General features: G+C 69.0%; 51 protein-coding genes, 2 tRNA genes, 1 pseudogene and 1 riboswitch (2 of these 55 running past the window's edge). Of the genes and pseudogenes, 20 read left to right on the top strand and 34 right to left on the bottom strand.

Annotation, left to right across the window (positions count from 1 at the left end):
• Positions 1–197, bottom strand: partial view of an FGGY family carbohydrate kinase gene (locus tag ACFYXH_RS33710; RefSeq protein WP_389571179.1) — the 5' end (the start) only. 1,249 nt of this gene lie to the left of the window's left edge; 197 of the gene's 1,446 nt are visible here — the first part of the coding sequence; the start codon lies at positions 195–197; its stop codon lies off the left edge, out of view.
• Positions 198–496: 299 nt separating this feature from the next.
• On the opposite strand from ACFYXH_RS33710, the gene ACFYXH_RS33705 reads away from it, so the two are divergent.
• A complete protein-coding gene (locus tag ACFYXH_RS33705) occupies positions 497–1,492 on the top strand; it encodes a hypothetical protein (protein ID WP_389571177.1) in 996 nt (331 codons plus the stop codon).
• A 174-nt stretch (positions 1,493–1,666) separates the two neighbouring features.
• Positions 1,667–3,196, top strand: a complete 1,530-nt coding sequence (locus ACFYXH_RS33700) for an amino acid permease (protein WP_389571174.1) — start codon at positions 1,667–1,669, stop codon at positions 3,194–3,196.
• Positions 3,197–3,265: 69 nt separating this feature from the next.
• Here the strand turns inward: ACFYXH_RS33700 and ACFYXH_RS33695 are convergent, their stop codons facing one another.
• The gene (locus tag ACFYXH_RS33695) at positions 3,266–5,368 is read right to left on the bottom strand and encodes a PQQ-dependent sugar dehydrogenase (protein ID WP_389571171.1); all 2,103 of its coding nucleotides are present in this window, start codon (positions 5,366–5,368) and stop codon (positions 3,266–3,268) included.
• A gap of 185 nt (positions 5,369–5,553) precedes the next feature.
• On the opposite strand from ACFYXH_RS33695, the gene ACFYXH_RS33690 reads away from it, so the two are divergent.
• Entirely contained in the window at positions 5,554–6,321 is a 768-nt protein-coding gene (locus tag ACFYXH_RS33690; protein ID WP_389571168.1) for an SDR family NAD(P)-dependent oxidoreductase, read from the top strand.
• Between the two features lie 93 nt (positions 6,322–6,414).
• On the opposite strand, the gene ACFYXH_RS33685 is transcribed toward ACFYXH_RS33690, so the two are convergent.
• Positions 6,415–7,131, bottom strand: a complete 717-nt coding sequence (locus ACFYXH_RS33685; protein WP_389571471.1) for a TetR/AcrR family transcriptional regulator — start codon at positions 7,129–7,131, stop codon at positions 6,415–6,417.
• A gap of 113 nt (positions 7,132–7,244) precedes the next feature.
• On the opposite strand from ACFYXH_RS33685, the gene ACFYXH_RS33680 reads away from it, so the two are divergent.
• Positions 7,245–7,691, top strand: coding sequence for an SRPBCC family protein (locus ACFYXH_RS33680; RefSeq protein WP_389571165.1), 447 nt, complete (start codon positions 7,245–7,247; stop codon positions 7,689–7,691).
• A gap of 19 nt (positions 7,692–7,710) precedes the next feature.
• Here ACFYXH_RS33680 and ACFYXH_RS33675 read toward each other — a convergent pair whose 3' ends face one another.
• The gene (locus ACFYXH_RS33675) at positions 7,711–8,889 is read right to left on the bottom strand and encodes an ROK family protein (RefSeq protein ID WP_389571162.1); all 1,179 of its coding nucleotides are present in this window, start codon (positions 8,887–8,889) and stop codon (positions 7,711–7,713) included.
• A 148-nt stretch (positions 8,890–9,037) separates the two neighbouring features.
• Between ACFYXH_RS33675 and ACFYXH_RS33670 the strand changes: the two genes are divergently transcribed.
• Positions 9,038–10,492 (top strand): APC family permease, encoded by a 1,455-nt coding sequence (locus tag ACFYXH_RS33670; protein ID WP_389571159.1) that lies wholly within the window; start codon positions 9,038–9,040, stop codon positions 10,490–10,492.
• A gap of 105 nt (positions 10,493–10,597) precedes the next feature.
• Here ACFYXH_RS33670 and ACFYXH_RS33665 read toward each other — a convergent pair.
• Together ACFYXH_RS33665 and ACFYXH_RS33660 are read right to left on the bottom strand one after the other, a co-directional pair.
• A tRNA-Pro gene (locus tag ACFYXH_RS33665) sits at positions 10,598–10,674 on the bottom strand.
• A 155-nt stretch (positions 10,675–10,829) separates the two neighbouring features.
• The gene (locus ACFYXH_RS33660) at positions 10,830–11,345 is read right to left on the bottom strand and encodes a winged helix-turn-helix transcriptional regulator (RefSeq protein ID WP_389571156.1); all 516 of its coding nucleotides are present in this window, start codon (positions 11,343–11,345) and stop codon (positions 10,830–10,832) included.
• 107 nt (positions 11,346–11,452) lie between these two features.
• Between ACFYXH_RS33660 and ACFYXH_RS33655 the strand changes: the two genes are divergently transcribed.
• Both ACFYXH_RS33655 and ACFYXH_RS33650 read left to right on the top strand, forming a co-directional pair.
• Positions 11,453–12,877 carry an MFS transporter gene (locus ACFYXH_RS33655; protein WP_389571153.1) on the top strand — a complete coding sequence of 475 codons (1,425 nt, stop codon included), beginning with the start codon at positions 11,453–11,455 and terminating at the stop codon, positions 12,875–12,877.
• A 59-nt stretch (positions 12,878–12,936) separates the two neighbouring features.
• Positions 12,937–13,410 (top strand): DUF309 domain-containing protein, encoded by a 474-nt coding sequence (locus ACFYXH_RS33650; protein ID WP_389571151.1) that lies wholly within the window; start codon positions 12,937–12,939, stop codon positions 13,408–13,410.
• Here the strand turns inward: ACFYXH_RS33650 and ACFYXH_RS33645 are convergent.
• From ACFYXH_RS33645 to ACFYXH_RS33635, 3 genes are read right to left on the bottom strand one after another with little or no spacing between them, the layout of a single operon-like run.
• Entirely contained in the window at positions 13,399–14,052 is a 654-nt protein-coding gene (locus ACFYXH_RS33645) for a lactate utilization protein C (protein WP_389571148.1), read from the bottom strand. The genes ACFYXH_RS33650 and ACFYXH_RS33645 overlap by 12 nt on opposite strands.
• Positions 14,049–15,467: a LutB/LldF family L-lactate oxidation iron-sulfur protein gene (locus tag ACFYXH_RS33640; RefSeq protein ID WP_389571145.1), complete on the bottom strand. Its 1,419-nt coding sequence runs from the start codon at positions 15,465–15,467 to the stop codon at positions 14,049–14,051. The genes ACFYXH_RS33645 and ACFYXH_RS33640 overlap by 4 nt, the downstream gene beginning before the upstream one ends.
• A complete protein-coding gene (locus ACFYXH_RS33635; RefSeq protein ID WP_389571142.1) occupies positions 15,464–16,189 on the bottom strand; it encodes a (Fe-S)-binding protein in 726 nt (241 codons plus the stop codon). Before ACFYXH_RS33635 ends, ACFYXH_RS33640 begins: the two co-directional genes overlap by 4 nt.
• 72 nt (positions 16,190–16,261) lie before the next feature.
• Here ACFYXH_RS33635 and cobF point away from each other — a divergent pair, with 72 nt between their 5' ends.
• Positions 16,262–17,017: a precorrin-6A synthase (deacetylating) gene (cobF, locus tag ACFYXH_RS33630; RefSeq protein ID WP_385306227.1), complete on the top strand. Its 756-nt coding sequence runs from the start codon at positions 16,262–16,264 to the stop codon at positions 17,015–17,017.
• Between the two features lie 28 nt (positions 17,018–17,045).
• Here cobF and ACFYXH_RS33625 read toward each other — a convergent pair whose 3' ends face one another.
• Positions 17,046–17,810: a cobalt-precorrin-6A reductase gene (locus ACFYXH_RS33625; protein ID WP_389571139.1), complete on the bottom strand. Its 765-nt coding sequence runs from the start codon at positions 17,808–17,810 to the stop codon at positions 17,046–17,048.
• 155 nt (positions 17,811–17,965) lie between these two features.
• Positions 17,966–19,189: a cytochrome P450 gene (locus ACFYXH_RS33620; RefSeq protein WP_389571137.1), complete on the bottom strand. Its 1,224-nt coding sequence runs from the start codon at positions 19,187–19,189 to the stop codon at positions 17,966–17,968.
• A 306-nt stretch (positions 19,190–19,495) separates the two neighbouring features.
• Between ACFYXH_RS33620 and ACFYXH_RS33615 the strand changes: the two genes are divergently transcribed.
• Entirely contained in the window at positions 19,496–21,850 is a 2,355-nt protein-coding gene (locus ACFYXH_RS33615) for a hypothetical protein (protein WP_389571134.1), read from the top strand.
• Positions 21,851–21,888: 38 nt separating this feature from the next.
• Here ACFYXH_RS33615 and ACFYXH_RS33610 read toward each other — a convergent pair whose 3' ends face one another.
• Positions 21,889–22,068, bottom strand: a complete 180-nt coding sequence (locus ACFYXH_RS33610; protein ID WP_389571131.1) for a hypothetical protein — start codon at positions 22,066–22,068, stop codon at positions 21,889–21,891.
• A gap of 423 nt (positions 22,069–22,491) precedes the next feature.
• A tRNA-Pro gene (locus ACFYXH_RS33605) sits at positions 22,492–22,565 on the bottom strand.
• 131 nt (positions 22,566–22,696) lie between these two features.
• Between ACFYXH_RS33605 and ACFYXH_RS33600 the strand changes: the two are divergent.
• Positions 22,697–22,927 (top strand): annotated as a pseudogene (locus ACFYXH_RS33600) (hypothetical protein); the annotation flags it as partial.
• Between the two features lie 188 nt (positions 22,928–23,115).
• Here ACFYXH_RS33600 and ACFYXH_RS33595 read toward each other — a convergent pair.
• Complete coding sequence (locus ACFYXH_RS33595; RefSeq protein ID WP_389571128.1) at positions 23,116–23,484, bottom strand: MmcQ/YjbR family DNA-binding protein; 369 nt, start codon at positions 23,482–23,484, stop codon at positions 23,116–23,118.
• A gap of 157 nt (positions 23,485–23,641) precedes the next feature.
• Between ACFYXH_RS33595 and ACFYXH_RS33590 the strand changes: the two genes are divergently transcribed.
• On the top strand, positions 23,642–27,112 hold the full coding sequence (locus ACFYXH_RS33590) for a ThuA domain-containing protein (RefSeq protein ID WP_389571126.1): 3,471 nt from the start codon (positions 23,642–23,644) through the stop codon (positions 27,110–27,112).
• 13 nt (positions 27,113–27,125) lie between these two features.
• Complete coding sequence (locus ACFYXH_RS33585) at positions 27,126–28,001, top strand: sugar phosphate isomerase/epimerase family protein (RefSeq protein ID WP_389571123.1); 876 nt, start codon at positions 27,126–27,128, stop codon at positions 27,999–28,001.
• Between the two features lie 242 nt (positions 28,002–28,243).
• On the opposite strand, the gene ACFYXH_RS33580 is transcribed toward ACFYXH_RS33585, so the two are convergent.
• Genes ACFYXH_RS33580 through ACFYXH_RS33570 form a run of 3 tightly spaced genes read right to left on the bottom strand, consistent with a single transcriptional unit; the run spans position 28,244 to position 30,995 of the window.
• A complete protein-coding gene (locus ACFYXH_RS33580) occupies positions 28,244–29,080 on the bottom strand; it encodes an ABC transporter ATP-binding protein (RefSeq protein ID WP_389571120.1) in 837 nt (278 codons plus the stop codon).
• The gene (locus tag ACFYXH_RS33575) at positions 29,077–30,096 is read right to left on the bottom strand and encodes an ABC transporter substrate-binding protein (RefSeq protein ID WP_389571117.1); all 1,020 of its coding nucleotides are present in this window, start codon (positions 30,094–30,096) and stop codon (positions 29,077–29,079) included. The genes ACFYXH_RS33580 and ACFYXH_RS33575 overlap by 4 nt, the downstream gene beginning before the upstream one ends.
• A gap of 35 nt (positions 30,097–30,131) precedes the next feature.
• The gene (locus tag ACFYXH_RS33570; RefSeq protein WP_389571114.1) at positions 30,132–30,995 is read right to left on the bottom strand and encodes an ABC transporter permease; all 864 of its coding nucleotides are present in this window, start codon (positions 30,993–30,995) and stop codon (positions 30,132–30,134) included.
• A 188-nt stretch (positions 30,996–31,183) separates the two neighbouring features.
• Here ACFYXH_RS33570 and ACFYXH_RS33565 point away from each other — a divergent pair, with 188 nt between their 5' ends.
• From ACFYXH_RS33565 to ACFYXH_RS33555, 3 genes are all read left to right on the top strand, one after another.
• Positions 31,184–32,230: a LacI family DNA-binding transcriptional regulator gene (locus ACFYXH_RS33565; RefSeq protein WP_389571468.1), complete on the top strand. Its 1,047-nt coding sequence runs from the start codon at positions 31,184–31,186 to the stop codon at positions 32,228–32,230.
• On the top strand, positions 32,230–33,441 hold the full coding sequence (locus ACFYXH_RS33560) for a mandelate racemase/muconate lactonizing enzyme family protein (RefSeq protein WP_389571111.1): 1,212 nt from the start codon (positions 32,230–32,232) through the stop codon (positions 33,439–33,441). Before ACFYXH_RS33565 ends, ACFYXH_RS33560 begins: the two co-directional genes overlap by 1 nt.
• Before the next feature lie 485 nt (positions 33,442–33,926).
• Complete coding sequence (locus ACFYXH_RS33555) at positions 33,927–35,123, top strand: acyl-CoA dehydrogenase family protein (protein ID WP_389571108.1); 1,197 nt, start codon at positions 33,927–33,929, stop codon at positions 35,121–35,123.
• A 78-nt stretch (positions 35,124–35,201) separates the two neighbouring features.
• Here ACFYXH_RS33555 and ACFYXH_RS33550 read toward each other — a convergent pair whose 3' ends face one another.
• From ACFYXH_RS33550 to ACFYXH_RS33520, 7 genes are all read right to left on the bottom strand, one after another.
• Positions 35,202–35,777, bottom strand: a complete 576-nt coding sequence (locus ACFYXH_RS33550) for a GAF domain-containing protein (protein ID WP_362683088.1) — start codon at positions 35,775–35,777, stop codon at positions 35,202–35,204.
• Complete coding sequence (locus tag ACFYXH_RS33545; protein ID WP_389571105.1) at positions 35,774–36,388, bottom strand: ATP/GTP-binding protein; 615 nt, start codon at positions 36,386–36,388, stop codon at positions 35,774–35,776. The genes ACFYXH_RS33550 and ACFYXH_RS33545 overlap by 4 nt, the downstream gene beginning before the upstream one ends.
• Positions 36,366–36,737: a DUF742 domain-containing protein gene (locus ACFYXH_RS33540; protein WP_362683082.1), complete on the bottom strand. Its 372-nt coding sequence runs from the start codon at positions 36,735–36,737 to the stop codon at positions 36,366–36,368. Before ACFYXH_RS33540 ends, ACFYXH_RS33545 begins: the two co-directional genes overlap by 23 nt.
• A gap of 2 nt (positions 36,738–36,739) precedes the next feature.
• Entirely contained in the window at positions 36,740–37,174 is a 435-nt protein-coding gene (locus ACFYXH_RS33535; RefSeq protein ID WP_327327309.1) for a roadblock/LC7 domain-containing protein, read from the bottom strand.
• Positions 37,175–37,181: 7 nt separating this feature from the next.
• Entirely contained in the window at positions 37,182–39,047 is a 1,866-nt protein-coding gene (locus ACFYXH_RS33530; RefSeq protein ID WP_389571102.1) for an ATP-binding protein, read from the bottom strand.
• 356 nt (positions 39,048–39,403) lie between these two features.
• Positions 39,404–40,585 carry an MBL fold metallo-hydrolase gene (locus ACFYXH_RS33525; RefSeq protein WP_389571099.1) on the bottom strand — a complete coding sequence of 394 codons (1,182 nt, stop codon included), beginning with the start codon at positions 40,583–40,585 and terminating at the stop codon, positions 39,404–39,406.
• A gap of 175 nt (positions 40,586–40,760) precedes the next feature.
• Positions 40,761–41,225: a PPOX class F420-dependent oxidoreductase gene (locus tag ACFYXH_RS33520; RefSeq protein WP_389571096.1), complete on the bottom strand. Its 465-nt coding sequence runs from the start codon at positions 41,223–41,225 to the stop codon at positions 40,761–40,763.
• Positions 41,226–41,351: 126 nt separating this feature from the next.
• On the opposite strand from ACFYXH_RS33520, the gene ACFYXH_RS33515 reads away from it, so the two are divergent.
• From ACFYXH_RS33515 to ACFYXH_RS33500, 4 genes are all read left to right on the top strand, one after another.
• Entirely contained in the window at positions 41,352–41,921 is a 570-nt protein-coding gene (locus tag ACFYXH_RS33515) for a carboxymuconolactone decarboxylase family protein (RefSeq protein ID WP_389571093.1), read from the top strand.
• A 172-nt stretch (positions 41,922–42,093) separates the two neighbouring features.
• Complete coding sequence (locus ACFYXH_RS33510; RefSeq protein ID WP_389571091.1) at positions 42,094–43,272, top strand: Glu/Leu/Phe/Val dehydrogenase dimerization domain-containing protein; 1,179 nt, start codon at positions 42,094–42,096, stop codon at positions 43,270–43,272.
• A gap of 117 nt (positions 43,273–43,389) precedes the next feature.
• Positions 43,390–44,010 (top strand): TetR/AcrR family transcriptional regulator, encoded by a 621-nt coding sequence (locus ACFYXH_RS33505; RefSeq protein WP_389571089.1) that lies wholly within the window; start codon positions 43,390–43,392, stop codon positions 44,008–44,010.
• Positions 44,011–44,124: 114 nt separating this feature from the next.
• The gene (locus ACFYXH_RS33500; protein WP_389571465.1) at positions 44,125–45,006 is read left to right on the top strand and encodes a carbohydrate kinase family protein; all 882 of its coding nucleotides are present in this window, start codon (positions 44,125–44,127) and stop codon (positions 45,004–45,006) included.
• Between the two features lie 26 nt (positions 45,007–45,032).
• Here the strand turns inward: ACFYXH_RS33500 and ACFYXH_RS33495 are convergent, their stop codons facing one another.
• The 5 genes from ACFYXH_RS33495 to ACFYXH_RS33475 all read right to left on the bottom strand — a co-directional run bounded on the left by ACFYXH_RS33495 (position 45,033) and on the right by ACFYXH_RS33475 (position 50,219).
• Positions 45,033–45,371, bottom strand: coding sequence for a hypothetical protein (locus tag ACFYXH_RS33495; RefSeq protein WP_389571086.1), 339 nt, complete (start codon positions 45,369–45,371; stop codon positions 45,033–45,035).
• A gap of 47 nt (positions 45,372–45,418) precedes the next feature.
• Positions 45,419–45,574, bottom strand: a complete 156-nt coding sequence (locus tag ACFYXH_RS33490) for a hypothetical protein (protein WP_389571083.1) — start codon at positions 45,572–45,574, stop codon at positions 45,419–45,421.
• Between the two features lie 17 nt (positions 45,575–45,591).
• Positions 45,592–46,383 carry an SGNH/GDSL hydrolase family protein gene (locus ACFYXH_RS33485; RefSeq protein ID WP_389571081.1) on the bottom strand — a complete coding sequence of 264 codons (792 nt, stop codon included), beginning with the start codon at positions 46,381–46,383 and terminating at the stop codon, positions 45,592–45,594.
• 170 nt (positions 46,384–46,553) lie between these two features.
• Entirely contained in the window at positions 46,554–47,567 is a 1,014-nt protein-coding gene (locus ACFYXH_RS33480; protein WP_389571078.1) for a peptidoglycan DD-metalloendopeptidase family protein, read from the bottom strand.
• Positions 47,568–47,571: 4 nt separating this feature from the next.
• Positions 47,572–47,726: riboswitch (cyclic di-AMP (ydaO/yuaA leader) on the bottom strand.
• A gap of 399 nt (positions 47,727–48,125) precedes the next feature.
• Positions 48,126–50,219 (bottom strand): alpha-galactosidase, encoded by a 2,094-nt coding sequence (locus ACFYXH_RS33475; RefSeq protein WP_389571075.1) that lies wholly within the window; start codon positions 50,217–50,219, stop codon positions 48,126–48,128.
• Positions 50,220–50,401: 182 nt separating this feature from the next.
• On the opposite strand from ACFYXH_RS33475, the gene ACFYXH_RS33470 reads away from it, so the two are divergent.
• The gene (locus tag ACFYXH_RS33470; protein ID WP_389571072.1) at positions 50,402–51,214 is read left to right on the top strand and encodes a tyrosine-protein phosphatase; all 813 of its coding nucleotides are present in this window, start codon (positions 50,402–50,404) and stop codon (positions 51,212–51,214) included.
• A gap of 48 nt (positions 51,215–51,262) precedes the next feature.
• Here the strand turns inward: ACFYXH_RS33470 and ACFYXH_RS33465 are convergent, their stop codons facing one another.
• The 5 genes in view from ACFYXH_RS33465 to ispG are tightly spaced (at most 58 nt apart) and all read right to left on the bottom strand, a layout consistent with a single transcriptional unit that may run on beyond the window.
• On the bottom strand, positions 51,263–51,394 hold the full coding sequence (locus ACFYXH_RS33465; RefSeq protein ID WP_327327298.1) for a DUF6126 family protein: 132 nt from the start codon (positions 51,392–51,394) through the stop codon (positions 51,263–51,265).
• 20 nt (positions 51,395–51,414) lie between these two features.
• Positions 51,415–51,999: a helix-turn-helix domain-containing protein gene (locus tag ACFYXH_RS33460; protein ID WP_389571068.1), complete on the bottom strand. Its 585-nt coding sequence runs from the start codon at positions 51,997–51,999 to the stop codon at positions 51,415–51,417.
• A gap of 58 nt (positions 52,000–52,057) precedes the next feature.
• Entirely contained in the window at positions 52,058–53,452 is a 1,395-nt protein-coding gene (locus tag ACFYXH_RS33455) for an aspartate aminotransferase family protein (protein ID WP_389571064.1), read from the bottom strand.
• Positions 53,453–53,455: 3 nt separating this feature from the next.
• On the bottom strand, positions 53,456–55,330 hold the full coding sequence (gene dxs / locus ACFYXH_RS33450) for a 1-deoxy-D-xylulose-5-phosphate synthase (protein WP_389571061.1): 1,875 nt from the start codon (positions 55,328–55,330) through the stop codon (positions 53,456–53,458).
• Between the two features lie 24 nt (positions 55,331–55,354).
• Positions 55,355–56,445 carry the 3' portion of a flavodoxin-dependent (E)-4-hydroxy-3-methylbut-2-enyl-diphosphate synthase gene (ispG, locus tag ACFYXH_RS33445; RefSeq protein ID WP_327327294.1) on the bottom strand. Its footprint extends 76 nt past the window's final position, so only the last 1,091 of its 1,167 coding nucleotides appear in the window; its start codon lies beyond the right edge, outside the window; its stop codon occupies positions 55,355–55,357.

Raw genomic sequence — 56,445 nt, 5'->3', positions numbered from 1 at the left:
GCACGGGCGAGCGCCTGGCGTCCGGCGTCGACGACCGAGGAGAGGAGCGCGGCGGGGTCGACTTCCACGCGTCCGCCGCTGCGGTAGCGGGGGTTCACCGGAGCGGAGCCGGTTGCGATCACACCGCGCTCGGGGCAGATGACCAGGGCCTTCGTACCGGAGGTGCCCTGGTCGACGGCAAGCACTGGGCCTGTCATCGGGCCACCCCGCTCTTCGGTAGAAGTCTTCGGTAGAAGGAATCCGGCAGAGGAAACGCAGAAAAACCTTGATCGCTTAGGCAAAGGGTGGAGCAGGTCACGGCCGCCGTCAAGAGCCCCCCGGCGGACCTGTGTCCCCACCACCGCAATCCCCAGGAGCCCCTGATGCATCATCAACTTCTTGCTGTTACACCATGGTTGAGTAAGATCACCGCAAAGTATCGCCTCCAAGCACCGCCTCGACCCCTCACCGTCTCCAGAGGACTTATGACCACCACAACGAGACCTGCAGCGGGCTGATGTCCCACGACGAGTTACGCCCGGTGTACCACCCAGCGGGTCACGACAGTGAACTGCGCACCGCCATGCAGGACTTACGCACCGGTCGGTGGGTGTCGATGCGGAACCTGCTGACCGAGACGTCCGACTGGGCACTGTGGACCCAGCGGACCCAGGTTCTCGCTGCGGTGGCCGCCGGTTCCGACGCGGTGCAGGCCTGGCGCAGGGAGGAACCCCGCTCGCTCGCCGCAACCGTGATGCACTGCCGGGTCGTGGTGGAGCGGGCGCTGCGGGCCCATCGCGAGGGGCACCGGCGCACCCAGGAGCTGTGGCACGAGGCCTGGGAGGCCTGCCGGGTCGCCGGTCACCAGGCTCCGGAGGATCCGGTGCCGTGGGTGTGTCTGCTGGCGCTGGCCCAGCTGGACGAGAAGCAGCAGATGGACGAGCATCGCACGGCACCGCCGGGTCCGATGCTGTTCCCCGGCCCGTGGGGTCTGCTGGCGGAGGCCGACAAGCGTGATCCGTTCAACCGCGAGGCGTACCACCGGATGCTGCAGTTCGTCTACGCGCGCAGGTCCGGCGGTCATCTGTCCGAGGCGGTCAACTTCGTGCAGTGGGCGGCGTCCTCCGCGCCTTCCGGGTCGCCATTGCACGCGCTCCCGCTCTATGTGCGCGTTGAGCGCTACCGCCGGGAACACGGCCAGGAGAAGGCGCTGGATCTCCACTGGGTGACGGAGGACGCGGCCCGGGACGCGCAGCGCGCCCTGCACAGCTGGTTCAACCAGGTGGCCCCGGCCGGACGTTCGCTGCTTGATCTCAACTATCTGTCCCACGCCCTGTGGGGCGCGCTCCAATTCCCCGACGCGGCACCGGTGTTCGAGGCGCTGGGCCCGTACTACACCACGCTGCCGTGGGCCTACCGCACAGACAGCCCCGGTGACGCGGGCCTGGCGGAGGAAGTGTTCCTCCGCGCCCGCGGCCGTTGTCTCGCGACCGCGCGGGGCGCGGGGCCCTGACCGCGCACCCAGCCCCGCGCCCGACCGCACGGCTGATCCACCGCTCTCCCCCGCACGCGTACGAGAGACACGTCCGCGCGCCCGCACCACGTCCTGCACCTGTCCCCCTCCCCCCCTGCTCCTACTCCCGTCCCTGTCCGCTCAGTGCATCACCCTTTCCCCGGAGGTTCTTCGATGTCCATATCCCCGCCGAAGTGGTCGAGTTCGGACCAGACTTCCCCGAAAGACGAGGAGGAGCGGCTGCGGGAACTCGGCTATCAGCCGGTTCTTGCCCGCCGCATGGGTGGCTTCGGTAATTTCGCCATCAGCTTCTCCGTCATCTCGATCCTGTCCGGCTGCATGACCCTGTACGGCTTCGGGCTGAACACCGGTGGCCCTGCGGTGATGCTCTGGGGCTGGGCGGGCGTCGGTCTGTTCGTCCTGTGCGTCGGCATGGCCCTCGCCGAGGTGACCAGCGCGTACCCCACGTCGGGTGCGCTGTACTACATGGCCGACCGGCTCGGCGGCCGTAAGTGGGGCTGGTACACCGGCTGGCTGAATCTCCTCGGCCTGCTGGGTGCGATCGCCGGTATCGACTACGGCTGCGCCCTGTTCACCGGGGCGTTTCTGAATCTGCAGTGGGGATTCCATCCCACACCCGGCTCCACCATGATCATTTTCATGTGCATTCTGCTGCTGCACGCCGTCCTGAACCTGTTCGGGGTGCGGCTGGTCAGCCTGCTGAACTCGGTCAGCGTGTGGTGGCACCTCGGCGGCGTCGCTCTGATCGTCGGCGCACTGGCCATCGTGCCCTCGGACCACCAGTCGCCCGAGTTCGTCTTCACCGAATTCGTCAACGGCACCGGCTGGGACAGTCCCATCTATGTGGCCGCGATCGGTCTGCTGCTGGCGCAGTACACCTTCTCCGGCTACGACGCCTCCGCGCATCTGTCGGAGGAGACCTCCAACGCTTCCGTCTCCGCCGCCCGCGGCATCGTGCGTTCCATCTGGGTCTCCTGGATCGCCGGTTTCGCCCTGCTGGCCGGTCTGACCTTCGCCATCCAGGACTACGAGGGCACCAAGGCGAGTGCCACCGGCGTACCGCCGGCCCAGATCCTGCTCGACGCGCTCGGCACCGGCGGCGCCACGGCCCTGCTGCTCGTCGTGATCGTGGCACAGCTGTTCTGCGGCAACGCCGAGGTGGCGGCGGCCAGCCGTATGGTGTTCGCGTTCAGCCGCGACAACGCGCTGCCCGGCTCGGCCCTGTGGCGGAAGGTCAGCAGCCGCACCCAGACCCCGGTCCCCGCGGTATGGCTGTCGGTCGTCTTCGCCTGTCTGCTGGCCCTGCCGTCCCTGTACTCCACGACCGCGTACGGCGCGGTGACCGCGATCAACGTCATCGGCATCACGCCGGCGTACGCGATCCCGATCTATCTGAAGCTGCGCGCCAAAGACCGCTTCGAACCCGGCCCGTGGAGCCTGGGCCGCTGGAGCAAGCCGGTCGGCTGGGTGGCCGTCGTGTGGGTGGCGTGTGTGACGGTGCTGTTCTGCCTGCCGCAGTCCAACCCGGTGACCGTCGACACGATGAACTACGCCTCGATCGCGCTGGTCGCTGTGCTGGTGCTGGCCACCGTGTGGTGGTTCGTGGCACGCCGCTCGTACGGCACGCCGTCCGCGTACGGATCCGCCCGTGAGCAGGCGGAGATCGCGGAGAACATCGTCTGACGCGTCAGCACCACATTCCACTGCGACGCAGTCAGGGCCCGTCCCAGGAGGGGCCCTGACTGCGTGGTGTCACTTCCCGGCAGGCCTGCCGGTGACCTTGAGGTCGCGCAGGCTGCCCACGTTGTCGAACGAGCCGAAGCCCACCCTGCCCGAGCCGAATGTCTTGTCCACGGCGGTCATCAGCGGGTTCTTCGAGCCGTCGACGTATACCGCGATCTCTCCGCTGTCCGCGCAGTGCACGATGCGGACGTCGTGCCATCGCGCGTCGGCGACGGCCGGCGGAGCTCCGGCGGATCCGTTCCACTGGTGATCGAGCCGCAGCCGGTCCGCCTCATTGACCACGAAGATGCCGTTGTGCGGGTAGATCGTGTTGTCGGACGACAGATGCGCGTAATAGAACTTCGTGTCGGACTGGTAGCCGAACACGATGATCACGTCCCGGTTGCTGATCTCGACCGGGGTGTCCAGCCGGACCTCCGCGTCGATCCGGGTGGAGCCGAACCGCGGCCCCGCGGTGAGGACCGCGTACTCGAACGGCCTGCGCGGTCCCGGGCGGGCGACGCCCGCCTCGGCGAGAGTGACCTGGCGGCGCGGGAACTGCCATTTGGCGGGGGTGACGGGTGCCCAGTTCTTCGCGCCCGTCACATGCGTGAGCGTGGTGCCGTGAGTCCTGCAGTCGGCGAACCGGCGGGTCCCGGTGACCTTCCAGATCTTGCCGTTCGCCTTGGACAGCAGATACAGCTCGCCGCGCGCGTCCCGGCCGAAGCGGAGGTCGACCCGGCTGTCACCGGCGAGTTCCGGCAGGGTGACACGCTTGCCCGTACGGTCGAAGAGCATCAACTGGTAGGTGTCGGCGAGCTGCTTGCCGCCCCTGCGCATCTCGCTCGCCTCGGAGTACAGCAGCCGGCCGTCGACGAGGTCGCCGTAGAGGTATTTGCCCCACAGCGCCGGCGCGTCGTGGCCGCGGTAGACGAAGCCGCCGACGATCGCGCGCCCCAGGTCCGACCTGCAGTTCCAGGTGGCGGGCGGATCGTGGTCGTACGCGGCGACGGGGTAGGTGTAGCCGTTCTTCGCGTCGTCCTCCGGCAGCGGGAGCAGCCGGTCGCAGGGGTTGGTCGCCGCCTTGTCGTAGACGAAGGTGCCTTCGCGTTCGCTCCAGCCGAGGTTGTCTCCGGCCTGCACCTCGTAGACGCCTTCGACGGCGTGCTCGCCGATGTGCCCGAGGTACATCCGGTGACGGCCGACCGGGTCCCAGCTGAAGCGGTGCGGGTCGCGCATTCCGTACGCGTAGATCTCGCCCAGTGCCCCCCGCTTGCCGACGAACGGATTCGAGGCCGGAACCCCGTATTTTCCGTTCGCGCTGTTACTGCCGCGCGGGTCGATACGGAGGATCTTGCCGTGCGGCAGCGCCAGATTCTGCGGCTCGGTGTTGTTGACGCCCTGGGCTCCGTCGCCCGCGGCGACGTAGAGCAGCCCGTAGTCCCGGTCGCCGGGCCTCGTGGTCGGGTTGAAGTCGATCTGCTGGATGCCGTGGCCGCCGCCGGAGAATCCGATACGGAGCAGCTCGCGACGGCTGCCGCTGAAGGTGGCCGCGGCAGGGTCGTCGGCCGTCCACTCGGTAACGATGCCGTGGTAGTTGGTGGTCGCCTGCTGGACGAAGTCCGGCCGGGCGGAGGTGGCGGAGGCCTTCTCGGTGTGGACCGTGTAGAACCTGCCGTTCTTGCGGAAGTCGGGGTCGAAGGTGACGAACCCGAAGCCCTGACCCATGCCGCTGCTGGCGAAGAAGGCGGGGCCGATGGCGGCGGCGACATCCAGATATACGTGCGGCTGTCCGTGCTCGACGAGATAGAGCCGGCCGTTGAGGTCGGGGACCGCCATCCGCCCCGAGCGGTCGGGCAGTTCGCTCAGGAAGTTGATCCGGGCATGGCGCTTGAGACGGGGGTCGGTGACCGGTCCGGGAACGGGTTCGGTCTTGGGGAAGGAGGCGTACTCCTCGACCACCAGGCCCAGACCGGACTGGATCGGCTTCGTCGGTATCGGGTCATGGACAGGCCCACCGGCTTCGTCTGCCGCACGCGCCGCGCCGGGCGACGCCGTCAGTACGGACAGCAGCAGGGCGAGAGCGAGCACGGCGATGAGGAACGGGGATCTTTTGCTGCGAGGTGCGAGCACCGCTGGTCTCCTTCGACGGGAGGGAGCGAAAGCCCAACCATGTAATCGACGTCTCGGTGCTTGAACAACCTTCATGCACAGACCAGTTGAGAAAGCTGCCTGTCTTGCGGGATCCCGCGAGATTCCTTGACACCACGTGAGGTGATCCGTAACTTCCTGTGCACGAATAAGACCATCGATCACATATGAGAACAGGTGGAGCTGTGAGTCCAAGGCGGATCGTGGTGTCGGGCGGCGGTACGGGCATCGGGCTCGCCGTGGCTGAGTCATTCGCCGCGGCCGGCGACGATGTGACCCTTCTCGGCCGCCGCGAAGAGGTGCTGCGCGCGGCGGCCGAGAAGCTCAACGCCACTCACGGGGACTCCACGGCGACCTGGTTCCCGGCGGATCTGTCCGAGCCCGAACAGGTCCGCCGCGCTGCGCAGTTCATCACCGACGGCAGTGACGCGGTCGATGTACTGGTGACCAACGCGGGAGGCAATGTCGCGGCCTCGCACGACGGCAGCCTGGAAGGCATCGCCGACAACTACCGCCGCAACTTCGCCGCCAACGTCCTGACATCGGTCCTGCTGACAGAGGCGCTACTCCCCCACATGCGGCGGCCGGGCGGCCGGATCGTCCATTTGTCGTCGATCGCGGCCCTGCGCGGCCCGGGTTCGTACGGCGGCTCGAAGGCCGCGGTCAACACATACACCTTCGATCTGGCCCAGAAGCTCGGCACGGAGGGCATCACGGTCAACGCCGTGGCGCCCGGGTTCGTCGCCGACACGGAGTTCTTCGGCGACCGCGCCACTCCGGAGTTCATCGCCTCGCGGGTGAAGCAGTCCCTGACGGGCAAGCCGGGGCTCCCCGCCGAGATCGCGGCGATGGTCCGCTATGTCGCCTCGCCCGAGGCCGCGTATGTCACGGGCCAGATCCTGCACATCAACGGCGGCGCCGCGCTGGGCCGTTAGACGGGCGCACGTCCCGGCCGGACCGGCGCGCCGCCCGCCGCCTGGCGTCTGGCGTCTGGCGTCTGGCGTCTGGCGTCTGGCGTCTGGCGCCCGTCAGTCCAGCCGGAACGCGTCCGCGAGTGCGTCGATCTGGGCGTCGAGCAGAGTCCCCGGATCGTGCCCCATACCGGTGAACTGACCGGCCACTTCGAGGCTGACGGCGCCATGCATCTGGGACCAGGCGAGCACCGCCCCCGCCAGCGCCCGGCCCACACCGCTTCCTGACGCCGGCAGTTCTGTGTACTGCTCCGCCCAGGACGCCACGGCGGGCTCCCGCTCCGCCCAGGCGGTCATCTGCTCGACGAGCCGGACCGCCGGCCCCGACGGCTCCCCCGCGACGAAGACGCTCAGAAACGGGCCGAGCGCCGCCCGCGCCCGCGCCACCGTGTCGGCCGGTGCGCTGTAGCCGGGCAGGGGCGGGCCGGCGATCAACAGATAGCGGTGCGGCTGCTCGACGCCCCAGGCCCGGAACGCGTCGGCCAGCGCGTGCAGCCGTGCGCGCTGCGACGCCACGGCACAGGCCTCCGCGGCGACTCCGATGGCCTCGGCAAGGTCGTCGTACGCATCGCGGATCAGCGCACTGAGCAGGTCGTCACGGTTGGCGAAGTAGCGGTAGAGCGCGGGCCCCGACATGCCCATTTCCTTGGCGATACGGGTCAGCGCGATGGCCGCCAGGCCGCCTTCGGCCAGCTGTCGCAGCGCGGCTTCCTTGATCTCCGCGCGCGTCTGCTCCCTGTACCGGGCCCGTGGGCCCTGTGTCGTCGGCGTCACAGCCACGTCCCTCCATAGATGATGCAAACCATCCTAGCTTCTGTTACGGTCCATAACTAACACAATGATGCATCACCGCTCGGGTTCCCGGCCATCGCTTTCTGGAGGCTCTGATGACCTTTCCTCACACCATCGACGCGGACGCACCGGTCGTGGTCCGGCGCCGCATCACCGTCGACGCGCCCGCCGCGCTGGTCTGGCGCATCCACACGGACATCGACGCCTGGCCCGGCTGGAATCCCGGCATCGAGACGGCGCACCTCAACGGCCCGCTCGCGCCCGGTGCCACCTTCCGGTGGCTGACCGGCGACCTGGACATCGAATCGACCGTCTATGAGCTCGTTCCCGGTGAGCGGGTCATCTGGGGCGGCCCGGCCCACGGCATCACCGGAATCCACCTCTGGACCTTCACGGAGGAGGACGGCCACACCGTCGTCTCGACGGAGGAGTCCTGGAGCGGAGACCCCGTCCTCGCGCAACCCAAGGAGATGCACAGGCTCCTGGACGAGTCACTCGAAGCCTGGCTCCGGCATCTGAAGACAGCTGCGGAGCGGGCGTAAACACCCGCTTCCTTGCGCCTCACCCGGGCGCACGCCGTTCGAACACCACGTCCCGTGCCGTGTCCAACGCCGTCGCGACCGCACCCAGCAGGATCGCGTCCTCACCGAGGGCGCTCGGGGCGACCTTGGGGCGCAGCGGCGTAAGGGACTTGAGGGTGTCTCGGACAGTGCGCAGCAGCAGGTCGGCGCTATGGCCGACGCCGCCGCCGAGTACGACCAGGTCGGGGTCGAGGACGGCGGCCACGGCGGCGACGGTGTGGGCCAGGCGTTCGCCCTCCTGGCGGACCGCTGTGGTCGCGGCGGGATCGTCGCGGCGTGCGGCGTCGAAGACGTCCTTGGCGGTGAGCGGTCCGGTCATGCCGAGCGCACGGGCGGCCGCGACGACGGCCTCGCCCGAGACTGCGTCCTCCAGGACATCCGGCTTGTGCCGTCCGGGCCAGGGCAGGAAGCCGATCTCGCCGGCGGCGCCGTGCGCGCCGGTGAACAGCCGGCCCTCGTGGACCACGCCCATGCCCAGGCCGGTGCCGATCATCACGTAGACGAAGAGTCTGCTGCCGGCACCCGCGCCGAACGCGTACTCGCCCAGGGCGGCGAGGTTGGCGTCGTTGTGGACGGCCAGCGGCAGGCCGAGTTGCTCACGCATACGGTCGAAGAGCCCCGCGCGGCCCCAGCCCGGCAGGTTGACCGCATAGCGCACGCGGTGGTTCTGACTGTCGTACACACCCGGGGTCGCGACCACAGCCTGGATCACCCGGTCGCGGTCGACGCCGCTGTCGGCGACGACCCGGTGGGCGGTGCTGACGACGAGGTCGGCCATGGTGGCCGAGGTACGGGCGCGGTTGCGCACATCGGCGCGGGCAACAACCGAACCGTCCAGATCGGCGAGGGCCACCCGCAGCCAGTCGCGGCCGATATCGATGCCCAGGGCGTATCCGGCGGTCGGGTCGGGGGCGTAGAGGACGGCGACGCGGCCGCGTTCGGGGGTGTGGGTCCCCACCTCCCGTACCAGGCCTGCCTTTTCCAGCGCGGCGAGAGCGCTGGAGACGGTGGGTTTCGACAGGCCGGTGTCGCGCGCGAGCTGAGCCCGGGACGCGGACCCGACCGCTCTCAGCCGGTCGAGCAGCAGCCTCTCGTTGGCGCTGCGCAGCCGCTGCCGGTTCCAGCGCTGCTCGGCGCTCTCCTCGCTGCTGGTGGTCATGCCGTCATTCTCACGCATCCCCTGACGACCTCTTGACGATCCAAGTAAAGGTACTTAACTTAATCACACCCGGCGCCGTCGTGCATCCCTGTACTGGCGAAACGGCTACAACTCCCCGCCCTGCCACCTGAGATCAGGGAGGCTCCCCATGTCCGGAACCCCGCCGCCCACCGAAGGCTTTGTGCGCCGCATCGGCCCGTTCCAGGCCACCGCCATCAATATGAGCCAGATGTGCGGTATCGGACCATTCGTCACCATCCCGCTGATGGTCGCCGCCTTCGGCGGGCCGCAGGCCGTCATCGGCTTCGTCGCCGGCGCGCTGCTCGCCCTCGCCGACGGCCTGATCTGGGCCGAACTCGGCTCGTCCATGCCCGGCTCCGGCGGCAGTTACGTATATCTGCGCCAGGCCTTCCAGTACCGGACGGGCAAGCTCATGGCGTTCCTGTTCGTGTGGACGGCCATGCTCTTCATCCCGCTGATCATGTCCACCGGCGTGGTGGGCTTCGTCCAGTACCTCGGCTATCTCGCACCCGGCCTGGACCGGACCGCCGGCGACCTGATCGGCCTCGGTGTCATCGCCCTGGTGATCCTGCTGTTGTGGCGCGGGATCGAGCACATCGCCAAGATCACCACCGTGATGTGGACCGTCATGATCGCCTCGGTCACCCTGGTCATCGTGGCTTCGGCCACCAACTTCAGCTCCGACCTGGCCTTCACCTACCCGGCGCACGCCTTCGAACTCACCAGCAACCACTTCTGGATCGGCTTCGCCGCGGGCCTGACGATCGGTATCTACGACTACCTCGGCTACAACACCACCGCGTACATGGGCGCCGAGGTCAAGGACCCCGGCCGCACACTGCCGCGTTCCATCATCTTCTCGATCCTCGGCATCATGACGATCTATCTGCTGCTGCAGATCGGCACTCTCGGCGTCATCGACTGGCACCGGATGACCGACCCCGGCGACATCGCCTCCACCTCCGTCGCCTCCGCCGTCCTGGAGGAGACCTGGGGCAAGGGCGCCGCCGATACGGTCACCGTCCTCATCCTCATCACCGCCTTCGCCTCCGTCTTCGCCGGGCTCCTCGGCGGATCGCGAGTGCCCTACGACGCCGCACGCGACCGGGTCTTCTTCCGCCCGTACGCCAAGCTCCACCCCAAGCACCGCTTCCCGATGCTGGGTCTGGCCACCATGGGCGTCATCACGGCCATCGGCTTCCTCATCGGCCGCCACACCGACCTCGCCACACTCATCCAGCTGCTGACCACCGTCATGGTGATCGTCCAGGCCCTGGCCCAGGTCGTCGCGCTGACCGTACTGCGCAAACGACAGCCGGCCCTGCGCCGCCCGTACAGGATGTGGCTCTACCCGCTGCCGAGCATCGTCGCCCTCGCCGGCTGGCTGGTCATCTACGGATACGCCGACAAGAACTCCCCCGGCCGTCACCCCGTCGAATGGTCACTGGCCTGGCTCGCCCTGGGCTGCGCCGCCTTCCTGGTGTGGGCGCGATACGAGAAGGTGTGGCCCTTCGGGCCCAAGGAGATCTCGGAGGACTACCTCACGCCGCAGGACACCGGGGCCGAAACCATCACGGCCTGAGCCGCCCATCCACAGACCGTGGCCCGTTGCCCCCACATGGTCCGCGGGAAAACCGACGAGGCCGTATCGGATACTTCCGATACGGCCTCCGACCTGCGTGAACGCTGGTCGGGACGACAGGATTTGAACCTGCGACCCCTTGACCCCCAGTCAAGTGCGCTACCAAGCTGCGCCACGTCCCGGTGCGCGCTTCTTCCGGATTTCCGGCCGAGCGCGCAAGAGAACATTACCCCACTTCGCGGGGCCGTTGGACGTCCGGCCTGCGGTCATATGCCCCGCGGCGACCCCCGACGGCGAGAGCATCACACCATGCCTCAAGTGATCGGGGTTCGGCGGGTCACTCCGCGGCCGACGGCTCGACCGGCCCGCGCACGTTCCAGCCGGGGGCACGCACATCCAGCCGCAAATCCTCAGGGACGACCTCTTCTCCGCAGTGGCGGCAGCTGTGGACCATCTCCAGCTCCTCGCCGCAGGAGTGACGGAAGACCGCCGGCGGCTCGTCGACGAGCCACCTGTCACCCCATGCGCGCAGCGTGGTCAGCACGACCAGCAGGTCCCGGCCCGCCTCGGTGAGGTGGTATTCGAAGCGCGGAGGATGCTCGCTGTACGGCCGCCGGAAGAGGACGCCGACGGACTCCAGGTGGCGCAGCCGCACAGTGAGGACATCGCGGGGAGCGCCGGTGTTACGGGCGATCGCGGCGAACCGGTGATTGCCGAGACTGATCTCCCTGACGGCCAGCAGCGCCCACTTCTCACCGACGACCTGCAGTGACGCCGCGATCGAACACGGCCTGCCGCGCGAGTCCAGGGCCGGGGCGGGAAGCGTGCCGTCCTCCTTGGTGCGTGCCTTCATGCTCACTAGGTTGCCACATCCAACTCACTACCTCTAGCATCGCGTCCCGAGCAGTCAGTTTGATATCCAAACTATGCCGCGAGTCGGCCGGAAATGAGTGACGAATCATGGTCCAGCAGGCCTCACCCGTCGAGGACACGGCGGCGAGTTCGCGTTTCCGTCTCGTCTTCGCCGTCGTCGCCGCCGGCGTGGCGATGTCCAACCTCGACCTCTTCGTCGTGAACGTGGCGCTCCCCCACATCAGCGGCCACTTCCACGAAGCTTCGCTGTCCTCCGTGTCCTGGGTGCTCAACGCGTACGCCGTGGTCTTCGCCGCGTTGCTCGTCCCCGCCGGCAGCTTCGCGGACCGCAACGGACCGCGCCGCGCGTATCTGCTCGGTGTCTCCGTCTTCACCGTGGCCTCGGTGCTGTGCGCGCTCGCGCCGAGCGTCTGGCTGCTCGTGGCCGCTCGGGTCGCGCAGTCGGCAGGTGCGGCGCTGCTCATCCCGGCCTCGCTCGGCATCCTTCTGGCCGCCGCCCCGCCGGAGCAGCGCGGCTCCGCCGTACGCAACTGGGCGGCGCTGGGCGGGCTGGCCGCCGCGCTCGGCCCGGTGGTCGGCGGCGCGCTCGCCCAGGCCGATTGGCGCTGGATCTTCCTGATCAACGTTCCGGTCGGTATCGCCACCGTCATCGTCGGCCGGAGCGCGATCGCGCCCACCGCACGCCGTACGGAGAGCGGCCGCAGCGATCTGCTCGGCGCGGCACTTCTGACCGCCGGAATCGGCGCGGTCGCACTCGGGCTGGTCAAGGCCCCGGACTGGGGCTGGACTTCGGGTTCGCCGGCGATCGCGCTGCTGGCGGGGGTCGTGCTGCTCGCGCTGTTCGTCCGGCGCTCGGCGAAGCATCCGGTGCCGGTCCTGCCGCTGCAGCTGCTGCGGACGCCTGCCATGGGCCCTGCCCTGCTCGCGAATCTGCTGTTCGCGGCGGCCTTCGGCGCAATGCTGCTCTCGGCGGCGCTCTGGTGCCAGAACGTATGGCACTGGTCCGCGCTGCAGACCGGTCTGGCGATCAGCCCTGGCCCCGTCATGGTGCCGCTTCTGTCAAAGTACGCGGGCCTGCTGGTGCAGCGCTTCGGCGCGGCCGTCGTGGCCGCAACCGGCAGCGGGCTGTTCGCGATCGGCCTTCTCTGGTGGATCGCGGCCCTGAGCGTCAAGGAGCACGACTATGTGCTGGGACTGCTGCCCGGCATGGTGCTGACCGGCGTCGGCGTGTGCTTCACACTGCCCACGCTGGTGGGCGCGGCGGTCACCAGGGTTCCTCCGGCGAACTTCGCCACCGGCTCGGGCGTGGTGACCATGGCGCGCCAGACCGGCAGTGTGGTGGGTGTCGCGGGGCTCGTCGCCGTGCTCGGCAAGCCGCACGGTGCGGCGGCGGTGGACGCCTTCCGTCACGGCTGGATCTTCACTCTGGTGGCGACGGTGGCCGCGGCGGCCGCGTGCTGCCTGCTCCTGCCGCACACACGGCCTGCGGCGCAGGCTGACGGTGACGGCTGACGGCTGGCAGGGGGCGGCTGACGGCGAGCGCCTGTCGGACCACAGTGGACAATTGAGGTGTGGACAAGGCACGGAGGGACCGCGACATCGAGGGGCGCGCACGCAACGCACGTCCGCGCGACGGGCTGGGACGCCCGCTCCCGTACGGAACACCGGGGGTGGAACGGCAGCCCGAGGGTGTGGTGCGTACGCCCGGTGAGACGCTGACCGAGGCACAGCGGCTGCTCGACGCGGGCATGCCCTTCCATGCGCACGAGGTCTTCGAGGACGCCTGGAAGTCCGGTCCCGAGGCCGAGCGTGAGCTGTGGCGGGGGCTCGCGCAGCTGGCGGTGGGGCTCACGCACGCCGCCCGCGGCAATACGGCGGGCGGCGCGCGGCTGCTGCTCAGAGGCGCGGACCGGATCGCCGGCTTTCGCGACCCGTACGGCATCGATGTGACCGGGCTGACCGTCTGGGCGCGTGAACTCGCGGCCCGCGTCCAAGGACCGGTGAACGCGGGCGCCGAGGCGCCCCGGCTGACCTCAGCCCTGTAGCAGGACGACCTCGAGGGTGCGCGGGCCGTGGACACCCTCGACCCGGTCGAGTTCGATGTCGCTGGTCGCGGAGGGTCCTGAGATCCAGGTCAGCGGGCGGGTCGGGTCGAGGCGGGGCATCGCCTGCGGTACGGACGCCACGACCTGGTCCGGGACACGTACGACACAGATGTGGTGGTCGGGGATGAGCGTGATGCGCCGACGGCCCTGTCCGGGACCTGCGTCCAGCACGATCGTGCCGGTCTCGGCGATGGCGAGCGCGCATCCTGTGACGACACTGTCGACAGCGTCGAGTTCCTGCGCGGTGGAGACCGAACGGTCGTGGATCCGGGTCGCGTCGGCGGCGGAGAGCCACTCGGGCGGCAGTCCGGGCGGTACGAGCACAGTCGCGGAGCCGCGTTCCGCGAGCAGCCGCATGAGCAGCAACGGCAGTTCGTCCGCGGTCGTGCGGTGGACGACGGCCCGGTAGTCCGCGAGGTTCTCGTGGAGGAGGTCGAGGACCGCGGCAGGGTCGTCGGGTGTGTGGGTGGTGAGGTAGTCGCGGGTCGGCTCGGGGGCCTCGGGCGCGGCGGCGACAGCGCTGCGTACTCGGGCGAGGATGCGGTCACGGGAGCTCGTACGGGAGTGGGGTCCGGCGCTCATGTGCGGTTCTTCTTCCACCAGTCACGGAAGGATTCGGCGGGCAGCTCGGGCAGTTCACGGCTGGCGGTCCAGGCCCCTGCGCCCGGCAGTTTCTTCGGGTGCAGCTTTCGGGTCCTGGACGCGGCGCGTTCCCCGGCGGCGAGCGCGGCGGGATGGTCGAGGACCCAGCCTGCGGCCTTGATCGCGGCCTTCTCCAGGCGGTGGCCCTTGCCTCCCTGGTCCGCGACCCTCTCGCGGAGGTGGACGAGGACTTCGGGGATGTCGATGGCGACCGGGCACACCTCGTAGCAGGCCCCGCAGAGGGAGGACGCGTACGGCAGAGAAGCGTCGATCTCGCTCTGGATGCCACGCAGTTGGGGACTGAGGATGGCGCCGATCGGGCCGGGGTAGACCGAGCCGTACGCATGCCCGCCGGCCCGCTCGTACACCGGGCAGACATTGAGGCAGGCGGAGCAGCGGATGCAGCGCAGCGCCTGGCGGCCGACCTCGTCGGCGAGGGCGTTGGTGCGGCCGTTGTCGAGGAGGACCAGATGGAAGCTCTGCGGTCCGTCGGCGTCAGCGGTGCCGGTCCACATGGAGGTGTACGGGTTCATGCGCTCGGCGGTCGATGAGCGCGGCAGCGTCTGCAGGAAGACCTCCAGATCACGCCAGCTCGGCACCACCTTCTCGATACCGACCACTGAGATCAGCGTCTCGGGGAGGGTCAGGCACATCCGGCCGTTGCCCTCGGACTCGAAGACCACGAGCGTGCCGGTCTCGGCGACCATGAAGTTGGCACCGGAGATACCGACCTTCGCCCGCAGGAACTTCTCGCGGAGGTGGAGGCGTGCCGCCTCGGCGAGCTCGGTGGGGTTGTCGGAGAGGCCGTCGGGAGCGGGCCGTCCCCAACTCCCCATCCGCTCCTGGAAGATGTCGCGGATCTCGCCACGGTTGCGGTGGATGGCCGGCACCAGGATGTGCGAGGGCCGGTCGTCGCCGAGCTGCACGATGAGTTCGGCGAGGTCGGTCTCGTAGGCCGAGATACCTTCGGCCTCCAGGGCTTCGTTGAGGCCGATCTCCTGTGTGGCCATCGACTTGACCTTGACGACCTCGCGCTCGCCGGTCGCCTTCACCAGACCGGCGACGATCCGGTTGGCCTCCGCCGCGTCGGCCGCCCAGTGCACGGTGCCGCCGGCCTCGGTGACCGCCGTCTCCAACTGCTCCAGATAGCGGTCGAGATAACGGAGTGTGTGGTTCTTGACCTGCTTGCCGGCCTCGCGCAGCTCCGCCCAGTCGGCGAGCTCCGCCACCGCCAGGGCCCGCTTGTCGCGGATGGTGTGGGTGGCGTGCCGCAGATTCGCGCGCAGCGTCACATTGTGCACGGCTTCCTTGGCCGCCTCGGGGAAGGACGGCATCCCGAGATACGTGCCGCTCATACGTAGGGCTCCTCTTCGGTGCTGGCGAGGATGTCCGCGATGTGCAGGGCGCGCAGCGGCACGCCATTCCCGGGCACAGCCTCGCGGCGCAGGATGCCGCCGATGTGCATCAGACAGGAGTTGTCGGCTCCGCACAGCACATCGGCTCCGGTGGAGACGGCATTGCGGACCTTGTCCCGGCCCATGGCGGCGGAGACCTCGGCGTTCTTGACGGCGAAGGTGCCGCCGAAGCCGCAGCACTCCTCGGCGCCGGGCAGTTCGCGCAGCTCCAGGCCCTTCACCGCGTCGAGGAGCTTCCGCGGCCGTTCACCGAGATGGAGCATCCGAAGACCGTGGCAGGAGGGGTGGTAGGTGACGGTGTGCGGGAAGTAGGCGCCGACATCGGTGACGCCGAGGACATCGACGAGGAACTCGGTGAGTTCGTACGTACGAGAGGGCAGCGAGGTCTCACCGAACTTCGGGTAGTGGTCACGCACCATCGCCGCGCACGATCCTGACGGCGTCACGACGTACTCGTACCCCTCGAAGGCCCGCGTCGTCCGCCTTATCAGGGGCTCGGTCTCGCGCCGGTAGCCGCTGTTGAACTGCGGCTGTCCACAGCAGGTCTGCGCGGCCGGAAAGTCCACCTCCACCCCCAGCCGCTCCAGGAGTCTCACCGTCGCGATGCCCGTGGCCGGATAGAACGCGTCATTGACGCAGGTGACGAAGAGTGCGACACGCATGGTCGGAGGATATGCCGCTACCGGCGGCCCCGGTAGGTCCCACGAACAGCGGGATGCGGCAGACTCGACAGGGTGAGAAAGATCTATGTGATCGGCATCGGGGCGGGCGACCCCGACCATCTGACGCTGCAGGCGGTCAAGGCGCTGAACAAGGCGGATGCGTTCTTCATCCTCGACAAGGGCGAGGAGAAGTCGGATCTGACGCGACTGCGGCACGACATTCTGGACGCGCACATCGAGGACCCTTCGTACCGGCTGATCGAGGCACGCGATCCGGAGCGGGACCGGAAAACATCGGACTACTCCCCCGCGGTCGACGACTGGCGCCGCCGCCGGGCCGACCTCTATGAGCGGTTCATCGCCGAGGAGCTGGGCGAGGACGAGTGCGGGGCGTTCCTCGTCTGGGGCGATCCGGCGCTGTACGACTCCACCCTCGGCATCCTGGAGGAAATCCTCGAACGGGGCGCGGTCGCGTTCGACCATGAGGTCATTCCCGGCATCAGCAGTGTCTCGGCACTGCTGGCCAGACACCGTACCGGTCTCAACCGGGTCGCACGTCCCGTGCAGATCACCACGGGCCGGCGGCTCGCCGAAGGCTGGCCGGACGGCGTCGACGATGTGGTCGTGATGCTCGACGCACGGCAGGCCTTCACCCGCCATCTCGACCAGGACCTGTTCATCTACTGGGGCGCCTATGTGGGCACCGAGGACGAGATCCTGGTGTCGGGGCGGCTGGCGGAGGTCTCCGACCGGATCGAGGAGCTGAGGGCCGAGGCGCGCGCCCGCAAGGGCTGGATCATGGACACCTATCTGCTGCGCCGCGGCTGAGGGGTCCGAGCGGTCGGAGCGGTCGGAACTATCCGAGCTGACCGAGCTGTCTGATTTGTCCGAGCAGTTCGAGTACGCCCGCCATGTCCGGCGCGAGGAGCACCCCGGGCGGCGCGGGCGGACGGCGGACCACCACCACGGGCATGCCCAGCTCGCGCGCGGCGGTGAGCTTGGCGGCGGTGGCGGACCCGCCGCTGTCCTTCGTCACCAGGACGTCGATGTCATGCGTACGGAGCAGCTCCCGCTCGCCCACGAGGGTGAACGGTCCGCGGTCCAGCAGGACGCGGGTGTGGCGGGGCAGCGGCGGCTCGGGCGGCTCCACCGACCGTACGAGAAAGTGCAGTTGATCGAGGCCTGCGAAGGCGGCGAGGCCGAGACGTCCGGTGGTGAGGAAGACGCGCCGACCCAGCGCGGGCAGCTGCGTGGCGGCGTCGACGAGCGAGACGGCCGAATGCCAGTGGTCCCCGGGGCCGGCGCTCCAGCCGGGCCGCCGCAGCGCGCAGAGCGGCATACCGACGGCTGCCGCGGCCTGCGCGGCGTTGGCGCTGATGACGGAGGCGAACGGGTGCGTGGCGTCGATGACGGCATGGACGCGGTGCTCGCGCAGCCAGTCGGCGAGACCTTCCGGGCCGCCGAAACCCCCGATGCGCACCTCTCCGGCGGGCATCCGGGGCTGCGCCACCCGACCGGCGAGCGAGGTGGTGACACGGAGGCCGCCGCGCCCGGTCAGCTCGGCGGCGAGCTGCCGGGCTTCGGCCGTGCCGCCGAGGATCAGGATGTGCGTGCCGGGCATGGGACCGAGGCTACTTCGCCCGTGGATCGCGTACGCATTCGCCCGGCCTGTGACGAGGACGCGGTACGCGCGGTCATGACCCGAGGGGTAGTGCCATGTCACACGTCGCCGCCTTCGCCCAGCGGGCCGGCACACTCTGTCCGAAACGGATCAGGTCACCAGGCCAGATGGAGCGCTTCGGGCGAGCGATGGATCAGGGTGGGCCGCATCACGATCGGCAGCCGGTCCTCGTCGATCCGCAGACCGGGCAGCCTGCGGGCGAACAGCCTGATGGTCAGCCGGAGCTGCTCACGGGCGAGCTGGGAGCCGGGGCAGCCGTGGGTCCCGTGGCCGAAGGCCACATGCTGCCGGGAGACCGGCCGCGTGATGTCGAAGACCTCGGGCCGCTCGTAACGGTCCTCGTCGCGGTTGGCCGATCCGTAGGCCACGAACACCGTTGCCCCGGCAGGGAGTTCGGTGCCCGCAATCGTCACGGTCCGGGTGGTGGTCCGTCTGAAGCCCTGGACCGCGGTGTCGTACCGCGCGGCCTCCTCCACAGCTGCCGGTATCAACGCCGGGTCGGCGCAGATCAGTTCCCACTGCCGTCGGTCGCTCAGCAGATGGAGCAGCGTCGTACCGATGAGGGCGGTGGTCGTGAGATGCCCGGCGATCAGGAAGTTCTGGAGGTTCGACACCAGCTCGTGGCGCTGGTCGAGGGTGAGATCGCCGCTGCCGGGCGCGAGCGCGGCGACCATCGCGGAGCAGAGGTCGTCGCGCGGGCTCTTCCGCCGGTCCCGTATATACGTGTCGAGAAGCTTCTGCAGCGCGACAACGTCCTCGGCGGCCCGGACCTGCTCGTCCGGGTCCAGCGGTCGGAACAGCAGCTCTTCGGCGCGGTAGCCGCCGTGCACCGCGGCCGGCACATCCGCCGGGTCGAGCCCGAGCAGCCGCCCGATCACCTGACCGGGCAGCTGTCGCGCGTACGCCTCCATCAGCTCGACTCCGCCGTCCGGCGCGAAGCCGTCGACCAGCGCCTCGGCGCGCTCGGCGGCGTACGGCACCAGCGCGGCGATCCGGCCGGCGGACAGGCCGCTGTTGAGCGGGGCCCGGTGGCGCTGATGGGCGGGGCCGTCGGTGGAGACGACGGTGGGGCGCTTTCCGTAGCCCTTGGCCAGCACCTCCAGCGCGGCAGGCGAGGGCATGACGTCGGGCAGCAGCGCGCGCACCGACGAGAACTCCTCGGGCCGCCGCAGCACTTCCCGTACGTCCGTGTCCCGCGCGACGAGCCAGGCATCCAGTTCGGGAACGAAGGTCAGGCCCTCGGCCCGGCGCGCCTGCGCGTAGAGCGGGTAGGGATCGCGTTGCAGCTCGTCGAGCCTGGCGTGATCTTTGCTCGCCACGCGGCGCCTCCGGGGCGGAAGGAAGGTTTTTGCACTGTGGGCGCACCGGTCGTCCGGATGTTCGGCCGCGGCACGTCCGGCCATGGTGCCCGAGCCCCGCCGCATCGGGAAGGGGCACTGTCCGCAGAGCGCACTTTGGCGTAATGGGCCCTGTACCGAAGGCGGATCGCAGGTCTACGGTCTCCGGTGGCCGACGGACGCACAACGGGGGTGCACTCGATCATGCGCGGGATCACTGGGTTACGGTCCTGGACGCGGGCGTCGGGGTGGCGGCGGTGGGCGACCGCCTTCTGCCTGGCAGCCCTCGTGGCAACTCCCCTGATCGGCCCCGGAAGTGATGTCACACCCACCGCTCAGGCGGCAACGCGGTCAGCGGCCGAGGGCGGCACTGGGGGTCTTGTCCCGTACAACGAGGATCAGTTCAGCCAGGAGGGCTTCGACTTCCGCGACCGGCTGGGCACCGAGTACAGGGGCGCGTACATCCGCGAGAAGCGCCAATTCGCCAACGGCTACAGCGAGTTTGCCAACGTGGCCGCCGCCCTGGTCGATCCCCGCGGGCGCACCGATGATGAACTCGAGGACCTGCTGACCACGGGGCGGCCGGAGGAGGCCCCGGCGTACGACTTCAAGCTGGTGCCCCTGGAGGACTGGAAGCGCTATCTGCGGCCCGAGGACTATCGGGAATTGCGCGCGCAGGGCGTGAAGAACCTGCTGATGGTGCGGGCGATGAGCTTTCCCGGCGTGCGGGAGGGGCGGAAGAAGACGGGCCTGCACTCCGAGAAGCTGATCAAGAACGTGCTGCAGCAGAACAGGACCGGCAAGGCGGCCCTGAACCCACTGTCCTGGTACACCGATCGGGGTCCGTGCGAGGAGTGCGACGAAGAGGTCATCGAGGACGGGACCCCGGTCTACCACACGCAGGAATACGGCCTGAGCCGCCAGGAGCGGGCCCGGCGGGATGCCGAGCTGAAGAAGGCCGACATCGAACTCGGAAAATTCACGAACAGTCAGAAGCAGCTCGTCGAGCGGGCGGAGAAGGCGGCCAAGCTGCCTGCGGGACAGCGCGCGAACGAGAGGAAGGTGATCAAGAGGGAGATGGAGAAGGTGGCAGGCCGCCGGAAGGCCGCGGAGGCCCGCAGGCAGAAGATCGTGGCCCGCTACAAGGACATCGAGAGTGTCCGGGCTGCCACGGCCAGCGGCAATCTGCGCAAGGACATCGACAAGGCGCGCAAGGCCGACGCCGCGGCCAAGTCCGTGTTCGTCGCCGCTCGGACGGACTGCCCGACGCCGCAGGCACAAAGCCTCGGACTCCCGGGCGCCGCCTCCCATGTCCGGCTCGCGGCCTTCTCCACGCGGCGGACCGCCGACTGCGGTGACGCCGACGAGCAGGCCAGGGGCGGTCTGGTGCGGGGCCTGACCATGCCGCCCCAGGCGCCCGGCGGCATCGACTTCTCCCGCCTTGAGCTGCGCTACCTCGCCGATCCCGGGTCGGACGGCGGCGGTCTGCGCTATGCGTTCAAGGCTCCCTTGACAGCCTCGGGCAAGGGAAGCGGATCGGCTGGGTTGGCCGGCGCCAAGGAGTCATCCGACGCCTTCTTCACCTGGCTGGAGTTGGAGCCGTCGACGTTCTGGGTCAACCTCAACCCCAATGAGCCCGACCGCATCGTCGACTCCCGGCTCGGCCGGACCGACGCGGGACGGGTGTTGCTGCAGGCGGATCTGCTGCTGAAGAAGACGACCGGCACAGTCATCCACCCGGACACGAAACTCGGCGCGGAGTACTGGGGGTCACTGTCGGGCGACTGCATGTCGTTCCGAACGTGGATCGTGCCGGCGCCGGCGACGGTGCACGAGGAGAGGGATGAACTGCACATCCTCGACGCGCCGTTGGACGTGCAGATGGAGACGCAGTACCTGAAGTCGCGCGGCGGCAACGCGGCGGTGTCGTGCCCGGAGCAGTCGGCCTCGGTGCAGGAGCACAACGAGGCGGTGTTTCGGCGACTGATCCTGCCCAAGGTGGTCAAGGCGGTGAACACCGCCCCCGAGTACGCCGAGCTGCGGCGTGTGTATCTCAGCCGAGTCGCGGCCGAGTGGTACCGCAAACTGAGCGTGCGCAAGAAGACGGCGTACGGAGAAATGATCGACAAGGGTGACATCAGCGCGTACACCACGCAGAGGAAATGGACGCCGCACGACACCTTCGACCAGTACGTACGCTCCTACACCAAGGGCGAGTTCAAGGTGACGCACCGCACCCGTGAGGGCAACACCGAATACACGAAGACGTACATCTACGGGGGCGTCGACTTCACCTCCGTCCGCTACTCCTCGATGTCGGCCGACCGGATGAAGGAGCGCTGGCCCACGCTGACCCGAGACGTGAGCCGGTCGCTGGCACAGCCCGTGACGGACACCGGACAGGGGCAGGTGTGGCTCGGCGGAGGCGCGCCGGCGGCAGACGCGGGTACGCAGGCCGACACGGGTACGGAGGCCGACACGGGTACGGAGGCCGACACGGGTACGGAGGCCGACGTCTCGGACGGCGGAGGAGTGTCGGCAGGGGATGTCGCGTCCGGGGCGATCCGGTGGCTGCCGGCGGTGGCGCTCCTCGCCGGGTTCTTCGTGCTGCGGCGGAGGGTGCGCCGGCGTCGCGTCCGCTGACTCCACTGCGGCGTAGGCCGCAGCACCGCCTCGGGCGCTCACTGGCCGCGCAGCAAAGCCGTGAAGCCCGCCGAGCGCGAGCCCGGCAGCCAGGGCAGCGTGGTGGTTGGACCGCACACCGCCACCTCGATCAGGAGCAGTCCCGCGGTCATGGTGACCTGCTCCAACCGCACATCCATCCCGGGAAACGGCACACCCTCGATTGAGCAGACCCCCATGAAGGCCGCATGCCCCGGTGGGACGATCCTGCATTCCACCCTTGACCTGGGGATTCAGGAACTGCGGACAGAGCCCCGACTTCGACCACAGGTACTCGATCCAGCGCGCCAGTCGGTTGCCGATGCGAACGACCGGGGCCGCCCGCGAAGCCGTCGACACCATCGACCACACCCTCACCCTGGCCGAGGAGCGAGACGACCGACGGGCTTGGAGGGAGCGGCTGCGGCCATCGCGAGACCACATTCAGCAGCTCCGCGAAGCCCTCGGGCGGCTCGGCTCCCCCACCCCGCACGGCTTCTGCCCCACCGCCGACGATCCGCAGACCGGCCGGGCGACCACATGGCGACCACCACGCCCCCGAACACACGAAAGGCCGCCCTCTCATAGATGAGAGAACGGCCTCCGACCTGCGATAAGCAGAGTCGGGACGACAGGATTTGAACCTGCGACCCCTTGACCCCCAGTCAAGTGCGCTACCAAGCTGCGCCACGTCCCGGTGCCCGTCTGACCTGGGGTTTCCCCGGGCCGAACGCGCATGAGAACAATACCGCACTTCGACCGGTGGTCACGAACCCGTTTCCACCCCTGAGCGCGCTTGACCTCGACCATTTCCCGCAGGAGTAGCCGCCGGGCTTCGGCGCGTACGACTCCCCGCCCGGCCATCCCCCCGACCGGCTGCCGGTTCCGGCCCGCCGAGATCGGAAGCGGCCGCTCGGACACGGGCTGCCGCCGGCCGTGGGGACCTCGGGCTGCGGCCGAAGGGGCCGGCCGGGACCTCGAGGCCTCTACGCCGCCTTCACCGCGCCGCATCCGGGGCGGCCCCGAGCCGTCGTCGCCCGCGTCGAGCCCAGAAACGCCCTCGCCTGGAAGGCGAAGGATTTTGATCATGAACACCCTGCGCGACCGGTTCGCCCCGCCGATATCGCGACCACTGGACCAAGATCCACGGCAGGCTCTCGTGCCGCCCGAGATCAGCAGGGACGGCTTCGACGGGGCGGAGCGCCGGGCAGCCGGACCGGGTGATCGACGCAGGGATCCGGGAACGGTTAGCTCGTCGGCGCCTGCCCCAGCTCGGGGTGGGCGTCGACCAGTCTGCGGGGTGCGGCCTGACGCCAGGAGTCGAGCAGGATCGCGTACAACTCCTCATCGTCCTCCACGGCCGCCAACCGCACCCGCAGCCAGGCGTAGTTGTCGTCGTGCCCCGCGCGTATGAAGAACTTCTCGGGCTCGGAGGCGATCAGCCCTTCCCGGTCCTCCTTGGGGCACTTCACACCCATCGCCTTGTCGTCGTCATCGAGCGAGGCGAAGATCTTGCCGCCGCGCTCCAAGCGGAACGTGGGCATGCCCCAGGCGAGCTTCTCCATCGCGCCGGGGAGGGAGAGCGCGAGCCTGCGTACATCGTCAGCAGTGGCCATGCGAAGACGGTACGACGCGGCACTGACACTGGCCCCGCCGTTGCCGCACAGGGCTCTTCCGACCCATTGACCCCCTGTATAGCGGGAACCTACGCTGTGCGACGTATTCAGAAAGCGCTTTCTACGTCACGGTCCGTCCACCAGCACCGGGAGCGCAATGAGTAGTCACAGAGCACGCGGCCGGAGAACCTTCTCCCCTCTCATCGTCGTCACGGCACTGCTGGCCCTCGTCCTCGGACTCGGGGTGGCCTCGCCGCCTCGCGCCGAGGCGGCGGCGCCCTATCGCGTACTGCTCTTCTCCAAGGTCACGAACTTCTCCCACGACTCGATCCAGGCAGGAATCGACGCGGTCAAGAAGCTGGGCAGCGAGAACGGCTTCGAGGTCGAGGCCACCGACGATGCCGCGGCCTTCACCGACGCCAATCTCGGCCGCTTCCAGGCGATCGTCTTCAACAACACCAACTCCACTCCGGAGTCGGGCGACCTCCTCGACGCCGGACAGCGGGCCGCGCTCCAGAAGTACATCCGCGGCGGCGGTGGCTGGGTCGGTCTGCACTCCGCCTCCGCCAGCGAGCGCGACTGGCCCTGGTACGAGGGCCTGGTAGGCGCGATCTTCGACAAGCACCCTGCCGTACAGACCGGCCGGATCAAGGTGCTCGACCGGACCCATCCCTCGACCAACGGACTTCCCGAGCTCTGGGAGCGTACGGAGGAGTGGTACAACTGGCGCACCAATCCGACCGGGAAGGTGCACACGCTCGCGCAGATCAAGGTGCGCGACGGCATCACCGGACTCGACGAGGGTGTCGACCACCCGTGGTCCTGGTGCCAGAACTACGACGGCGGACGCTCGTGGTTCACCGCGGGCGGACACGCCAAGTCCGCTTTCCAGGAAGCGGGTTTCCTCAAGCATCTGCTCGGTGGGATCCAGTGGGCCGCGGGCGACAAACCCGGTGACTGCACCGCCACGAAGACCGGCGCCTTCCAGCGCACTCCGCTGGCCACGAGCGATCTCGCCGACCCCTTCGAGCTGGCTGTCGCGCCCGATCGCCGCGTCTTCTTCATCCAGCGCACCGGCAAGGTCAAGGTGATCGACCAGCAGACGATGAAGGTCACCACCGCACTGGACTTCGCGTACTCGCCGGAGATGACGAGCCAGTCGGACGGACTCCTCGGTCTCGCGCTCGATCCGGACTTCGGGAAGAACAACCGGCTCTATCTGCTGAACTCCGACAAGACCGAGAAGCGGCTCAATCTCTCGCGGTTCACGGTGACCGGCAACACCATCGACCCCGCTTCCGAGAAACGGCTGCTCACCATTCCCACCTGGCGTGGTGAGGGTCGAGCCAACTCCCACATGGCCGGCTCGATCGCGTTCGACAAGAGTGGCAATCTGTATGTCGCGACCGGCGACAACACCGACCCGTTCGCATCCGAGGGCTTCAATCCGATCGACGAGGGTGCCGGACGCCGCGCCTGGGACGCCCAGGGCACCGCGGGCAACACCAATGATCTGCGCGGAAAGATCCTGCGGATCAAGCCGAACGACGACGGTACGTACGCCGTTCCCGAGGGCAATCTCTTCGCGCCCGGCACCGCGAAGACGCGTGCCGAGATCTACGCCATGGGGATGCGCAATCCGTTCCGGATCACGACCGATCCGCTGAGCGGAGCGCTGCTGGTCGCGGACTACGGCCCCGACGCCCGCGCGGCCGAGCCGGACCGCGGGCCCGAGGGCACGGTCGAGTACACCCGGATCACCAAGGCGGGCAACTTCGGCTGGCCGTACTGCATCGGCAACAACACCCCGTTCAACGATTACAACTTCACCACCAAGACCTCCGGCCCGAAGTTCGACTGCGCGAAGCTGGTCAACGACTCGCCCAACAACACGGGCCTGACGGATCTGCCGCCCGCTCAGCCGGCCACCCTCTGGTACGCGTACTCGGCATCGGCTCAGTTCCCGGAGCTCGGCACCGGTGGCGGCGGGCCGATGAGCGGTCCCGTCTACGACTACGACCCGAAGAACACGTACCGCACCAAGTTCCCCGAGTACTTCGAGGGGAAGTGGCTGACCTACGAGCTGACCCGCAAGTGGTTCAAGGCCTTCTCCATCCAGCAGCACGACCAGACCTTCACCGACCCGCGTTTCGCGCCGGCGAAGGCGGGCGACCTGCAGTCGATCAACTCCGTCTTCGGCGACATGGCGTGGAACCAGCCCTTCGACGCCGACTTCGGACCCGACGGAGCGCTGTACGTCATCGACTTCGGGCTCGGCAGCGGTACGGGCCGGGGCGGCAGCAACGAGGGCTCGGGCATCTACCGCATCGACCATGTCGGCGACGGCCGGCTGCCCGATGCCAAGGTCAGCGCCGCTCCCGACACCGGCTCGGTGCCGCTGACCGTGAAGTTCTCCAGTGCGGGCTCCGGGCTGCCGGGCGGTGAACCGGTGACATACGCCTGGGACTTCGACGGAAACGGCACCGCCGACTCGACGGAGGCGAACCCCACCCATGTCTACCGGACCAAGGGACGCTTCACCGCCCGGCTCACGGTCACCGGTCCCGGAGATCTGACGGCGCTCGCCGTCACGGACATCACTGTCGGCAACACCCGGCCCGTGGTGACCATCCAACAACCCCCGAACGGCGGGATGTTCAGCTTTGGCGACACCATCCCCTTCACCGTGAAGGTCAAGGACAAGGAGGACGGGCGGATCGACTGCTCGCGGGTGGTCGTCCAGTCGCAGCTCGGCCATGACAGTCATCTTCATCCGCTGGACAACTACAGCGGCTGCGCGGGCGAGATCGCGACGGACGCGGGCGGGAGCCATGGTCCCGGCCAGAATCTGTACTACGGGATCACCGCACAGTACGAGGACAAGGGGGCTTCGGGCGTGCCCGCGCTCACCGGCTCCACCTCGCTGACGCTGCGTACGACGTTCCGTGAGGCCGAGCACTTCACCACCACCGGCGGCGCGCACGCCGGGGCGGTGGTGGCGAGCCGCGCCGACGCCTCGGGCGGCAGGCGGCTGACCGAGATCGAGGACAGCGACTGGATCGGTTTCGACCCCGTGAACCTCAAGGGGATCGACTCGGTGACGGTCGGCGCGGCTTCCGGCGGACTCGGCGGAGACATCGAGTTCCGCGCCGGATCGCCGACAGGTCCGCTGCTGGGCAAGGTGACCGTCCCGAACACCGGGGGCTGGGGCAATGTCGTCTCGCCCACGACGACGCTCAGCAACCCGGGCGGCACCGTGAAGCTGTACGCGGTCTTCAGCAACCCGCAGTGGTCGGCGGAGAAGCCCGATCTCTTCGCCCTGGACTGGCTGCACTTCAACGGCCGAGGTGTCGAGAAGCATCCGGGAACCAGGCTCGCGCTGACGGCGACGCCGACGACCGGGACCGCGCCGCTCGCCGTGCAGCTCGCGAGCAGGGTCAGGCCGCTGCCCGGCCGCACCGTCGCCTCGTACCACTGGGACTTCGGCGACAACACCAAGGCGACGGCCCCCGAGGGAGCGACGGCGACGCACAGCTATGCCCGCCCCGGTGCGTACACCGCGCATCTGACCGTCACCGACGACAAGGGCGACACCATCACCAACTACGTGCAGATCAACGTGAGTTGAGAGGAGAGCAGCCATGGCAGACACGGCAGACAGGAACGGCACAAGACGTGCGTTCCTCGGTACGGCCCTGGGGGTCGCCGCTGCGGCGGCGACGGGATCGACCGCGTACGCCGCCGAGACCGTCCGCTGCCGGCGGCGCATCCCGCCATCCGGCATCGGTATGCACCTCTACACAATGCGCTCGACCCTGGCGAAGGACTTCAAGGGCACGCTGGCCCGGCTCGCCGCGATGGGGTACGCGACCGTCGGAGTCAGCGGCCGGCACGGCAACACCGCGGCGGCGATCCGGGGCATGCTCGATGAGACCCGTCTCAAGGCGGTGCTCGAGCACGTCGGCTACGACATCGTCAGCGGCAGCGGTCTGCCGCAGGCGCTCGAGGACATCCACACCCTCGGCGCGAGGTGGATCGTGGTGCCGAGCCTGCCGGGGTCCATGCACAACCCGGCCGGATTCCGGGAAGCGGCACGGCAGTTCAACAAGGCCGGGTTCGCCGCCCGCGAGTCCGGCCTCGGTCCGCTGCTCTTCCACAATCACGGCCTGGACCACCAGGTGGTCGAGGGCGAGAACCTGTACGAGATCCTGCTCAAGGAGACCGACCCGGATCTGGTGGCCTTCGAGCTCGATCTCTACTGGGCGTCGAAGGGCGGGGCCGACCCGAGATCGCTCTTCGTGCAACACCGGCGCCGCTTCCCCGCGCTGCATGTCAAGGACATGGCCCCGAACGGCGATTTCGCCGATGTCGGCTCCGGCATCCTCGACTTCCCGTCGATGTTCGACACGGCTCGCAGCGGTGGTGTGAAGCAGTGGCTGGTCGAACACGACTCGCCGGCCGATCCGTTCGCGAGCGCGCTGAACAGCTACATGTATCTGGCGAAGCTCAGGTACTGACGGCGTCCCGAACTGGGGCGCGCCGCCCCAGGCCCCGCGCCTCAATCGCCGGAGGGGCTGGATTTCGGGGCTCCGCCCCGGACCCCGCTCCGTCCGCCCGCAGGGCGGGCCCTGCGGCGTCTGGTGCGTGCAATCGCAAGGCGGAGGATCGCCCTCGTACTGGACGTACTTGGGCGACTCCGACAACATCGCGAGTGTGCGTGCCAGGGGTCGCGGGGCAGGCGGGACTTCAAAAACACGCCCTAGTCCTGCGCGGACGCCGCGCCGAGCAGACCCCGGATATGGCTGGTGGCCGCGCGGAACTCCGGCCGCCCCATCGTCTCGGTGTAGTCGCGCTCGGCCGGCAGTCCCACGTCGATGATCTCGGTGACGGTGCCGGGTCGCGGGCTCATCACCAGCACCCGGTCGGCGAGATAGCACGCCTCGGAGATGGAGTGGGTGACCAGCAGCACGGTGGTGCCGGTCTCCCGCCAGATGCGGTTGAGCTCCACGTTCATCTGCTCACGGGTGAGCGCGTCGAGCGCGCCGAACGGCTCGTCCATCAGCAGCACCGGCGGCTCGTGCAGCAGCGCGCGGCACAGCGCCACCCGCTGCTGCATTCCGCCGGAGAGCTCATGCGGATAGGCGTCCTCGAAGCCGCCGAGCCCGGTCATCGCGATCAGTTCGTCCGCGCGCGTGCGAGCCATGTCGCCCGGCATCTTCCGCATCTCCGCCTGCAGAAGAATGTTGCGCCGCGCGGATCGCCACTCCAGCAGAGCCGCGCGCTGGAATACGTAACCGATGTCGTGCCGCGGCCCCCGCACCCGCTCGCCGTTCAGCCGGACGTCGCCCGCCGACGGCTTCAGCAAACCGGCGACCAGCTTGAGCAGCGTCGACTTGCCGCAGCCCGACGGGCCGACGATGGCGACGAACTCGCCCGTCGCGACATCGAGGGAGACCTCGCTGAGCGCGGTGACGTCCCGGTTCTTGGTACGGAACCGTACGGCGACGTCCTCAAGGCCGACCGCCGCCGTGGGCTCCTGGCTCTCCTTGGTGATCACCACCGGCTCCCGCACCGTCGAGTCTCTGGCCATCGTCATCCCTTCAGTGCGGTGGAGCTGTCCCAGTACTCAGCCACGGACTTGGGGCTCTTGACGAGACCCGCCTCGGCGAACACGTCGATGGTCTGCTGCCAGTCGGCGTCGGTGTTGATTCCGGGGGCCTTGCCCTGCGTCGCCCGGGTGTGCAGCAGCGTCAGGGTCGTCTTGAACTGCTCGGACAGGACTTCCTTGGGCGGGAGTTGCTGGCTCGCGCCCTGCATCGCGGCGACGGCCGGGGCCGGCGCCTTCTCGGCGGCGGCGAAGGACTCGCTGACCGCCTTCACCATGCGCGCCGCGACATCCTTCTTGCCGGCAAGGAACCTCTGACCGGTGATGAGACCGTTGGAGTAGAAGTTGAGTCCGTTCTCCGAGAAGCGCAGATAGGCCACCTGCTTCTTGGCCTTGTTCTGCATGGTCGGGCCCTGGTCGCTGGCGTATCCGAGCAGCCCGTCCGTCTTGCCGGAGATCACCGCGGCGATCTTGCCCGCCGGGTCGGTGTTCTGGACCTTGACGTCCGACTCCTTGAGCCTGTTCTTCTTCAGGAAGATCGGGAAGGTCTTGGAGAGTGCGTCGCCCGCCGTACCTGCGATGGTCCTGCCCTTCAGGTCGGCGGGCGTCTTGATGCCCTTCGACTCGAAGAACTGCACGGACGAGGGTGTGGTCTGCAGAAAGACGCCGAGGCTCTTCACCTTGACGCCGGAGTCGACGCCGGAGAGCACGGCGGGCGTGTCGGCCCAGCCGAAGTCGGTCTGACCGGCGCCTGTCGCCTGGACCGTCTTCTGGGAGCCCTGTCCCGCCCGGATGTTGAGATCGATGCCGTACTTCTCGAATATCTTCTGCTGCTTGCCGAAGTAGAACGGCGCATGCTCGCCGTACGGATACCAGTTGAGCGTCAGCGTCACCTTGTCGAGCTTCTTGCCGGAGTCGCTGGTGGTCTTGTCCGAGCCGTCCTCACCACAGGCCGTGGCGACCAGGAGCAGCGGAACGAGGCCGATCATCAGTCTGCGCGCAGTCATGGCTGGTCCTTCGCGTCGGCGTGGGTCGTGCCGGGCTAGTAGGTGGTGGTGACGCTTCCGTCCCGGCGGCCGGCGTGCCACGGAAGGAGGAACTTCTCGGCGATCTCGACGAGGACGAAGAGGACCACGCCGATCAGTGACATCATGAGCAGTCCCGCGAAGAGCATCGGGGTGTCGAGGTTTCCGTTGGCCTGGAGGATCACATAGCCGAGTCCTTCGTTCGCGCCGACGAACTCACCGACGACGGCACCGGTCACGGCGAGCGTGACGGCGACCTTGAGGCCGGAGAAGAGATGCGGCAGCGAGGCCGGGAAGCGGATCTTGACGAAGGTCTGCCAAGGGCGCGCGCCCATCGTCGACGACAGCTGGAGCATCTCCGGATCGACCGCCTTGAGTCCGGTCACCATCGAGATGACGACCGGGAAGAAGGCGATGAGGACGGCGATGAGGATCTTCGGCGCGATCCCGAAGCCGAGCCAGACGACGAACAGCGGCGCGATGGCGATCTTGGGCACGACCTGGGCGAAGAGCAGGATCGGGTAGAGAGTCTTCTCGACGGTGGACGAGTAGACCATGATCACTGCTGCGAGCACGCCGACACCGACGGCGATCACAAAGCCCAGCAGCGTCTCGTAGGTGGTCACCCAGCTGTGCTGCCAGATGTAGTCGGTCTTCCCGGTCAGCACGTCGAGCGTCGCGCCGGGTGAGGGGACGAGATAGAGCTCGACCAGTTCGGCCGCGGCGATCACCCACCACGCGCCGAAGCAGACCAGCAGCAGTGCGACGGGCCGCCAACTCTGCTCGAGCGCACGGACGGCCCGCTCCCCCGCTCCCGGCTTGTTCCGCTGAGCAACTCCCGCCACTTTTACGGGTGCTGCCTCGGTGGCGCTCTGGCTCACGGTCAACTCCTCTGGGCTCCGGAGCGGTTAAGAGGCGCTGTCTGGGGCTGTGCTGTCTGGAAAACGCTTTCAGAAAGCGCTTTCTGATAAGGTGTCGCCACGCTAATGACTGCCTGTACGCACGGTCAATAGGTCGTCCCGAAGTTTCGGGGGGTGCAGTGAGTGAACGGCAAGCAACACCTGTCCATGTGACGCTGGACGTCGTCGCGCGCAGAGCCGGCGTTTCCCTGGCCACCGCGTCGCGCGCCCTCAACGGCACCACCCGGGTCCGGGAGGATCTGCGCCGGCGCGTACGCGCGGCCGCCGATCTGCTCGGCTACATTCCCAATGCCCATGCCCAGGCGCTCGCCAGCGCCTCCAACAACACCGTGGGCCTCATCTGCCACGACGTCGGCGACCCGTACTTCGCCGCCATCGCGGGCGGTGTGATGCGGGCGGCAGCGGAGCAGGACCTCCTCGTCATGCTCGCCAGTACCTTCCGCGAACCGGCGCGGGAGATCGCGTACGTCTCCACGCTGCGCGCCCAGCGCGCTCGCGCCATCCTGCTGATCGGCTCGGGCTTCCAGGACCGGGAGTGGGAGCGGGCGCTGGCGGCGGAGCTGGAACCGTATGTCCGCGCGGGCGGCCGCGTCGCGGTCGTCAGCAGGCACCGCAGCCTGCGGGTGGACGCCGTCCTGCCCGAGAACCGGGCCGGAGCGGCGGCGCTGGCGCGCGCGCTGCTGGAGCTGGGACACCGGGAGTTCGCGGTGCTGAGCGGCCCGCCCGCGCTGACCACCGTCTCCGACCGGCTGGCCGGGTTCCGGGAGGGTCTCGCGGAGGCGGGGATCGCGCTCGCGCCGGAGCGGGTCGTACTCGGTGCCTTCACCCGCGACGGCGGGTACGCGGCGGCCCGCGAACTCCTCGCCCGCTCCACCCGGCCCACCTGTGTCTTCGCCGTCACCGATGTGATGGCCGTGGGGGCGCTGGCGGCATTCCGGGAGGAGGGCGTACGGGTACCCGGGGACGTCTCCCTCGCGGGCTTCGACGACATCCCTCTCGTACGAGAGCTGTCCCCGCCGCTCACCACCGTCGCGCTGCCGCTCACCGCCATGGGCCAGGAGGTCATGGCCCTCGCCCTGCGCGAACCGCGCGGTCCGCGGTCGCGGGTGCTGCGGGTCGGCGGCGAGGTCGTCCTGCGCGCGAGCGTCGCACCGCCACCGCCACCGCCCGACTCCCTTACGGAAAGGACCCGTTGATGGCCCCGCACACGGCTCCGCAGACGGCCACGCACACGGCGCCACAGGCGGCACCGACGTTGAACCCGTCGGCGAAGATCGAGCGCGTCGAGACCTTCGCCGTCGCGCTGCCCACCCGCCGCTCCTTCGGCGTATCGGGCGGCGCGGTCGCCGTCGCCGGGCAGCCGTCCCTGCGGGTACTGGTGAAGGTGAGCGCCGACGGGGTGCACGGCTGGGGCGAGGCGACGCCGATCCCCGCCTGGACCTACGAGACCGCCGAATCCATCGTCACCACCGTCGACCGCTATCTCGCACCGGCGATCGTCGGCAGGCCCGCCTGGAACCTGGATGCCGTGGACAGCGCCTTCGACCGGGCCGTCAACCGCGGCTTCACCATCGGCGCGCCTCTCGCCAAGAGCGCGGTGGATGTGGCACTGCACGATCTGCTGGGACGGGCCGCAGGGGTGCCGCTGGGCGTGCTCTGGGGGCAGCGCAGGTCCGAGACGATCGAGCTGGGCTGGATCGTCTCGGGACAGTCGCCGGCCGAGGCCGGCGACAGTGTGGCGGAGGGCTCGGACGCCGGGTACCGGGCGTTCAAGGTCAAGATCGGGCTGCATGACGAGGACACCGACGCGGCAGTGGTGGCCGCGGTGCGCGCGCACGCGCCGACTGCACCGGTCTGGGTGGACGCCAACCAGGCGTACACCGTGGACGCGGCACTGCGTATGGCGCGGCGGCTGGACGCCATCGGGATCAGCGCCTTCGAGCAGCCGCTGCCGGCCAATGACATCGCGGGTCTGCGGCGGCTGCGTGAGCACTCCCCGGTGCCGGTGGCGCTCGACGAGAGCCTGCGGCACCCCACAGATCTTGCGACGTTCGTCCGGCTGGAGGCGGTGGATGTGGCGATCGCCAAGGTGCAGCGCAGTGGCGGTCTCACGCTTTCACGGCGGCTGTGCTCGCTCGCGGAGGACTGCGGGGTGCGGCTGATGGGTTCGGGGCTCACCGACTCGGATCTGGGACTTGCCGCGTCGCTGCACCTCTTCGCTGCGTACGGGATCGACACTCCGGTCGATCTCAACGGCCGTCAGTTCATCGACTCCCCGTACGCGACCGAGACGGTGCGGGTGGAGAAGGGAGTGGCTCAGGTGCCGGATTCACCGGGGCTGGGGGTCGAGGTGGACGAGTCGGTGGTGCGTGAGCTGGCCGTCGACGTACTGGAGCACCGGGCGTGACAGCGCCCGGCTGTTGTACGCGCCGGGGCGCGCGCCGCTGGCACCCCCGCGCGCTCCGAGCGCCGGATGCGCACCTCCGACCGCCGGTCCCCCGCTGGTCTGCCCGGCCGGAGTGCGTTCTTTTCGGTCCAGGTCTGCGCCGTATCGGTTCTGCTGGTGTTCCTGGATGTCACTACTGCGCATGTCTGAGGAGGCTCTTTGTCCCTCAGTGCCATATGCCCACGAAACCTTTGCCGTTGGCATGTGGCAGGAAGACGCACAGGGGGAATGCCGTACGGCAGGACCGGACGGGCCCGTACCACACGGAACACAGCCTTAATCAAACGTCAACGGTCCCCGTTTTGGACAGAGTTGGCGTCGATCTTGTGCCACCCTGAAACGATCAACACCATGATGTGGTCGGCCTGTTCGGGACGAGACCACTGCCGATGCACCACCTGCTCGAACAACCGCCCGAGCAGGCGTTTAGCAGAGGAAGGCTCGCGATGGACGGTTACTTCGCCGGTCGACTACATCATCAACTACGTGATCATGTGCGTGACTTCGCAGAGAAGGAGATACGTCCGCGGATCCCCGCGATGGAGGCATCCCGTGCCGTCCACCACGAACTGTCCCGGCTCGTCGCCCGGCAGGGCTGGCTCGGCGCCACGATCGGCAAAGAGCACGGCGGGATGGGGATGGGGCACCTCGCCAAGACCATCATCATCGAGGAGCTGTCCCGGGTCAGCGGCGCGATGGGTGCGATGGCGCAGGCCTCCCAGCTGGGCGTTGCCAAGATTGTCCACTTCGGCAGCGCCGAGCAGAAGAAGACCTGGCTCCCCTCCATCGCCGCCGGCGACTGCCTCCCGACGATAGCGGTCACCGAACCCGAGTCGGGCGGCCATGTACTGGGCATGAGTGCCACCGCCGTACGGGACGGCGACGACTACGTTCTCAATGGCCGAAAGGTGTTTGTCGGCAACAGCCATGTCGGTGATCTCCACGGCGTGGTGGTCAGGACCGCACCCGGGTCCAGGGGGTTGACCGCCTTCCTGGTGGAGTCGGGCCGGCCGGGCTTCAGCATCGGCGAGCAGCAGCCGACCATGGGCCTGCACGGCTTCAGCTTCGGCGAGCTGCACTTCGACAACTGCCGTGTCCCCGCGCCGAATCGGCTCGGCGAGGAGGGCGACGGGCTGGCCGTGGCGTACTCCTCCAGCGTGCTCTACGGACGCGCCAATCTCACCGCCGTATCGCTCGGCATCCACCAGGCGATCCTGGAGGAGACCACGAGGTTCTGCTCGGATCGGCAGCGCTATGGCAAGCCGCTCCATGAACTGCCGTCCATCAAGCTGAAGTTGGGGACGCTGCAGTCCCGGCTGATGACCTCCAGGCTCGCCGCGTACCACGCCGTGCATCTGCTGGACGAGGGGCTGCCGTGCGATGCGGAGCTGATGAACGCCAAGCTGGTCAATGTCGAGTCGGCGATCGACTCCGCGCGCAACGCCATGGAGATCCATGCCGCGGCAGGGCTCTTCACCGACCGCCCCATCGAGCGGTATATGCGGGACGCGCTCCATATGTTCGCCCCGGCCGGTACGTCTGACGTACAGCTGCTGCGTCTGGCGGAGGTGGCGCTGGGCACGACGAGGGGCCAGTGGTCGCAGCGGCTGTCCGACGTGGTCCGGCTGGAAGCCGCCGTCTGAACCGGTCCGCGGCGCATGACGTCCCCGGGAGCGCACGAGGCAGCCCGGGGACGTCACTTCACAAGGATCAGAGGGACTTCAGATACCGCCGTCCTCACGCCGGTGGATCTGGTCGATCAGTTCCGCGGCCAGCGACTTGATGGTCTCGAGCCCCGCCCGGCCCCAGGGCCGCGGCTCGGTGGCGACCACACAGATCGTGCCCAGCGCGATCCCCGTACGGTCGATCAGCGGCGCACCGAGATAGGAACGGATGCCGATCTCGTCCACGACCGGGTTCCCGGCGAACCGCGGATAGTCGCAGACGTCCTCCAGGACCAGCGCCTTGCGCCGTACGACCACATGCGGGCAGTAGCCGTGGTCTCGCGCCATGAACCGGCTGACATCACCGCCGCCCGCCGCGGCCGTCGCACCCAGGTCGGTTCCGGAGTGTGTACCGGCCGGGGTGTGCAGTCCGGCGAAGAACTGCCGGTTCTCGTCGATGAAGTTGACCATGGAGTACGGCGCGCCGGTCACCTCGGCGAGCTTGTGCGCGAATTCGTCGAAGGCCGGGTCCGGCCGGTCCCCGAAACCCAGCTGACGCAGCCGCCTTACACGGACGGGCGCTTCGCGGTCGACGGGAGTGAGCAGCAGATGGCCGGTCGGGTCGTACGTCATGTCGGTGCTCCGTAGCTCGGTGCCGGGGCCGGCACCGCGGTGGTGGTGAGCAGATGCTGGACGAGGGTGACCAGGGTCCCTATCCCCGAGCTGGCGATCCGCGCGTCGCACAGCACGACCGGCACCTCCGGCTTGAGGTCGATCGCGGCCCGTACCTCTTCCGGGTCATAGCGGTAGGCGCCGTCGAACTCATTGACGGCGACGACGAATCCGATGCCGCGCCGCTCGAAGAAGTCCACCGCGGAGAAGGAGTTCTCGAGACGGCGCGTGTCGGCGAGGATGACCGCGCCGAGCGCGCCTTCGGAGAGCTCGTCCCACATGAACCAGAAGCGCTCCTGGCCGGGCGTTCCGAAAAGATAGAGCACATGACTTCGGTCCAGGGTGATCCGGCCGAAGTCCATGGCGACGGTTGTGGTGGTCTTGGACTCGATGCCGTCCAGACTGTCGGTCGCCACGCTGACCTGGGTCAGCAGCTCCTCCGTACTCAGTGGTTCGATCTCACTGACCGCTCCCACAAAGGTCGTCTTGCCGACGCCGAATCCGCCCGCGACGAGGATCTTCAGCGCGGCGGGAAAGGCATCGGCAAACTCAGAGTCGTCGTCGTAGGCCATCCAGCACCGCCTCCAGCAAAGATCGGTCGGTGGGTGAGTCGTGGCAGCGGGGCGCCCGTGCTGTGACGGCCCCGCAGTCCACGAGATCGGAAAGCAGCACCTTGGTGACCACAGCCGGGAGCCTGAGGTGCGCCGAGATCTCGGCGACCGAGGTCGGCCCGTCGCACAGCCCGAGCGCCAGGGCGTGCTCGGGGCCGAGGTGCGTCTGCGGCACGCTGCCGGTGGCCATCACCAGGGAGAGGAGATCCAGCGCGGCCGTGGGACGGGTGCGGCCGCCGCTCACCGTGTACGGGCGGATGAGCCGGCCGGCCGCGTCGTCGAGCAACGGCCCGTCCTTGGGGGCCGGCACGTTCACTGCCCCGCAGCGCTCGGCGCCCCCGCCGACTGTCTGGCCGGGGTGGTCAGGTACGGCCGTACGCTCTTGACCAGCATCGCCATCTCGTATCCGAGGACCGCGGCATCCGCCTCACGCCCGGCGAGCACGGCGAGGCAGGTGCCGGAGCCGGCGGTGGAGACGAACAGCAACGTGGAGTCGAGCTCCACGACCACCTGGCGTACCTCGCCACCGTCACCGAAACGCGCTCCGGCGCTGCGGCCCAGTGAGTAGAGGCCGGAGGCGAGTGCCGCCATATGGTCGGCGCTGTCGGCGTCCAGGCCGTGCACCGATTTCACCAGCCCGTCGGAGGAGAGCAGCACCGCATTGCGTGTGTACGGCACACGCTGGACCAGGCCGCTGAGCAGCCAGTCGAGGTCCGAGACATGGCCGTTCGGCACATCGCTCACCATGGTGCATCTACTCCTTGGGGGTGTTGTCGTGGCGCAGCGGGGCGGGCTGTGGGGCGGGGTCCGCGACGGACTGGGACTCGGCCAGGCCGATGCCGCGTTGGAAGGCCGCCATCAGGCCGGGGTCGTGGAGGGTGTTCTCGTCGTCCTTGCGGGGCGACGGGGCGTCCCTGAGCTGGGGGACGAGGTGTTCCTGGCTGCGGCGCTTGGGCAGTTGGGGGCGGCCCATGGGGCTGGGCACCGTTCCGTCGGAGGGCGGTGCCGCCGTGGTGTGGACGGGCTGCTCGGCGGACGAGGTCTCCGCGGGTACCGAGTGGTTGACGCCGGGGCGGGCGGCGGCCGGGTTGGGACGGTCGCTCTGGTCTCCGCGTAGGGGGAGGAGGCCTGCGCCGAGGGTGGCGTGCACCGGTGCGTGCTGCGGCTGTTGAAGCTGCGGCTGTGATTCCAGTTGCGGTTGCGGTTGCGCTTGATGCTGGGGTTGGGGTTGGTGAAAGGCCGGTGGCTGGTGGGGCATTGAGTGAAGCTGCTGCGGGATCAGGGGTGGGGTCGAGGGCAGAGCCCCGGCCGCCTGAGCCGCGTCGGGCTGGGCCGTGGGGCGGTCTGCGGTCTCGTGCCCCGCGGCGGCCTCGGCCGGCGAGAGTCCATCTGGCTCGGCACCGAGGATTCCCTGCGGCAGTACGAGAACGGCCTGGACGCCGCCGTAGATATTGGACTGGAGCCGTACCGCGATGCCGTGTCTGCGGGCGAGCGCGGAGACCACGAAGAGGCCGATCCGCCCGTCCTGCAGCATATGGGCGACATTCACCTGGTCGGGGTCGGCGAGCAGGGCGTTCATCTTGTTCTGTTCGACGGCGGGCATACCGAGGCCACGGTCCTCGACCTCGACGGCGAGTCCGGCCGTGACGTGCTGGGCGCGCATCAGCACCTGAGTGTGCGGGGCGGAGAACAGCGTGGCGTTCTCCACCAGTTCGGCCAGCAGGTGGATCACGTCGGCGACGGCGTGGCCGCGCAGGGTGCCGTCGATCGGCGGTACCAGTTTGACCCTCGGGTACTGCTCCACCTCTGCGATGGCAGACCGGAGCACCTCGGTCATGGTGACCGGGTTGGACCATTGCCGACGGGAGATGGCGCCGCCGAGGACAGCGAGGTTCTCGGCGTGCCTGCGGATGCGGGTGGCCAGGTGGTCCACATGGAAGAGGCCCTTGAGCAGCTCGGGATCCTCGACCTCGTTCTCCAGCTCGTCGAGCAGCTGGATCTCGCGGTGGACCAAGGACTGGAGCCGACGGGCCAGATTGACGAAGACTTCGACCTTCTGTTCGTTGCCGACGCTGCTCGAGAGCCGGGACGCCTGCACCACCGCCGCCACAGCGGCCTCGTGGGAGCGGCTCAACTCCTGTGTGAGCAGATCGAATTCGTCTCCGCCCGGTGGTGCGGGCTGCGGCGTCCTGCGGGCGGGCGGGCCTTCGCCCCGTCTGAGCTGGTCGATCACCGTGCGCAGCTCGGTCTGTCCGCGCGCGGTGGACTGGCGCAACGCGGCGCAGCGGTCGTGTACGGATTTGGCCATGCGGTCCGCGCCCATCGCCGCCGCCACCACGGAGGCGACGGCCAGCACAGCGGAACCGGTGAGCACGGCCCACAGGTTGGCGGAGGGCTGGGCAGCGGCGGAGCGGATCGCGAAGATCACCGCGGCCGCGCCGATGAGCGCGGTGCCGACCGCGGGCAGGACTGCGGTGCGCAGGAGTTGAGGACGTATACGGGCTTCCGGTGACGACGGCACGGAATGCGGCCTCCCTGCCGATGACAGGGAGCCTGGCCGGCCGTGGCGCCCGCCCTCACGGCGGTCCGGCCGCGCGGCGGGTGCGCGTAGTTGAGACATCAGCGTCCTTGGTACGTGGGGCCCCAGGAATCGGCGTACTGCAAGTGGTCAGCTTCGGCTCCCGGCGGGCTCGTCATGCACAACATGAGCCCACCGCTGATCACCGGCAACACACGGTAGTCGCCAAGCGCGCACGTGCGACGGGCAGTTGACAAACTTGCCCGCCATTCGTCCCGCTCTGGTATGAGGCCTCGTACGCCAGCCCGAAAACGCGGGCTTGACCCCCTCCCGCCGCGACGGCGGCGAAGGGGGTCTCGGATGCCGCAGAGTCACGCGTTGCGGGTCGGATGCCGCAGAGTCACGCGCTACGGATCAGGCGCCGCGGACGCAGGCGCCGCAGGGTCAAGCGCTACTCGTCAGGCGCTCGGTGCCACCTCGGGGCTGCCCGTATCGGCCGCCGCGGTCCACCCCGTGGCGGGCGCCGTCGCCGCTGCGCGCCACCACGGCTCGGACGGAATGCCCTCGGCGGTCGGCTCGAACGGCTCGCCGGGCCGCGGCAGCGCGATGCGCGCACCTTGCGCGACTGCTGCCGCGACCGTGCCCTCGCCGGGCTCGGCCCACGGGTGCGGCGCGAGATTGAACGTCCCCCAGTGGATCGGCAGCATCGCGCCGGACGGCTTCCCGGCCTGCAGATCGAGATGGGCGCGCACACCTTCGGCGGGCGTCATATGGATGTCGGGCCAGTATTCGCTGTACGCACCGATCTGGATCATGGTGGCATCGAACGGGCCGTGCTCCGCGCCGATGTCCTTGAAGCCGGGGAAGTAACCGGTGTCCCCGCTGTGGTAGATCCGGTGCTCGGGGCCCGCGACGGCCCATGACGCCCAGAGGGTGTGCTGCTGATTGCGCAAGCCGCGCCCGCAGAAGTGGCGCGCGGGCGTGGCGGTCAGCCGGAGGCCGGCCACCTCGGTCGACTCGTTCCAGTCCAGCTCGCGCAGCCGGTCGGCGGGCACGCCCCAGTGCTCCAGGTGTGCGCCGACACCGAGCGGCACCGCGAAGATCGTGTCCGTGGAGGCCAGGGCACGGATGGTGGGCAGATCGAGGTGGTCGTAGTGGTCGTGGGAGATCACTACGACGTCCACCGGGCCGAGGACGGCGAGCGGTACGGGCACGGGGTGCAGCCGCTTGGGGCCTGCGAAGGGGAAGGGGGAGCAGCGCTCGCCCCAGACCGGGTCGAAGAGCACCCGCCGGCCGTCGATCTCGGCGAGAACGCTCGAATGCCCCATCCAGGTGAGCCGCAGCCCCGAGGCCGGAGGCTTCGCGATATCGGCGAGAGTGGTGGCGTGGATGGGCACGAGTCCGACCGGGGACCGGTGCGCCCGCGCTTCCTTCCGGAAGTAGATCTTCGCGAATTCGATCATGGAGCCGCCGGACGGCCTGGTCCTGGCCCCCACAGGGTTCTGGAAGGAGCCGTCCGCGAAGTTCGGCGAGCGGCGGATCCGCTCCCACCGCTCTCCGGCCGGGTCGGCGCCGAATGCGGCGGGTCGCAGCGAGCGCAGCCGGGAGCTCAGCGGGTGGGGGGAATCAGTGCCGGTCACGGCACCTCCTGATGTCGGTGTCTTTTCATTATGAGCGGGGGGTACGACAGGACGGGAACGGGCCCGCTACGGGGCTCGGCGGCGCCGGTTTCCCGGGAACTCGGCGTCGCCGATCTCCCGGGCCGGTCATCGCCGTTTTCGCGGCCGGGGCCGGAGCGCGGGCGGCATGACCGACTCAGCCGCGCGGCTGGCCATAGGCCCGTTCAATGCGCAGCCGCAGCACAAGGCGCTTGTCGCGGACCATCGAACGCCGGTAGTCGTCCCAGTCCTGGTGTTCACCCACGACGTCCCGGTAGAGGGTGATCAGCTCTTCGACTGTGGCGTCGTGCGGGTCGGCCGCGACCGGGGAGAGCTCCGCAGTGCCCTCGACGACGGTCCATGCCCAGCGGTCGTCGCTGGTGACGTGGTACCCGGCGCGCGGGTCGCGGCGTAGGTTCCTGGTCTTGGCCCGGTCATCGGTGACGGACACCCGGATGGTCCGCTCGTCGGGGTAGTACGCGTGCTTCACATTGGAGAGCTGGGGCCTGCCGTCCCGCTTGAGCGTGACCAGTACCCCTCCGTCGCACTCGGCGACCAGCTTCAGCAGCGCTTCCTGCTGAGCGTCCCTCTGCGGATCCAGCGGTGCGTCGATGTCCGTCATGACCTCAGCAACGCCTCACCCCGGACGGGTGTTCCTGAAGATCTTTCCTTCCCGATGTCACATCCCGGTGCACCCGGTCCGTCGTACGCATGAAAGGACGTCGTCCACACCTTCAGGAGGCCCGTCATGGCCCGTATTTCACTCACCCCGCGCCGCTCGCTCCTGTTCCGCGCAGTGGAGTGGTACTGCAAGCGCACATACGGAAAGGTCCTCGACCCCGCGAGGGCGCTGGCCCACAACCCCCGGGTGCTGTGGACCGACCTGCGTTTCGAGCTGTCGGTGGCCAAGTGGAAGGAGCTCGACCCCGGTCTGAAGGCGTTGGCCGTGATGGCCTCGGCGGCCTCGATCGGGTGCAGCTGGTGCATGGACTTCGGACACTGGGAGAGCCAGGGCCGCGGTATGGACGTCCGCAAGCTGCGCGATGTACCGATGTGGCGCGACAGCGACGTCTACACCCCGCTGGAACGCGATGTCATGGAGTACGCGGAGGCGATGACCGCCAATCCCCCGGAGGTCGGGGACGAGCCGGCGGCCCGGCTGCTCACCGCCCTCGGCGAGGCCGCGTTCGTCGAGCTGACCGCGATGGTGGCGGTGGAGAACCTGCGCTCGCGGATGAACGCCGCACTGGGTCTGACCAGCCAGGGCTTCAAGGACCACTGCGACATTCCGGCACGTCCGGGGACCGCCGCCGGCTGAGCCGCGTGCTGCGGCACCACCGCCCGGCAACATTGTTGACGATCACGTAGACGGGGGAACTCCGAGCTCCAGATATTGACTGGCGATTCAGTTAGTCTGTGATCCGGCCACGGGCGCGGGCGGTTGCTGTCCCCGGCCCCACCGTGATCACCGTTCCCGAGGAGACCACCGGATGACCACTCCCCTGCTGTCGCTCACCTGGACCGACCATGTCACCGGCCGCCAGGGCCATCTGGTGATCGACCGGCTGGTGCGCGGGGTCTCCAGCGGGGGCCTGCGGATGCGCGAGGGCTGCACGCTGGACGAGGTGGCCGGGCTGGCCCGCGGGATGACGATGAAGGAGGCCCTCCACTACAACCCCGAGGGCCGGTACATCCCGCTCGGCGGCGCCAAGGGCGGTATCGACTGCGACCCGCAGGACCCGCGCGCGTACGGGATCCTGGTCCGCTATCTGCGCGCCGTACGCCCGTACATCGAGAACATGTGGACCACCGGCGAGGACCTCGGGCTGACCCAGGACATCGTCGACAGGGCCGCGGCCGAGGCCGGTCTGGTCTCCTCCATCCAGGCCGTCTATCCGCTGCTGGACGACGAGGCGACGGCGCGCCGTCGGCTCGCGGACGCGTTCGCCGTCGAGGTGGACGGCATCGGGCTCGACGAGCTCGTCGGCGGCTGCGGTGTCGCCGAGTCGGTGCTGGTCGCGCTGGACCGGGCGGGCGTGGCGTACGAGGGGACCCGTGTCTCCGTCCAGGGTCTTGGCACGATGGGCGGCGCGACGGCCCGGTTCCTCGCCCGCGCCGGGCTGAAGATCGTCGCCGTCGCCGACGTCAAGGGCACCGTCGCCAATCCGGCCGGGCTCGATGTCGATGCGCTGCTCGCGGCCCGTGACTCGTACGGGACGGTCGACCGTACGGCGCTGCGGCCGGACGATCTGGAGCTGTCGGACGACGCGTGGCTGTCGGTGGACGCGGAGGTACTGGTGCCCGCCGCGGTCTCGTACGCCGTGGACACCGCCAACCAGGCGCAGATCACCGCGCGTTGGATCGTCGAGGCGGCGAACATGCCGGTGCTGCCGGATGCCGAGGAACTGCTCGCGCGGCGCGGCATCACGGTACTGCCGGACGTCGTCGTCAACTCCGGTACGAACGCGTGGTGGTGGTGGACTCTGTTCGGGGACATCGGCGCCGACGCGGACGAGGCGTTCGCGTACACCCGTCACTCGATGCGCGCGCTGATCGGCCAGATGCTGGCGCGCGCGGAGGCGGACGGGACCACGGCGCGGGCCGCCGCGCACGCGATCGTCGCCGACCGGCTGCCGGTTATCGCCGAGCGCTACGGCTGGTACGGATGACGGCTTGGCCCGACATCCTCTCCGCCCCGGGGTCGGTCGCCGTCGTCCGCGGACCGCGCTGAGGGCGGCCGGCTGGACCCGCGTCCTGGCCCAAGATCGCCTGTGTAGGGTGACGACGTGACAAGAGTCCGGTTGAGCGTGGCGGAGCGGCGGGAAGAGCTGCTTCGTGCTGCCGTCGAGCAGATCGAGGAACACGGTGTGGCGGCCGTGCGGATCGCCGATGTCGCGTCGGCCCTCGGTGTGAGCAATGCCCTGGTGCTCTATCACTTCTCGACCAAGGAGAAGCTCGTCGCGGCCGCCTTCACCTACGCCGCCGACGGTGACCTCGCGCATCTGCGCAAACTGCTGGGCCGCCGGACCACCGCACTGCGCCGGTTGCGCGCCGCGGTCCGCTGGTACGCGCCGACCGGGCAGGCCAAGGGCTGGCGGCTGTGGATCGAGGGCTGGGCGGCCGCGCTGCGCGAGCCGGCGCTGCGGGATGTCGCCCGGGATCTGGACCAGCAGTGGAAGGCGGCTCTGACCGAGGTCATCGCGGAAGGTGCGGCGGCGGGCGAGTTCCCGTGCGAGGACCCGGCGGCGACGGCCTGGCGGCTGACGGCGTTTCTGGACGGGCTCGCCGTGCAGATGACCTCGTACGCGGGGTCGCTGTCGCGCGCCGCGATGCTGGAGTGGACGGACGACGCGCTCGCCCGTGAGCTCGGTGTCCACCGTGACGCACTGACGGCCGCCGCACGCTGAACGCCTGAACGGGCGGGCCCGCAGCCCCCATACTGGGCAACTGTGTCTCACCAGTCGCAGCACCAGACGTATCAGCAGCCCGAGCAGCCGACGGATCGCCTCCCACCCGATGTGCTGGTGGTCGGCGGCACCGGGGTGGACACGGTCGTCCGCGTCGACGCCCTGCCGGTCCCGCTCGCGGACTCTGTCGGCGTCGGCCCGATCCGTGAATGGCCGGGCCACACCGGTGGCAATGTCGCACTGGGCTGCCGGGCCCTCGGGCTGAATGCCACCCTCCTCGACTACATCGGCGAAGACGGGCCGGGCCGTCTGGTCCGGGAACAACTCGCCGTGGGCGGCGTGGATTTCGAGCCCCTCATCTCCCCGGCCGGGACGCGGCGCGCGGTCAACCTCGTCGACCCCGCGGGCCGGCGCATGTCCTTCTACGACGCCCGCGATCCCGACGGGCTGCGGATGCCGCGCGACTTCTACCTCCCCCATCTGCGGCGTGCTCGCCACATCCATCTCTCGATCATGAACTTCGCGCGGTTCCTCTACGACGACATCGAAGCGCTGGGCGTGCCGGTCTCCACCGATCTGCACGACTGGGACGGACTGTCGGAGCACCAACGGGAGTTCGCGCTCCGCTCGGACCTGGTCTTCCTCAGCACGGCGGGCGCGGGCGAGCGCATAGCGTCGGTGATGCGGGAGATCCTGCGCGACGGTCGGGCGCGGGCGGTGGTCGCGACGGCGGGTGCCGGCGGCTCGTACCTCCTCAGCCGCGACGGCGGATCCACCCCGCGCCCGGTCCGGGCAGTCGCGCCACCCGCTCCGGTGGTGGACTCCAACGGCGCGGGTGACGCCTATGTCTGCGGCTTTCTGTTCGGGCAGCTGTCGGGCCGCGACCTGGAGGAGAGCGCGAGGCTGGGCGCGGTGGCCGGCGCCCATGCCTGTACGGGCGAGGGCAGTACGGCGCTGATCGGACCGGCCGAACTCCTGTCGTCGGCCGTGGTCTGACGCACCGGTTCGTACGTCGCTGTGCCTCAGCCGTCGTACGGGGCGGGGAAGGCGATCCCTGTCAGCCTCGCCGACGCCTGCCACAACCGGCACGCGACCGCGGGATCCTGAGCCCGCGCGGAGAACGCGGTCCGCTGCGGCGGGCCTCTGAAGGAGCCGAGGCCGGACGGGCCGTAGTACTCGCCGGGCCGCACCTCCGGGTCGGCGGCGGCCCGCAGCACCGGCAGCGCGCCGCCTGCCGCGTACGAACCGAAGGTACGCACCGGGGAGTTGACGATCCGGGTGACCCAGCGGCCGCGGGCCCGCCCGCGGCAGGCGTCATAGCGATGTTCGCTCTGCAGATCGGCGAAGTCGAGGCGGGGCACTGCTCTGCGCCATGCTGGTGACGGTGACGACCCGGCTGCGCAGACGGTCAGCAGCCGTTCCACGGCGGCCGCTCCGGGTCGCGGGTGCCGAGCAGCAGCCGCGCTCCGGCTCCGGCGAGTCCCGTAGCGACCGCGAAGCCGATCCCGCGGTTGGCACCGGTGACCGGGGCCGTACGCCCGGTCAGCCGGGGCAGGTCTGCCATGCCCCAACCATCCGCTGTCACAGAGGCAGCAGATTCGGGCGCTTGGCCTCGACATGGTCGCCGGAGCTCTCACCGCGCAGCCGTCGCCCGATCCACGGCACCAGGTGCTCACGCGCCCAGTTGATGTCGTCGCGGCGCACCTCGAGCGGTCCGCGCGGCGGCAGGGGCGGCCACGCCTGGTCGGGGTCGGCCGGCACCTCGAGTCCGAGCACCTGGGCGGCACGCAGTGCGACCCTGGTGTGGCCCTCGGGCGACAGATGCAGCCGGTCGGCGTCCCAAGCCCGCCTCTCCTGGATGGACTTGAGCGACCACAGGTCGAGTACGGGGCAGTCGTAACGGTCGGCGATGGCCCGTACATGCGCGGTGTACGTGGCGATCTTGCCGCGCAGATGGCGCAGTACCGGCACTCCGCGGGTGTCGAAACCGGTGGTCACCATGACGGTGCCGACCGAATCGGTGAGGTCGGCGACTGCCCGCTCGAAGCGCTCGGCCACGTCGTCGGGGTTGCTGCCGGGCCGAATGATGTCATTGCCGCCGGCGCAGAAAGTCACCAGATCCGGGGCGAGTTCCTTTGCCCGCGGCACCTGTTCCTCGACGATCTGGTCGAGGAGACGGCCGCGTACGGCGAGGTTGGCGTACCGGAAGGTGTGCTCCGGCATTCGGTCGTCGAGCAGGACCGCGAACCGGTCCGCCCAGCCGACGTATGTCCCGTCGGGGCCCGGGTCTCCGACGCCCTCGGTGAAACTGTCACCGATCGCCGCGTACGACCCGAATACGCCACTGTTCTCTGTTCTCGAATCGTCTGCCACGAGAACTCATTTTTCCCTTACGGATGTGACCTACGCGACCGTAAGGAGGGGTTGACGAGGGGTGATATATACCACCGGTCAAGATTCATCCAACCCGGAATACGCCGACTCCCCCCGCGCCGCGGGCGGCGGCACGAGGGGAGGACGGGACACTGCGTACGTCGGACGGATCAGATGGAGACGCCGTGCTGACGCAGGTAGGCCAGCGGGTCGATGTCCGAGCCATAGCCGGGGCCGGTGCGGATCTCGAAGTGCAGGTGCGGGCCAGTGGAGTTGCCGGTGGTACCGGAGAGGCCGATCTGCTGGCCGCCGCTCACGCTCTGGCCTGATGCGACGGAGAGGGCGGAGAGGTGGGCGTACTGCGAGTAGGTGCCGTCGCTGTGCTGGATGACGATCTGGTTGCCGTACGCACCGGCCCAGCCGGCGGAGACGACGGTGCCCGGGCCGACCGCCTTGACGGTCGTGCCGGTGGACGCCGCGAAGTCGAGACCGGTGTGGTAGCCGCTGGACCACATGGCGCCGGCGAGGTGGTACGGGGTGATGACGGTCGCGCCGTCGACGGGGGCGGCGAAGCCGGAGGCGCTGGTCTGGGCGGCGTTGCCGCCTGCCGAGCCACCGGACGAGGACTGCGCGGAGGACTGCACCACCGAGCCCGAGTCCGAGGAACCCGAGTCCGAGGAACCTGAGTCCGAGGAACCCGAGGGCGCCTTCGAGGAGGACGCCTTCGACGAGGACCGGTCCGGGCTCGACGGGTGCTGCGACTTTTCGGGCGCCTTCGCCTTCGACTTCGCGCCGAGGGTGAGCTTGAGGCCCGGGTGGATCAGCGACGGGTTGTCGCCGACGGCCTCGCGGTTGTCCTGGTACAGCTTCTTCCAGCCGCCGGGGACACCGTGCTCGTCGGCGATCTTGGACAGGTAGTCGCCGGGGACGACGGAGTACGTGGTGGGAGAGGCCTTCTTCTGCGCCACGTGGGCCGCGGCGGCGGACCCGGCGGAGAAGGGGGAGGACGGGGCGGCGGTCACGGCCTTTTCCGGCGCCACGGCCGGAGCGGTCTTTCCTGCCGCGTGGGCGCCTGCGGCACCTATCAGCGGCAGGGCGATGGCGGCGCCACCCGTACCGGCGGCGACGAATCCGCGCGTGATCGGGCTGACCTTGGGGCGGCGGTGCTTACCCTTCTTGGGCATGGCGAATTCCTCTCCGGCGCCGGCGAGGTGAGCTGTCGGGTTCGGGCTGGAGATGCCCGGCCGCGCAGTTGCGCGACTTCACCCCAAGCCGTCCGGAAGTCCGGAATCGGCGTATCACCTGGGTCCCCCGCTCCTGCCACACATGGGTGGGTGGAATTCCGGTCGGCGGCAGGATTAGGCGTTCCGTCCGGATTGGTCGTGACCGTAAACGAATGGGCGTACCGGAACAAGCTGTCGCTTTCGCCCGTCAATGATCCCTGTGATATCGGTGCGAAATTCCCGTAACCCTCCGTAAATCAATGATCTTCACCGTCCGCCCCGGAAACGGAATTCACCCCTGCCGCCCCACCACACACCGTCACGAATATGATCCCGCTCACGGCCATGCACCGTCCGCCTTGCGGACGGGGCACGTTATCCCGAATCGACCAATTCGGACAGAACCGTCATTTAATGACGATCGCCCAGTTATGGCATACAGCCCTACTTACCCCTCCAATTCATGCCACGCCCGCAGGAAATCCCTCCGCGGCTCACTGCCCTTGTCCAGGGGGCACATCAGCGGCGTCGCAGCCGGATCGCCGTGGCGTCCATGTCGCCCTTCAGTCCGGTGTGCAGCCCGTGGTGCAGGAGCACGGATCCGCGGTGTACGACGCCCGTGTCCAGGCACTCGTACGCGGCTGCCGGATCGAGCCCGCGCAGCCTGAGCCTGGGCGGCTGTTCGCCGTAGTGCTGTGCCTGGAGCCAGGCGAGAACGACGTTCTCGTCGCCGCGTACGTACTGCACGGCGCTCAGTCCGCCCTCCGGCGCCCGCAGCCGGTACAGCTCGCCGTGCTGAACCACCGGCCTGACCTTCTTGTAGAGCTCCACCCAGCCGTGCGCCTCGGCGAGCTCCTCCGCGTTCCACTCGGTGAGATCGCCACCGACTCCGAGCACTCCTGCCATGGCGCTCACAAAGCGGAAGCGGAGCGTACTGATGCGGCCGTTGAGCTGGACATTGGGACTGTCGGTCACCCAGGCCGCCATGACCCGTGCCGGGTGCAGCTGGGTGAAGCCCTGCTGGATGGCGAGCCGGTCCAGCGGATCGGTGTTGTCGGAGGTCCACACCTGATCGGTCCGGGACAGAATTCCGAGGTCGATCCGGCCACCGCCGCCCGAGCAGGACTCGAAGGCGACCGAGGGATGCGCGGCGCGCAGCCGGTCGAGGAGTGCGTACAGCGCCTGCACATGCTCGACCCACAGCTTCTGCGGATATGTCTCGCCGGGCCAGCCGGCGTCCGTGAAGCAGCGGTTGAAGTCCCATTTCACATAGTCGATGGGCGCGCTGCCGAGCAGTCCGTCCAACTGCTCCCAGAGGTAGGCCTGTACGTCCTCGCGCGCGAGGTTCAGTACGAGCTGGTTGCGGAACTCCGTCCGTGCCCGGCCCGGGTGGTGCTGCACCCAGTCGGGGTGCGCGCGGTAGAGATCGCTGTCGGCGTTGACCATCTCCGGTTCGACCCAGATCCCGAACTGCATGCCCAGCGCGTGCACTTCGTCGGCAAGCGGCTTCAGTCCCTGCGGGAAGCGCTCGGCGTTGGGTGTCCAGTCGCCCAGTCCGGCGCGGTCGCTGGTGCGCTGCCCGAACCACGCATCGTCCACCACGAACAGTTCGACGCCCAGGGCCGCGGCCCGCTGCGCGAGTGCCCGCTGCTGCTCCTCGGAAATGTCGAAGCCGGTGGCCTCCCAGGAGTTGTAGAGCACCGGCCGCTCGGCCTGAGCGTCCGGGATCACATGCGCCAGCTGCCAGGCGTGCCAGGCCCTGCTGGCTCCGCCGAACCCTCCTTCGCTCCACAGTCCGGCGAAGACGGGCGAGGTGTACGACTGGCCCGGTGCGAGCCGCAGCAGCCCGGAGTCGTCGTAGCCGGCTCCGCCGGTGATCTGTACGAGTCCGTCGGGCAGCTGCGCCACGGAGATCCGCCAGGACCCGGACCAGCCGAGCGCGGCGCCGTACACCTCGCCCCGCTCCTCCGTAGCCCCCTCCGCGTCCAGCGCGACCCAGGGCAGATGCTGGTGGCCGGTGTGGCCGCGCCTGCTGCTCAGCACCTTCTCGCCGTACGTCAGCTCCGACCGTACGAGCAGCGACTCTGCCGCCCACCGGCCGTGCAGCTGGCTGAGCCGCCAGCTGTCGCGCTGCGGCAGTGTCCAGGTGGCGGCATCGGCGCGCAGTAGTTCCAGGTCGGGGCCCTCGCCCTCATGGGTGACGGTGACCCAGCGCTCGATGACGTCCGCGTCGTCGCGCATCCGATGGTGCAGGGTGAGCCCGAGGCCGTGTAGAGCGTCGGTGAAGCGGAGCCTCAGCTCGTCGCCGTGCACCTCCTCGGCGCCGGCGAAGGTCCACTCGGTGCCGCGCACCGTGTCCGTACGGACGGAGAGCGCCGCCCGTACGAAGCGCGGGCCGCCCTCGACCGGATACTCCTCGTGGCCGTCGAGCTGTGACTCGAACGGCCAGTAGGGCGGCAGACCCTGGGCCGCGAGCGCCTCCGCCTCGGCGCCGGAGATCCGTGGCCCCCAGTGGAGATGCAGCAGTTCGTCAGCGTCTGTCAGACGCAGCGCATAACTACTCCTCGGTCCGGAGAGAACCCACGTACGACCGTTGCCAACGCTCTCGATCATCCCGACCCCTCAGATACTCACAGGTTCGCACAGGTCCGCACATCATCCGACGGGAGCCGTCGCCGGTGCAACGCTCTTACGGAGACGGACCGAGATGATTGCCCGATGAAGCAATGTCGTATCGTCGGGAAACGCGCCATCGTCGGCGAGCAGCGCCGACGGCTGTCACTTCAGGAGCCCCCGTGACACAGCAGCTGCCGCAGATCCCGTCGACAGAGCCTGAGCTGTCCGGAGTACGCAACTTCCGGGACGTGGGCGGCCTGCCGACCGTGGACGGCCGGCGGGTGCGGTACGGACGGCTCTTCCGCAGCGGCCACCTCGCCCATGCCACCGAGAGCGACACCGCGTTCCTCTCCACCCTGGCCCTGCACACGATCTTCGACTTCCGTAATGCCGCGGACCAGAAGCTGGAGGGCCCGGACGTCGAGCTGCCGGGCGTGCGCAATGTGAATCTGCCGCTCACCGACCCGGCCGACGGCGCCCAGTTCTGGAAGATGGTCCGGGAGGGCGATCTCGACCAGCTGAAGTCGATCCTCGCGGACGGCAAGGCGGCGGCCCGGATGTCGGCGTCGTACCGGACGATCATCAAGCATCGCACCGCCGAGCACAGCCGCGTACTGCACGCGCTCGCTGAGGACAGTGTCCCGGCGCTGATGCACTGCGCGGCGGGCAAGGACCGCGCCGGAATCTCGATCGCCGTGTCGCTGCTCGCGGTCGGCGTGGAGCGCGAGGCCATCGAGGCGGACTACCTCAAGTCCAATGATCCGCACCGGCGTTATCTGGTGCGACGCAGCGACAACTCCCCGGCCGGGATGTCCCCGGAAGTGATGGAGCTGCTGAGCCCGCTCTTCGACGCGCGCGCCGAGTACCTCGCGGCAGCCTTCGAGACGATCGAGGAGACCTGGGGCACGACGGAGCGGTACCTCGCCGAGGGCCTGAAGATCGCCCCGGAGACGCGCGAGCGCCTGCGCGAGCGTCTCGTCGACGAGGCGTAGCCGACCGCGGAGCAGGAGATGCGGAGCCGCCGGATGCTGAGCGGCCGCCTACTGGTTCTGGCCGCCCAGCGTGAACAGAAGGTAGAGGAACCCGGCGAACAGGTGGCCCGCCACCAGATAGGCGAACAGCCGGATCACCAGCCCACGGGGAAACGACCGCTCTTCATTGCTTTTGGACATAACGGGCCTCTTCTCTGAACTCAGTTGTGCGGATGGAGGTTGGGGCTCTGCAGCAGCGTGTGGACGAACAGCAGCTCGGCACCCTCGCGACCGGCCGCCGCGAGACGGTGCGGGGTGAGTGAGTCGAAGTGCGCGCTGTCCCCGGGCGCCAGCTCGTGAACCGCGTCACCCAGGCTCAGGCGCAGCCGGCCGTTGAGGATGTACAGCCACTCCTCCCCGGGATGCACCCGGACGAGCTCGCCCTGACTGCCGTACGGAACCACCAGCCGCAGAGCCTGCATCGCCCGGCCGGCTCCGCCGGTCTGGTGGTAGGTCCAGCCGTCGGCCTCGGAGGGCTCCCGGCTGTCGGCGCGGATGATCGGATCGCGCTCCGGCGCGAGCTCGCCGAGGAGCTCCGCGACTGTCGTACCGTAAATTCTGGCGAGAGCGAGCAGCATCGGCAGCGACGGCTGACGGTTGCCCGTCTCCAGCCGGGACAGGTGGGCGGGGGAAAGCCCCGCGCGCTGGGCTGCGGCTTCCAGGGTGAGGCCACGGCGGCGTCGCAGATCGCGCAGCCGTGGCGCCACATCCGGCAGCACGGTGGCCGCCTCTTCAGTGGGGCTCATGCCTCCATTGCGCCAGGATCTTTCCCCTGGGGCAAATTTTTTGCCCCAGGGGCAAAAGTCAGCGGTTGGCGACCGCCTGCTTCACCAGCGTCTTGCCGAAGTCCCACATCAGCCCGCCACCGCCGTGCGCATCGTCCATCACCGCGGTGAAGGCCGCCACGAACCGCTCGACCTCCCGCTCTCCGATGGTCAACGGCGGAATCAGCTTGATCACTTCCAGGTGGTCGCCGGAGACCTGGGTGAGGATCCGGTGCTTCTGCAGCAGCGGCACCACCACCATCTGCGCGAAGAGACCCTTGCGGGCCGCCTGCAGCATGGTCCAGCGGCTGCGCAGCTTGATCGAGTCCGGGCGGCCGAACTCGATGCCGATCATCAGCCCGCGGCCCCGCACCTCGTGCAGCAGCTCATAGCGGTCGACGAGCGCCGCCAGCCGTGACCGCAGCAACTCTCCGGTCACCCGCGCGTTCGCCACGACATGCTCGTCCTCCAGCACCGAGAGCACCGCGAGCCCGGCAGCCATCGCCTGGGCGTTGGAGCCGAAGCTGGCCGAATGCACCAGCACCCGGTCCATCGACGAGTAGACCTTCTTGAAGATCCAGTCCTTGCCGAGCGTCGCGCCGACCGGCACGTACCCGCCCGAGAGTGCCTTCGCCACACAGACCAGATCCGGCTCGACCCCTGCCTCGTACTGGTACGCGTAGAAGTCACCGGTCCTGCCGAGGCCGGTCTGCACCTCGTCGGCGATCAGCAGCGCCTTGTGCTTGTGCAGCAGCTCCTGTGCGGCGTAAAGGAATCCTGGCGGCGTCGCATGCACGCCCTTGCCCTGGATCGGCTCCACGACGAAGCCCGCCACATCGCCCCGCATCAGCTCCCGCTCCAGCGCGGCCAGATCGCCGAGCTCGATCGCGGTGTCGGGCAGCAGCGGCGCGAAGCCGTCCCGGAAGTCGGCCTCCCCGTTGACCGACAGCGATCCGGTGGTCAGCCCGTGGAAGGCGTGCGAGCAGTAGAGGATCCTCGGCTTCCCGGTCGCGTACCGGGCGAACTTCAGCGCCGTCTCCACCGCCTCCGTACCGCTGTTTCCGAAGAACACCCGGTCCAGGTGCGGACTCTGCCTCAGCAGCTTCTCCGCCAGCAGCCCCGGCAGCGGCTGGCAGTCGAAGCGTGTGAGGTCCGCGAGCGAGGCGTCGAGGACATCGTGCAGCGCCTTGCGTACGACGGGATGGTGCCGCCCGAGCCCCATCACCCCGAAGCCCGCGAGCATATCGAGATAGTCGTTGCCGTCGGCGTCCCAGAAGTACGCGCCCTCGGCCCGCTCATAGACCTTGTCGAAGCCGATGGTGTGCAGCATGCGCGGCAGCTGGTGGTTGAGATATCGCGCATGCAGCTCATAGCGCTCGGCCCCGCGTTCCGCGAGGAGTCTCGCCAGATCGAAGCCCTTGACCGGATCGGTCATTCCTCAGCTCTCCTTGACTGCCATGGCGGCACTGATCCGTCCCGCGATCTCGACCGGGGTGAGTCCGATGTCGGCCAGAACCTCGCCGCGTTTGGCGTGCGCGAGGAACTGCTCGGGGATGCCGAAGGTGCGCAGCGGCACATCCACGCCGGCGTCGCGCAGCGACTGCCCGACGGCCGAGCCGACACCGCCGTTGCGGCTGTTGTCCTCGACCACTGCCACCAGCCGGTGCTGGGCGGCGAGCGGTGCGAGCTGTTCGTCGACGGGCTTGACCCAGCGCGGGTCCACCACGGTGCAGCGGAGACCGCGGCCCCCGAGCAGCTCCACCGTCTGCAGACAGACGGCGGCCAGCGCACCGACCGAAACCAGCAGTATCTCGGCGTCGTCGGCCCGGTGCAGTACGTCCATCCCGCCGATCCGGCCGATCGCCTCGATCGGCTCGCCCACCGACTCCTTGGGGAAGCGCAGCACCGTCGGCGCGTCAGCCACGGCGACGGCCTCGCGCAGCTCCTGGCGCAGCCGGTCGGCGTCGCGCGGCGCGGCGATCCGCAGCCCCGGGACGACCTGCAGGATCGACATGTCCCACATGCCGTTGTGGGAGGGCCCGTCGACCCCGGTGACGCCGGCCCGGTCCAGTACGAAGGTCACCCCGCACTTGTGCAGGGCGACATCCATCAGCAGCTGGTCGAAGGCGCGGTTGAGGAAGGTGGCGTACACGGCGACGACCGGGTGCAGTCCGCCGGTGGCCAGCCCGGCCGCGGAGACCGCGGCGTGCTGCTCGGCGATGCCGACGTCCCACACCCGATCGGGGAACCGCTCGGCGAACTCGGTCAGCCCGACGGGATGCAGCATCGCGGCGGTGATCGCCACGACGTCCGGCCGTTCCGCGCCGATCTCGGCGATCTCGTCCCCGAACACCGAGGTCCAGGAAGGCCCGTTGGAGGGTGCGAGCGGCTCGCAGGTGAGCGGGTCCATCACGCCGACGGTATGGAAGCGGTCGGCGTCGTCCTCCAGCGCGGGCTGGTAGCCCCGCCCCTTCTCGGTCAGACAGTGCACCAGTACGGGCCCGTGGAAGCGTTTCGCGCGGCGCAGCGCGGACTCGACGGCCGCTATGTCGTGTCCGTCGATCGGCCCCACGTATTTCAGGCCCAGATCCTCGAACATCCCCTGCGGTGCGAAGGCGTCCTTGAACCCCTTCTTCGCGCCGTGCAGCGATTCGTACAGTGGCTTCCCGACCACGGGTGTGTGCTGAAGAACGTCCTTGCCCCAGGCCAGCATCCGCTCGTAGCCGTCGGTGGTACGGAGTGTGGCGAGGTGGTTGGCGAGGCCGCCGATGGTCGGCGCGTAGGACCGCTCGTTGTCGTTCACCACGATGATCAGCGGCCGGTCCTTGGCCGCGGCGATGTTGTTGAGCGCCTCCCAGGCCATACCGCCGGTGAGCGCGCCGTCGCCGATGACCGCGACGACATGGTCACTGCTGCCCAGCACCTGATGTGCCTTGGCCAGGCCGTCCGCCCAGCCGAGCACGGTCGAGGCGTGGGAGTTCTCGATGACATCGTGCTCGGACTCCTCGCGGGACGGGTAGCCGGAGAGACCGCCCTTGCCCCGCAGCTTGGAGAAGTCCTGTCGGCCGGTGAGCAGTTTGTGTACGTAGCTCTGGTGCCCGGTGTCCCAGAGGATGCGGTCGACGGGCGAGTCGAAGACCCGGTGCAGGGCTACGGTCAGCTCCACCACCCCGAGGTTCGGCCCCAGATGGCCCCCTGTTCTGGCCACCGCATGGACCAGGAACTCTCTGATCTCCTGGGCGAGATCTTCGAGTTCCGCATCCGTCAGCGCCTTGAGATCGCGCGGCCCCCGGATGGTCTCAAGAATCGTCACGGTCGGACCCCCTTCACATACTGATCAGCTCACGGTGACGGCGGGCTGCCCGGAGGCCACCCCTGCGTCCTCCATGGATTCGGCGATCTTCATCGCCTCTTCGATGAGGGTCTCGACGATCTTCGACTCGGGCACGGTCTTGATGACCTCGCCCTTCACAAAGATCTGACCCTTCCCATTGCCCGACGCCACACCGAGGTCCGCTTCCCTCGCCTCGCCGGGGCCGTTGACGACACACCCCATGACGGCGACGCGCAGCGGCACCTCCATCCCCTCGAGACCCGCCGTGACCTGGTCGGCGAGCTTGTACACATCCACCTGCGCCCGGCCGCAGGACGGGCAGGACACGATCTCCAGCCGCCGCTGCCGCAGATTGAGGGACTCCAGGATCTGGATGCCGACCTTGACCTCTTCGGCGGGCGGGGCAGAGAGCGAGACCCGGATGGTGTCGCCGATGCCCTCGCTCAGCAGCGCGCCGAAGGCAACGGCCGACTTGATCGTCCCTTGGAACGCCGGTCCCGCCTCCGTGACGCCCAGATGCAGCGGATAGTCACAGGCGGCCGCCAACTGCCGGTAGGCGCCCACCATCACCACCGGGTCGTTGTGCTTGACCGAGATCTTGATGTCGCGGAAGCCGTGCTCCTCGAAGAGGGACGCCTCCCACAGCGCGGACTCGACGAGCGCCTCGGGCGTCGCCTTGCCGTACTTCTCCAGCAGCCGCCGGTCCAGCGATCCGGCGTTCACCCCGATCCGGATCGGAATCCCCGCATCCGCCGCGGCTCGGGCGATCTCCTTGACCTTGTCGTCGAACTGCTTGATGTTGCCCGGGTTGACCCGGACGGCCGCGCAGCCGGCGTCGATCGCAGCGAAGACGTACTTCGGCTGGAAGTGGATGTCCGCGATCACCGGAATCTGCGACTTGCGCGCGATCGTGGCCAGCGCGTCCGCGTCGTCCTGGGTCGGGCAGGCGACTCGTACGATCTGGCAGCCGGACGCGGTCAGTTCGGCGATCTGCTGCAGCGTCGCGCCGATGTCGGAGGTGCGCGTGGTCGTCATCGACTGCACCGACACCGGGGCGTCCCCGCCGACGGCCACAGTGCCGACCTGGATGCGCC

It is taken from the genome of Streptomyces sp. NPDC002730 (assembly GCF_042888805.1).
GTDB lineage: Bacteria > Actinomycetota > Actinomycetes > Streptomycetales > Streptomycetaceae > Streptomyces.
The sequence above is the reverse complement of the archived record's forward strand: the minus strand, read 5'-3'. Positions and strand labels throughout refer to the sequence as shown.

Excerpts from the sequence above, each read along its gene's own strand:
- ACFYXH_RS33705 (WP_389571177.1), top strand. The coding sequence starts at position 497 with ATGTCCCACGACGAGTTACGCCCGGTGTACCACCCAGCGGGTCACGAC.
- ACFYXH_RS33700 (WP_389571174.1), top strand. The coding sequence starts at position 1,667 with ATGTCCATATCCCCGCCGAAGTGGTCGAGTTCGGACCAGACTTCCCCG.
- ACFYXH_RS33690 (WP_389571168.1), top strand. The coding sequence starts at position 5,554 with ATGAGAACAGGTGGAGCTGTGAGTCCAAGGCGGATCGTGGTGTCGGGC.
- ACFYXH_RS33680 (WP_389571165.1), top strand. The coding sequence starts at position 7,245 with ATGACCTTTCCTCACACCATCGACGCGGACGCACCGGTCGTGGTCCGG.
- ACFYXH_RS33675 (WP_389571162.1), bottom strand. The coding sequence starts at position 8,889 with ATGACCACCAGCAGCGAGGAGAGCGCCGAGCAGCGCTGGAACCGGCAG.
- ACFYXH_RS33670 (WP_389571159.1), top strand. The coding sequence starts at position 9,038 with ATGTCCGGAACCCCGCCGCCCACCGAAGGCTTTGTGCGCCGCATCGGC.
- ACFYXH_RS33660 (WP_389571156.1), bottom strand. The coding sequence starts at position 11,345 with ATGAAGGCACGCACCAAGGAGGACGGCACGCTTCCCGCCCCGGCCCTG.
- ACFYXH_RS33655 (WP_389571153.1), top strand. The coding sequence starts at position 11,453 with ATGGTCCAGCAGGCCTCACCCGTCGAGGACACGGCGGCGAGTTCGCGT.
- ACFYXH_RS33645 (WP_389571148.1), bottom strand. The coding sequence starts at position 14,052 with ATGAGCGCCGGACCCCACTCCCGTACGAGCTCCCGTGACCGCATCCTC.
- ACFYXH_RS33640 (WP_389571145.1), bottom strand. The coding sequence starts at position 15,467 with ATGAGCGGCACGTATCTCGGGATGCCGTCCTTCCCCGAGGCGGCCAAG.
- ACFYXH_RS33635 (WP_389571142.1), bottom strand. The coding sequence starts at position 16,189 with ATGCGTGTCGCACTCTTCGTCACCTGCGTCAATGACGCGTTCTATCCG.
- ACFYXH_RS33625 (WP_389571139.1), bottom strand. The coding sequence starts at position 17,810 with ATGCCCGGCACGCACATCCTGATCCTCGGCGGCACGGCCGAAGCCCGG.
- ACFYXH_RS33610 (WP_389571131.1), bottom strand. The coding sequence starts at position 22,068 with ATGGGGGTCTGCTCAATCGAGGGTGTGCCGTTTCCCGGGATGGATGTG.
- ACFYXH_RS33595 (WP_389571128.1), bottom strand. The coding sequence starts at position 23,484 with ATGGCCACTGCTGACGATGTACGCAGGCTCGCGCTCTCCCTCCCCGGC.
- ACFYXH_RS33590 (WP_389571126.1), top strand. The coding sequence starts at position 23,642 with ATGAGTAGTCACAGAGCACGCGGCCGGAGAACCTTCTCCCCTCTCATC.
- ACFYXH_RS33585 (WP_389571123.1), top strand. The coding sequence starts at position 27,126 with ATGGCAGACACGGCAGACAGGAACGGCACAAGACGTGCGTTCCTCGGT.
- ACFYXH_RS33580 (WP_389571120.1), bottom strand. The coding sequence starts at position 29,080 with ATGACGATGGCCAGAGACTCGACGGTGCGGGAGCCGGTGGTGATCACC.
- ACFYXH_RS33575 (WP_389571117.1), bottom strand. The coding sequence starts at position 30,096 with ATGACTGCGCGCAGACTGATGATCGGCCTCGTTCCGCTGCTCCTGGTC.
- ACFYXH_RS33560 (WP_389571111.1), top strand. The coding sequence starts at position 32,230 with ATGGCCCCGCACACGGCTCCGCAGACGGCCACGCACACGGCGCCACAG.
- ACFYXH_RS33555 (WP_389571108.1), top strand. The coding sequence starts at position 33,927 with ATGGACGGTTACTTCGCCGGTCGACTACATCATCAACTACGTGATCAT.
- ACFYXH_RS33550 (WP_362683088.1), bottom strand. The coding sequence starts at position 35,777 with ATGACGTACGACCCGACCGGCCATCTGCTGCTCACTCCCGTCGACCGC.
- ACFYXH_RS33545 (WP_389571105.1), bottom strand. The coding sequence starts at position 36,388 with ATGGCCTACGACGACGACTCTGAGTTTGCCGATGCCTTTCCCGCCGCG.
- ACFYXH_RS33535 (WP_327327309.1), bottom strand. The coding sequence starts at position 37,174 with ATGGTGAGCGATGTGCCGAACGGCCATGTCTCGGACCTCGACTGGCTG.
- ACFYXH_RS33530 (WP_389571102.1), bottom strand. The coding sequence starts at position 39,047 with ATGTCTCAACTACGCGCACCCGCCGCGCGGCCGGACCGCCGTGAGGGC.
- ACFYXH_RS33520 (WP_389571096.1), bottom strand. The coding sequence starts at position 41,225 with ATGACGGACATCGACGCACCGCTGGATCCGCAGAGGGACGCTCAGCAG.
- ACFYXH_RS33515 (WP_389571093.1), top strand. The coding sequence starts at position 41,352 with ATGGCCCGTATTTCACTCACCCCGCGCCGCTCGCTCCTGTTCCGCGCA.
- ACFYXH_RS33510 (WP_389571091.1), top strand. The coding sequence starts at position 42,094 with ATGACCACTCCCCTGCTGTCGCTCACCTGGACCGACCATGTCACCGGC.
- ACFYXH_RS33490 (WP_389571083.1), bottom strand. The coding sequence starts at position 45,574 with ATGGCAGACCTGCCCCGGCTGACCGGGCGTACGGCCCCGGTCACCGGT.
- ACFYXH_RS33480 (WP_389571078.1), bottom strand. The coding sequence starts at position 47,567 with ATGCCCAAGAAGGGTAAGCACCGCCGCCCCAAGGTCAGCCCGATCACG.
- ACFYXH_RS33475 (WP_389571075.1), bottom strand. The coding sequence starts at position 50,219 with ATGATCGAGAGCGTTGGCAACGGTCGTACGTGGGTTCTCTCCGGACCG.
- ACFYXH_RS33465 (WP_327327298.1), bottom strand. The coding sequence starts at position 51,394 with ATGTCCAAAAGCAATGAAGAGCGGTCGTTTCCCCGTGGGCTGGTGATC.
- ACFYXH_RS33460 (WP_389571068.1), bottom strand. The coding sequence starts at position 51,999 with ATGAGCCCCACTGAAGAGGCGGCCACCGTGCTGCCGGATGTGGCGCCA.
- ACFYXH_RS33455 (WP_389571064.1), bottom strand. The coding sequence starts at position 53,452 with ATGACCGATCCGGTCAAGGGCTTCGATCTGGCGAGACTCCTCGCGGAA.